Annotated in this window: 57 protein-coding genes (1 of these 57 cut by a window edge); 34 read left to right on the plus strand and 23 right to left on the minus strand. The window is 67.9% G+C overall.

All coding sequences use genetic code 11. From position 1 onward, the window contains the following. Positions 1–28: 28 nt before the first annotated feature. The 9 genes from G9373_RS09885 (at position 29) to G9373_RS09925 (ending at position 8,442) form a co-directional block, all read left to right on the plus strand. Positions 29–598, plus strand: a complete 570-nt coding sequence (locus G9373_RS09885) for an ATP-dependent Clp protease proteolytic subunit (protein ID WP_005566585.1) — start codon at positions 29–31, stop codon at positions 596–598. 146 nt (positions 599–744) lie between these two features. Next, the gene (gene hypF, locus G9373_RS09890; protein ID WP_120659749.1) at positions 745–3,051 is read left to right on the plus strand and encodes a carbamoyltransferase HypF; all 2,307 of its coding nucleotides are present in this window, start codon (positions 745–747) and stop codon (positions 3,049–3,051) included. 44 nt (positions 3,052–3,095) lie between these two features. After that, positions 3,096–3,845 carry a HypC/HybG/HupF family hydrogenase formation chaperone gene (locus tag G9373_RS09895; RefSeq protein WP_133986062.1) on the plus strand — a complete coding sequence of 250 codons (750 nt, stop codon included), beginning with the start codon at positions 3,096–3,098 and terminating at the stop codon, positions 3,843–3,845. Then, a complete protein-coding gene (locus tag G9373_RS09900; RefSeq protein WP_120659751.1) occupies positions 3,842–4,534 on the plus strand; it encodes an SIS domain-containing protein in 693 nt (230 codons plus the stop codon). Before G9373_RS09895 ends, G9373_RS09900 begins: the two co-directional genes overlap by 4 nt. Further along, a complete protein-coding gene (hypE, locus tag G9373_RS09905) occupies positions 4,531–5,631 on the plus strand; it encodes a hydrogenase expression/formation protein HypE (protein WP_005566578.1) in 1,101 nt (366 codons plus the stop codon). Before G9373_RS09900 ends, hypE begins: the two co-directional genes overlap by 4 nt. A gap of 26 nt (positions 5,632–5,657) precedes the next feature. Then, entirely contained in the window at positions 5,658–5,930 is a 273-nt protein-coding gene (gene hypC, locus G9373_RS09910) for a HypC/HybG/HupF family hydrogenase formation chaperone (RefSeq protein WP_005244643.1), read from the plus strand. Between the two features lie 25 nt (positions 5,931–5,955). Continuing rightward, entirely contained in the window at positions 5,956–7,083 is a 1,128-nt protein-coding gene (gene hypD, locus G9373_RS09915) for a hydrogenase formation protein HypD (protein WP_005258643.1), read from the plus strand. Positions 7,084–7,107: 24 nt separating this feature from the next. Next, positions 7,108–7,905: a DUF6390 family protein gene (locus G9373_RS09920; RefSeq protein ID WP_043789823.1), complete on the plus strand. Its 798-nt coding sequence runs from the start codon at positions 7,108–7,110 to the stop codon at positions 7,903–7,905. Positions 7,906–7,941: 36 nt separating this feature from the next. Further along, positions 7,942–8,442: a hypothetical protein gene (locus tag G9373_RS09925; protein WP_005566573.1), complete on the plus strand. Its 501-nt coding sequence runs from the start codon at positions 7,942–7,944 to the stop codon at positions 8,440–8,442. A gap of 17 nt (positions 8,443–8,459) precedes the next feature. On the opposite strand, the gene G9373_RS09930 is transcribed toward G9373_RS09925, so the two are convergent. The 5 genes from G9373_RS09930 to G9373_RS09950 all read right to left on the minus strand — a co-directional run bounded on the left by G9373_RS09930 (position 8,460) and on the right by G9373_RS09950 (position 15,091). Next, on the minus strand, positions 8,460–9,227 hold the full coding sequence (locus G9373_RS09930; protein ID WP_005244647.1) for a DeoR/GlpR family DNA-binding transcription regulator: 768 nt from the start codon (positions 9,225–9,227) through the stop codon (positions 8,460–8,462). Between the two features lie 11 nt (positions 9,228–9,238). Continuing rightward, complete coding sequence (gene pdxA / locus G9373_RS09935) at positions 9,239–11,467, minus strand: 4-hydroxythreonine-4-phosphate dehydrogenase PdxA (protein ID WP_133986061.1); 2,229 nt, start codon at positions 11,465–11,467, stop codon at positions 9,239–9,241. 76 nt (positions 11,468–11,543) lie between these two features. After that, positions 11,544–12,203 carry an SDR family oxidoreductase gene (locus tag G9373_RS09940; RefSeq protein ID WP_240482721.1) on the minus strand — a complete coding sequence of 220 codons (660 nt, stop codon included), beginning with the start codon at positions 12,201–12,203 and terminating at the stop codon, positions 11,544–11,546. A 26-nt stretch (positions 12,204–12,229) separates the two neighbouring features. Continuing rightward, on the minus strand, positions 12,230–13,456 hold the full coding sequence (locus G9373_RS09945) for an exo-alpha-sialidase (protein ID WP_005566567.1): 1,227 nt from the start codon (positions 13,454–13,456) through the stop codon (positions 12,230–12,232). A gap of 60 nt (positions 13,457–13,516) precedes the next feature. After that, the gene (locus tag G9373_RS09950; protein WP_043789819.1) at positions 13,517–15,091 is read right to left on the minus strand and encodes an ABC transporter substrate-binding protein; all 1,575 of its coding nucleotides are present in this window, start codon (positions 15,089–15,091) and stop codon (positions 13,517–13,519) included. A 399-nt stretch (positions 15,092–15,490) separates the two neighbouring features. On the opposite strand from G9373_RS09950, the gene G9373_RS09955 reads away from it, so the two are divergent. From G9373_RS09955 to G9373_RS09990, 8 genes are all read left to right on the plus strand, one after another. Continuing rightward, positions 15,491–16,426: an ABC transporter permease gene (locus G9373_RS09955; RefSeq protein WP_005565470.1), complete on the plus strand. Its 936-nt coding sequence runs from the start codon at positions 15,491–15,493 to the stop codon at positions 16,424–16,426. Next, complete coding sequence (locus G9373_RS09960; RefSeq protein ID WP_005244653.1) at positions 16,423–17,370, plus strand: ABC transporter permease; 948 nt, start codon at positions 16,423–16,425, stop codon at positions 17,368–17,370. The genes G9373_RS09955 and G9373_RS09960 overlap by 4 nt, the downstream gene beginning before the upstream one ends. A 1-nt stretch (position 17,371) precedes the next feature. Continuing rightward, positions 17,372–18,187, plus strand: a complete 816-nt coding sequence (locus tag G9373_RS09965) for an ABC transporter ATP-binding protein (RefSeq protein ID WP_120659754.1) — start codon at positions 17,372–17,374, stop codon at positions 18,185–18,187. Further along, on the plus strand, positions 18,184–19,041 hold the full coding sequence (locus tag G9373_RS09970) for an ATP-binding cassette domain-containing protein (protein WP_005565468.1): 858 nt from the start codon (positions 18,184–18,186) through the stop codon (positions 19,039–19,041). The genes G9373_RS09965 and G9373_RS09970 overlap by 4 nt, the downstream gene beginning before the upstream one ends. Further along, complete coding sequence (locus G9373_RS09975; RefSeq protein ID WP_054246006.1) at positions 19,041–19,997, plus strand: aldo/keto reductase; 957 nt, start codon at positions 19,041–19,043, stop codon at positions 19,995–19,997. The genes G9373_RS09970 and G9373_RS09975 overlap by 1 nt, the downstream gene beginning before the upstream one ends. Positions 19,998–20,011: 14 nt before the next feature. Beyond that, the gene (locus tag G9373_RS09980) at positions 20,012–20,776 is read left to right on the plus strand and encodes an aldolase/citrate lyase family protein (protein WP_054246005.1); all 765 of its coding nucleotides are present in this window, start codon (positions 20,012–20,014) and stop codon (positions 20,774–20,776) included. A gap of 121 nt (positions 20,777–20,897) precedes the next feature. Next, complete coding sequence (locus G9373_RS09985; protein ID WP_054246004.1) at positions 20,898–21,470, plus strand: hemerythrin domain-containing protein; 573 nt, start codon at positions 20,898–20,900, stop codon at positions 21,468–21,470. A 96-nt stretch (positions 21,471–21,566) separates the two neighbouring features. After that, positions 21,567–22,514, plus strand: coding sequence for a ScbA/BarX family gamma-butyrolactone biosynthesis protein (locus G9373_RS09990; protein WP_081315258.1), 948 nt, complete (start codon positions 21,567–21,569; stop codon positions 22,512–22,514). Here G9373_RS09990 and G9373_RS09995 read toward each other — a convergent pair. After that, positions 22,511–23,158 (minus strand): ScbR family autoregulator-binding transcription factor, encoded by a 648-nt coding sequence (locus G9373_RS09995; protein ID WP_005244660.1) that lies wholly within the window; start codon positions 23,156–23,158, stop codon positions 22,511–22,513. The two genes, G9373_RS09990 and G9373_RS09995, sit on opposite strands and share 4 nt — an antisense overlap. Positions 23,159–23,193: 35 nt before the next feature. Here G9373_RS09995 and G9373_RS10000 point away from each other — a divergent pair, with 35 nt between their 5' ends. Continuing rightward, positions 23,194–24,171: an NAD(P)-dependent oxidoreductase gene (locus tag G9373_RS10000; protein WP_054246002.1), complete on the plus strand. Its 978-nt coding sequence runs from the start codon at positions 23,194–23,196 to the stop codon at positions 24,169–24,171. A 14-nt stretch (positions 24,172–24,185) separates the two neighbouring features. Here the strand turns inward: G9373_RS10000 and G9373_RS10005 are convergent, their stop codons facing one another. Then, a complete protein-coding gene (locus G9373_RS10005) occupies positions 24,186–25,211 on the minus strand; it encodes a LacI family DNA-binding transcriptional regulator (RefSeq protein ID WP_005565459.1) in 1,026 nt (341 codons plus the stop codon). 130 nt (positions 25,212–25,341) lie between these two features. Here G9373_RS10005 and G9373_RS10010 point away from each other — a divergent pair, with 130 nt between their 5' ends. The 7 genes from G9373_RS10010 (at position 25,342) to G9373_RS10040 (ending at position 31,708) form a co-directional block, all read left to right on the plus strand. After that, a complete protein-coding gene (locus G9373_RS10010) occupies positions 25,342–26,361 on the plus strand; it encodes an asparaginase (RefSeq protein ID WP_054246001.1) in 1,020 nt (339 codons plus the stop codon). An 11-nt stretch (positions 26,362–26,372) separates the two neighbouring features. Beyond that, complete coding sequence (locus G9373_RS10015) at positions 26,373–27,254, plus strand: polysaccharide deacetylase (RefSeq protein ID WP_005244664.1); 882 nt, start codon at positions 26,373–26,375, stop codon at positions 27,252–27,254. A gap of 83 nt (positions 27,255–27,337) precedes the next feature. Next, complete coding sequence (locus G9373_RS10020) at positions 27,338–28,690, plus strand: MFS transporter (RefSeq protein ID WP_005569799.1); 1,353 nt, start codon at positions 27,338–27,340, stop codon at positions 28,688–28,690. Positions 28,691–28,721: 31 nt separating this feature from the next. Beyond that, positions 28,722–29,504, plus strand: a complete 783-nt coding sequence (locus G9373_RS10025; RefSeq protein WP_005569800.1) for an SDR family NAD(P)-dependent oxidoreductase — start codon at positions 28,722–28,724, stop codon at positions 29,502–29,504. A 10-nt stretch (positions 29,505–29,514) separates the two neighbouring features. Then, the gene (locus G9373_RS10030; protein ID WP_005569801.1) at positions 29,515–30,252 is read left to right on the plus strand and encodes an SDR family NAD(P)-dependent oxidoreductase; all 738 of its coding nucleotides are present in this window, start codon (positions 29,515–29,517) and stop codon (positions 30,250–30,252) included. Then, positions 30,252–30,890 (plus strand): hypothetical protein, encoded by a 639-nt coding sequence (locus G9373_RS10035; RefSeq protein ID WP_005569803.1) that lies wholly within the window; start codon positions 30,252–30,254, stop codon positions 30,888–30,890. The genes G9373_RS10030 and G9373_RS10035 overlap by 1 nt, the downstream gene beginning before the upstream one ends. A 26-nt stretch (positions 30,891–30,916) precedes the next feature. Next, a complete protein-coding gene (locus G9373_RS10040; protein WP_054246000.1) occupies positions 30,917–31,708 on the plus strand; it encodes a hypothetical protein in 792 nt (263 codons plus the stop codon). Positions 31,709–31,717: 9 nt separating this feature from the next. Here G9373_RS10040 and G9373_RS10045 read toward each other — a convergent pair whose 3' ends face one another. The 10 genes from G9373_RS10045 to hypA all read right to left on the minus strand — a co-directional run bounded on the left by G9373_RS10045 (position 31,718) and on the right by hypA (position 40,529). Further along, positions 31,718–31,972 (minus strand): HypC/HybG/HupF family hydrogenase formation chaperone, encoded by a 255-nt coding sequence (locus tag G9373_RS10045; protein WP_005569807.1) that lies wholly within the window; start codon positions 31,970–31,972, stop codon positions 31,718–31,720. A gap of 3 nt (positions 31,973–31,975) precedes the next feature. Beyond that, on the minus strand, positions 31,976–32,488 hold the full coding sequence (locus G9373_RS10050; protein ID WP_005569809.1) for a hydrogenase maturation protease: 513 nt from the start codon (positions 32,486–32,488) through the stop codon (positions 31,976–31,978). 123 nt (positions 32,489–32,611) lie between these two features. Further along, on the minus strand, positions 32,612–34,084 hold the full coding sequence (locus tag G9373_RS10055) for a hypothetical protein (RefSeq protein WP_133986060.1): 1,473 nt from the start codon (positions 34,082–34,084) through the stop codon (positions 32,612–32,614). Then, a complete protein-coding gene (locus G9373_RS10060; RefSeq protein WP_005258626.1) occupies positions 34,081–34,728 on the minus strand; it encodes a DUF6084 family protein in 648 nt (215 codons plus the stop codon). The genes G9373_RS10055 and G9373_RS10060 overlap by 4 nt, the downstream gene beginning before the upstream one ends. Beyond that, positions 34,725–35,369, minus strand: coding sequence for a DUF5947 family protein (locus G9373_RS10065; RefSeq protein ID WP_005258619.1), 645 nt, complete (start codon positions 35,367–35,369; stop codon positions 34,725–34,727). Before G9373_RS10065 ends, G9373_RS10060 begins: the two co-directional genes overlap by 4 nt. Next, complete coding sequence (locus tag G9373_RS10070; RefSeq protein ID WP_166680664.1) at positions 35,369–36,325, minus strand: NifU family protein; 957 nt, start codon at positions 36,323–36,325, stop codon at positions 35,369–35,371. The genes G9373_RS10065 and G9373_RS10070 overlap by 1 nt, the downstream gene beginning before the upstream one ends. Positions 36,326–36,335: 10 nt before the next feature. After that, entirely contained in the window at positions 36,336–38,129 is a 1,794-nt protein-coding gene (locus G9373_RS10075) for a nickel-dependent hydrogenase large subunit (RefSeq protein WP_005258616.1), read from the minus strand. A 57-nt stretch (positions 38,130–38,186) separates the two neighbouring features. Next, on the minus strand, positions 38,187–39,242 hold the full coding sequence (locus G9373_RS10080) for a hydrogenase expression protein HypE (RefSeq protein ID WP_005258614.1): 1,056 nt from the start codon (positions 39,240–39,242) through the stop codon (positions 38,187–38,189). Between the two features lie 160 nt (positions 39,243–39,402). Further along, the gene (hypB, locus tag G9373_RS10085; protein WP_167115002.1) at positions 39,403–40,194 is read right to left on the minus strand and encodes a hydrogenase nickel incorporation protein HypB; all 792 of its coding nucleotides are present in this window, start codon (positions 40,192–40,194) and stop codon (positions 39,403–39,405) included. Positions 40,195–40,199: 5 nt separating this feature from the next. Beyond that, the gene (hypA, locus tag G9373_RS10090; protein ID WP_005244680.1) at positions 40,200–40,529 is read right to left on the minus strand and encodes a hydrogenase maturation nickel metallochaperone HypA; all 330 of its coding nucleotides are present in this window, start codon (positions 40,527–40,529) and stop codon (positions 40,200–40,202) included. Positions 40,530–40,669: 140 nt separating this feature from the next. On the opposite strand from hypA, the gene G9373_RS10095 reads away from it, so the two are divergent. Beyond that, positions 40,670–41,932 (plus strand): GNAT family N-acetyltransferase, encoded by a 1,263-nt coding sequence (locus tag G9373_RS10095; protein WP_120659763.1) that lies wholly within the window; start codon positions 40,670–40,672, stop codon positions 41,930–41,932. A 39-nt stretch (positions 41,933–41,971) separates the two neighbouring features. On the opposite strand, the gene G9373_RS10100 is transcribed toward G9373_RS10095, so the two are convergent. The 4 genes from G9373_RS10100 to G9373_RS10115 all read right to left on the minus strand — a co-directional run bounded on the left by G9373_RS10100 (position 41,972) and on the right by G9373_RS10115 (position 45,865). Continuing rightward, complete coding sequence (locus G9373_RS10100) at positions 41,972–43,120, minus strand: acetyl-CoA C-acetyltransferase (protein WP_120659764.1); 1,149 nt, start codon at positions 43,118–43,120, stop codon at positions 41,972–41,974. 13 nt (positions 43,121–43,133) lie between these two features. After that, positions 43,134–43,748, minus strand: a complete 615-nt coding sequence (locus G9373_RS10105; RefSeq protein ID WP_005569817.1) for a TetR/AcrR family transcriptional regulator — start codon at positions 43,746–43,748, stop codon at positions 43,134–43,136. A gap of 99 nt (positions 43,749–43,847) precedes the next feature. Continuing rightward, positions 43,848–44,648 (minus strand): SDR family oxidoreductase, encoded by an 801-nt coding sequence (locus G9373_RS10110; protein WP_005569818.1) that lies wholly within the window; start codon positions 44,646–44,648, stop codon positions 43,848–43,850. After that, a complete protein-coding gene (locus G9373_RS10115) occupies positions 44,645–45,865 on the minus strand; it encodes an acyl-CoA dehydrogenase family protein (RefSeq protein ID WP_120659765.1) in 1,221 nt (406 codons plus the stop codon). Before G9373_RS10115 ends, G9373_RS10110 begins: the two co-directional genes overlap by 4 nt. A gap of 48 nt (positions 45,866–45,913) precedes the next feature. On the opposite strand from G9373_RS10115, the gene fadD3 reads away from it, so the two are divergent. Genes fadD3 through G9373_RS10140 form a run of 5 tightly spaced genes read left to right on the plus strand, consistent with a single transcriptional unit; the run spans position 45,914 to position 51,502 of the window. Beyond that, positions 45,914–47,461: a 3-[(3aS,4S,7aS)-7a-methyl-1,5-dioxo-octahydro-1H-inden-4-yl]propanoyl:CoA ligase gene (gene fadD3, locus G9373_RS10120; protein ID WP_120659766.1), complete on the plus strand. Its 1,548-nt coding sequence runs from the start codon at positions 45,914–45,916 to the stop codon at positions 47,459–47,461. After that, a complete protein-coding gene (locus G9373_RS10125) occupies positions 47,458–48,330 on the plus strand; it encodes an enoyl-CoA hydratase (RefSeq protein ID WP_120659767.1) in 873 nt (290 codons plus the stop codon). The genes fadD3 and G9373_RS10125 overlap by 4 nt, the downstream gene beginning before the upstream one ends. Then, positions 48,331–49,491, plus strand: a complete 1,161-nt coding sequence (locus G9373_RS10130) for an acyl-CoA dehydrogenase family protein (RefSeq protein ID WP_167115005.1) — start codon at positions 48,331–48,333, stop codon at positions 49,489–49,491. Continuing rightward, positions 49,488–50,456 (plus strand): acyl-CoA dehydrogenase, encoded by a 969-nt coding sequence (locus G9373_RS10135; protein ID WP_054245997.1) that lies wholly within the window; start codon positions 49,488–49,490, stop codon positions 50,454–50,456. The genes G9373_RS10130 and G9373_RS10135 overlap by 4 nt, the downstream gene beginning before the upstream one ends. Beyond that, positions 50,453–51,502: an acyl-CoA dehydrogenase family protein gene (locus tag G9373_RS10140; protein WP_005254489.1), complete on the plus strand. Its 1,050-nt coding sequence runs from the start codon at positions 50,453–50,455 to the stop codon at positions 51,500–51,502. Before G9373_RS10135 ends, G9373_RS10140 begins: the two co-directional genes overlap by 4 nt. A gap of 51 nt (positions 51,503–51,553) precedes the next feature. Here G9373_RS10140 and G9373_RS10145 read toward each other — a convergent pair whose 3' ends face one another. After that, positions 51,554–52,366: a Cof-type HAD-IIB family hydrolase gene (locus G9373_RS10145; RefSeq protein ID WP_065489050.1), complete on the minus strand. Its 813-nt coding sequence runs from the start codon at positions 52,364–52,366 to the stop codon at positions 51,554–51,556. A gap of 66 nt (positions 52,367–52,432) precedes the next feature. Here G9373_RS10145 and G9373_RS10150 point away from each other — a divergent pair, with 66 nt between their 5' ends. After that, positions 52,433–53,314: an aldo/keto reductase gene (locus G9373_RS10150; protein WP_043792921.1), complete on the plus strand. Its 882-nt coding sequence runs from the start codon at positions 52,433–52,435 to the stop codon at positions 53,312–53,314. Positions 53,315–53,382: 68 nt separating this feature from the next. Here the strand turns inward: G9373_RS10150 and G9373_RS10155 are convergent, their stop codons facing one another. Further along, complete coding sequence (locus tag G9373_RS10155; protein ID WP_167115008.1) at positions 53,383–54,558, minus strand: cytochrome P450; 1,176 nt, start codon at positions 54,556–54,558, stop codon at positions 53,383–53,385. Between the two features lie 141 nt (positions 54,559–54,699). On the opposite strand from G9373_RS10155, the gene G9373_RS10160 reads away from it, so the two are divergent. Together G9373_RS10160 and G9373_RS10165 are read left to right on the plus strand one after the other, a co-directional pair. Further along, the gene (locus G9373_RS10160) at positions 54,700–55,551 is read left to right on the plus strand and encodes an SDR family oxidoreductase (protein ID WP_169692869.1); all 852 of its coding nucleotides are present in this window, start codon (positions 54,700–54,702) and stop codon (positions 55,549–55,551) included. Then, a protein-coding gene (locus G9373_RS10165; RefSeq protein WP_005572077.1) for an acetoacetate decarboxylase family protein crosses the window boundary here: on the plus strand, positions 55,548–55,783 show its start. Its footprint extends 493 nt past the window's final position; only the first 236 of its 729 coding nucleotides appear in the window; it begins with the start codon at positions 55,548–55,550; the stop codon falls past the right edge of the window. The genes G9373_RS10160 and G9373_RS10165 overlap by 4 nt, the downstream gene beginning before the upstream one ends.

Raw genomic sequence — 55,783 nt, forward strand, 5'->3', positions numbered from 1 at the left:
GCCGGACCCCCTCCAGCCGCCCGCCCCGATGCCCGTCACGTCCGTGCCCGCTCCCGGTCCCGACTGGCTGGCCGAGCGCCTGTTCGACAAACGAATCGTGTCGCTGACCGGCCGACTCGACGCCGAGGCCACCAACCGCGCGGCGGCGTCGCTGGCATTGCTCGACGCCTCGGACGACGGGGAGGTCCAGCTATGGCTGCACGGCGTCGACGCCGACATCGACGCGGCCGCCACCCTCCTCGACACCCTCGACCTGATGGGCGTCCCGCTGCACGTCCACTGCCGCGGCGACGTTCGGGGAATGGCGATCGCCCTCCTCGCGCCCGCCGATCGCCGGACGTCGGCGTCGCACGCCACGTTCCACCTCCGCGAGCCGCAGACGTCCTGCGCCGGTCCGGCGTCGGACGTCGCCATCGCCGCGGAACATCACGAGCAGCAACTCCGGAGGCTGCAGCAGCGCATCGCCGACTCCTGCGGGCGTCCCGTCGACACGGTGATCGGTGACATGCGGAACCACCGGATCCTCACCGCCGACGAGGCGCGCGACTACGGGTTGATCGACGCCGTCACCGGCGCGCGCTCGGTCGACGGGGAGTAATCCGGCGGACGCACTCGTTGTCGGCTCCCGCCCACGAATTCGGGCGCAATTTCGAGTGCGCGAACCGAGGAAGGGTGCGGCTGTGCGGCTGGACGTCAACGGGCGGGCTCTTGCGCCCCGCACCTCGACGGGGGAATCATCCGAGGATGACGGTCGAACGATCGCGCATCACGGTCCACGGGGTCGTGCAGGGGGTCGGCTTCCGCCCGTTCGTCGCGCGACTGGCCGACGACCTGGGACTGCACGGCCACTGCGGCAACGACGACGTCAGCGTGTTCATCGAGATCGAGGGCAAGTCCGCGTCGGTGTCCGAGTTCGTGCGCCGGCTCCGCGCGGACGCGCCGCCGATGGCCGTGATCGTCGACGCGACCGCCCAGCCCGTTCCGGTGCGCGGGGACCAGTCGTTCCGGATCATCGACAGCCGGCACGTCCCCGGCGCGCGGACACTGGTGTCGCCGGACGTGGCGACGTGCGCGGATTGTCTTCGCGAACTGGCCGATCCGCACGATCGGCGGTACCGCCACCCGTTCGTCAACTGCACCAACTGCGGGCCGCGGTTCACGGTGATCACCGACCTGCCCTACGACCGGCCCAACACCACGATGGCCGAGTTCCCGCTGTGCGCGGCGTGCCTCGCCGAATACCGCGACCCCGCGGACCGACGGTTCCACGCCCAGCCGGTGTGCTGCCCCGACTGCGGTCCGCACCTGTTCGCCGAGATCGACCGGCACCGGATCTACGGGGACGACGCCGTCCTCACCGCGGTGCAGGGGGCGTTGCGGGACGGCCGGATCGTGGCGGTCAAGGGCCTCGGCGGGTTCCACCTCGTGTGCGATGCCGCCGACCCGACCGCCGTCGAGACTCTGCGGGCGCGCAAGCACCGCCCCGATAAACCGTTCGCGGTGATGACCGCGGACCTGTCCGTCGCCGCCGAGCTGTGCGAGATCTCCGAGCCCGAGAGCGCGCTGCTGCGACACGCGGCCCGGCCGATCCTGTTGCTGCGCAAGAAGAACACTGCGTCGATTGCCGACGGCATCGCGCCCGGGATCGACGACCTCGGGGTGATGCTCCCCTACACCCCGCTGCACCATCTCCTGTTCACCCGGACCCCCGGCAGCGACGTCGACCCACCGCGGGTGCTGGTCATGACGTCGGGCAACCTGAGCGGCGAACCCCTCTGTTTCGACAACGACGACGCCCGTACTCGATTGGCGGACATCGCCGACGTGTTCCTGATGCACGACCGCCGCATCGCGGTGCCCTGCGAGGATTCCGTCCTGGCGGTGGCGGCAGGGGCGGTACTGCCGATCCGCCGCTCGCGCGGGTTCGCACCGCTGCCGGTCGTGCTGCCTGCGCACGGCCCGGAGATCCTCGCGGTGGGCGCGGAGATCAAGAACACCTTCTGCCTGACCCGGCAGGACTACGCGTTCTGCTCGGCGCACCTCGGCGACATGGGCAGCCTGGAGAGTCAGCGCGCCTTCGAGACGTCGGTGCGGCAGTTGACGCATCTGCACGGCATCTCCCCGGAGGCCGTGGTCGCCGACCGGCACCCCGGATATTCGACGCACCACTGGGCCCGGCGCTACAGCGAGAGGACCGGCGTCCCCCTGCTCACCGTGCAGCACCACCACGCGCACGTCGCGTCGCTGATGGCCGAACACGGACTGGTCGGGACGACGGTGCTCGGTGTCGCGTTCGACGGGACCGGGTACGGCTGCGACACCACCGTGTGGGGCGGCGAACTCCTCCTGGTCGGCCCGAACATCCTCGACTCGAGGCGGGTGGGTCACGTCCAGCCCTTCTCACTGCCGGGCGGTGATGCCGCCGTCCGGAATCCGGTGCGGGTGGCGCTGGCTCTGCTGCACGAGTGCGGGATCACCGACGTCGACGGGCTGCCGTGCGTGGAGGCGGTCCCCTCGGCGGAGCGCGCGGCCGTGGAGTCCCAACTTCTGTCGGGTCTCGGTTGCGTCAGGACGACGAGCGCGGGCCGCCTGTTCGACGGCGTAGCGTCGCTGCTCGGGGTGCGGCATCGGATCACCTACGAGGCGCAGGCGGCCGTCGAACTCGAGGCCCTCGCCCGGACCGCCCCGCACCCGGCTCCCCTGGCCATGGACGTGGAGAACGACCAGCTCGAGCTGCCTCTTCTGGTGTCCGGACTGGTTGCCGGTCTCCGCGACGGGACCCCGCCCGCGGCGCTCGCACTCGGCTTCCACCATGCCCTCGCCGCCGCGACCGCCGATCTCGTCGACCGGGCCGCCACCGCGACCGGCGCGTCGACGATCGGACTCACCGGAGGAGTCTTTCAAAACCGTTTATTCCTCGCACTGGTGAGAGCACACTGGGAGAGCAGCGGTTATCGAGTCCTCACCCACCACCGGGTGCCTCCCAACGACGGAGGACTCTCCCTCGGCCAGGCGGTGATCGGTGCCGCGGCAACCATGCGCGGACCGTGACGTCGGCAGCCCCCGACCGGCCGGTCCGGGACGGGAGCTAGTGAATGACCACCACCGCAGAGGCGGGCGGGCACCTTGTCGACACCGATCTGTCTGCGGATCTCGCTGCCGCAGCATTGTCACTCGCCCGCAGATTCCATGACGGCGCCACGCTCTGGGTGATCTCACCCCAGTGGGAACCGCACGCCCATCACGTCGCCGTCGAATTCGTCCATCCCGTGATCATGGGTAAACGGGCGCTGCCGTCGGTGGCCCTCGTCGAACCCGATCCGGTGGCGCAGGCCCGGGTGGCGAGCAGGCCCGGCGACATCCTGCTGGCCGTGGCGTCGGCGAACGAGCCCGCCGTGGTCGACGCGATGCGCCGCGCACCGGCGTGGGGTGCGATGACGCTGTGGATCGGGGCGGGCGCCCGACCTCCGGCCGGTGCGGCGAACCACATCCTCTGGGTCGACTCGGACGACCCGATGGTGCCGGCCACCGGGCGGTTCGTCCTCATGTATCACCTGCTGTGGGAACTCACCCACGTCTGCTTCGAGCACTCGGGACTGCTGAAGCCCGACGCCGAGGAGTGCGACGAGACGGTCTGCGTCACGTGCAGCGACGAGGGCCGTCTCGGTGAGGTGGTGATCGAGCCGGCCGAACCGCTCGGACCCGCCCTGGTCCGCACCGCTGCGGGCGAGGAGTGGGTGGACGTCAGCGTCCTCGGCGACGTTCAGCCGAACGACCTCGTCCTGGTGCATGCGGGTGCCGCGATCACCAGACTCGACGACGCCGGGCAGGAGACGAACCGATGACGACGCACGATTCGGAAAGCACCAGCTTCCTCTACCCGTTTATCGACTCGGAGGAAACCGACGCCCAGAGCCTCCTCGACGACCTCGCCGCCTCCGCGCGGGGGAAGGCCGCCGAGAGCGCGCGCCTGCAGAAGGAGTCCCTCGACGAGTACGGCGACGGCCTGACCGCGGCCGGCATCGACATGGCCGACAGATTCCGTCGCGGCGGCCGGCTCTACACGTTCGGCAACGGCGGCAGCTCCACCGACGCCGCCACGCTCGCGTCGCTGTTCAGCCGTCCCGCCCGCGGACGGCCGGTGGCGGCGTGGTCGCTCGCCGCCGATCAGGCCGTGGTGACGGCGCTCGGCAACGACGTGGGTTTCGATCTGATCTTCAAGCGACAGATCATCGCGCACGCCCGGGACCGGGACGTCGCGATCGCACTGTCGACGTCGGGCAACTCCGACGATCTGATGACCGCGCTCACCGAGGCGAAACAGCGGGGGCTGCTGACCATCGGATTCGCCGGGCACGAGGGCGGCCGGATGGCGGCGATGGCGTCCGCCGGCGAACTCGACTTCTGCTACACCGTCCACTCGCAGAGCATCCACCGGATCCAGGAGAGCCACGCGATGCTCGGGTACCGGCTGTGGTCGGTGGCCCAGGAACACATGGCGCGGCCCGCTCCCAACTCCGTGGAGGCTTCATGAGCACCACCGAACCGACAACCTCGGCGGAACGGGAAGACCGGGTCCTCGAGCGGATCGACAAGTTCCGGCAACGCCGGCCGCGGCTGCTGGACGAGGTGGTGACCCTCGCTCACGGTGCGGGCGGGAAGTCGTCGGCGGCCCTCGTCGACGCGGTGTTCGTCGAGGCGTTCCGCAACGAGGAACTCGAGCAACTCGGTGACGCGGCCGCGCTCACCATGCCGTCGGGTGAGCGGCTCGCGTTCTCCACCGACTCGTACGTGGTTCAGCCACTGCGTTTTCCCGGCGGTTCCATCGGGCATCTCGCGGTGCACGGGACGGTGAACGATCTCGCCGTGTCCGGTGCGCGCCCGCGGTGGTTGTCGGCGGCGTTCGTCATCGAGGAGGGTTTCCCGATCGCCGAACTGCGGGAGATCGTCGCCGACATGAGCGAGGCGGCCGTCCTGTCCGGAGTGCAGATCGTCACCGGCGACACCAAGGTCGTCGGCAAGGGCGCCGCCGACGGCGTCTACATCTCCACCGCCGGTGTCGGTGTCATCCCGGAGGGCAGGCGGCTGTCGGCGGATCTCGTGCGCGCCGGCGACAAGGTGCTGTTGTCGGGAACCATCGGCGCCCACGGCATGGCGGTCATGCTCGCCCGCGGTGACCTGGCGATCGAGGCCGACATCGCCTCCGACACGGCCCCGGTGAACTCGTTGGTGGAGACGCTGCTGGACGCGGCACCGTCGACGCGGTGGATGCGAGACGCCACCCGCGGCGGCGTCGGCACCGTGTGCAACGAACTCGCTCACGCCTGCCAGCTCGCCGTGATCGTGGACGAGCAGTCCCTGCCCATCGAGCCGCAGGTGCTGGGCGCCTGCGACATGCTCGGCATCGACCCGCTGTACGTCGCGAACGAGGGGAAGTTCGTCGCGATCGTCGCGTCGGACGAGGCGGATGCGGCCGTCGCGGCGATGCGATCCCACCCGAGGGGAGCCGATGCCACCGTGGTGGGCGAGATCCTGGCCGAACCGCCGGGCATCGTCGCACTGCGAACCTCGTTCGGCGGCAGCCGGATCGTCGACATGCTCGTCGGCGACCCGCTCCCCCGAATCTGCTGAAGAACAGCCCGAGAAGGAGAACCACGATGTGTCTGGGGATACCCGGTCAGGTGGTCGACATCGTCGACGCCGAACAGCATCTGGCCAAGGTGGACGTGAACGGCGTCCAGAGAACGATCAGTGTGCGACTGCTCGCCGAAGAAGGTCTCGTCGTCGGTGACTGGGTGCTCGTGCACGTCGGTTTCGCGATGGCGAAGATCGACGAGATCGAGGCGCAGCTGACGTTGGATCAGGTGCAGAAGATGGGCGCCGACTACGTGAACGAGATCGACGCGTTCAACTCGTCCGAAATCGCGTGACTACAGCAAGAACGAGGTAACAGGGATGAAGTTCGTCGACGAATTCCGGGACCCGGCGGCGGCACGCGCCCTGGTCAAATCCATCACCGAACTGGCCCGTGGCGACGAGTTCAAATTCATGGAGGTGTGCGGCGGCCACACCCACACGATCTACCGGCACGGCATCGAGCATCTCCTGCCGGAATCGGTCGAACTGGTGCACGGACCGGGATGTCCGGTGTGCGTCATCCCCATGGGCCGCGTCGACGACGCCATGTGGCTGGCCGAACAGCCCGGCGTCATCTTCACGACGTTCGGCGACATGATGCGGGTGCCCGGATCCAAGGGCAACCTCATCGAGGCCAAGGCCCGTGGCGCGGACGTCCGCTTCGTGTATTCGCCGCTGGACGCGCTGAAGGTGGCACTCGACAATCCCGACCACCAGGTGGTGTTCTTCGCCGTCGGGTTCGAGACGACGGCACCGTCCACCGCGGTGACGTTGGTGCGCGCGCGGGCGCTGGGCGTGAAGAACTTCAGTGTGTTCTGCAACCACGTCACCATCGTTCCGCCGATCAAGGCGATCCTCGAGTCCCCCGACCTGCGGTTGTCGGGTTTCCTCGGTCCGGGCCACGTGTCCACCGTGGTGGGGCTGCGGCCGTACCGGTTCGTGTCCGAGGTATACGGCAAACCGATGGTGGTCGCGGGCTTCGAGCCACTCGACATCCTCGCGTCGGTGCACATGCTGCTCCAGCAGATCCGCGAGGGCCGCTGCGAGATCGAGAACCAGTACAAGCGCGTGGTGCGCGCGGAGGGCAACGTGCAGGCGCTGAAGCTGATGGCCGAAACGTTCGAATTACGCCCGCACTTCGAGTGGCGCGGGCTCGGGTTCATCTCTCAGAGCGCGCTCAAGGTCCACCGGAACTACGCGGAATTCGACGCCGAGGAGAAGTTCTCGATGCCGGGTGTGCGGGTGGCCGATCCGAAGGCGTGCCAGTGCGGTGAGGTTCTCAAAGGCGTCATCAAACCGTGGGAATGCAAGGTCTTCGGGACGGCCTGCACACCGGAGACGCCGATCGGCACGTGCATGGTGTCCCCCGAGGGCGCGTGTGCCGCGTACTACAACTTCGGCCGGCTCCACCGCGAGACGGCGCAATTGCTGGGTCAGCGAGGCTGACCGGTGATGCCGCGCGAACACAGGATGCCGTCCGGGCATCGAGTGTTCGCGCAGTATGCGCACGCCCCGAATGCCTTGGGCTACTGCGGCCCTCCCGGTTCGGAGCGACTGCAGGCGGTCGCGTGCGGTGCGGCGCCGGATACCGACGTGGTGGCGTTGGCGAAGCAGTTCAGCGGCGCCTGGCCGTACCAGGAGGTGATCGCCCGGCTCGCCGGAATACCGGACCCCTTGGACGAGAGAGTCGTTCGAGCCTACTGGACCTCGGACGAACTCTCCGACCGCGTCGACCGCGCCGAGTTCGGCGCGGCATTGCTCGCCCGCCTCGCGTCGCAGGCCGGCCACTACTGGAAACACCTCACCGAGGACCTGCTCGGGGAGGCGGCGCCCACCCACAACTTTCACGTGTTCGGCGTGTATCCGTGGTCGCGGCTGCTGGACACCGGAATGCCGCAGCCGCTGCAGGTTCTCGACTCGTGCCGCATCCGCTGGGGTGAGGTGGTCGGCATCGATCACGACCGGGCCGTCGTCCGGTCGCGTCGCCTGTCGTGGGACGGCACCCAGCTGTCCCTCGGGCCCGAACAGGACGACCCGGCCGACTACCGCGTGCCCGAAGGTGCTTTCGTCGCCGACCTCACCGTGGGTGACCGGGTGGCGGTGCACTGGGATTTCGTGTGCGACCGTCTCGATCCGGATCGGGTGGACCGGTTGCGCGGGCAGACGGAATGGCAACTTGCACAGACCAATCAGCGACTGCTTCGGCGAGCGACCCCGACCCCGACCTCACGGAAACGGACCGACACGAACGTTTCCCCGCTACCATGACTACAACTCACGGCCTGTGGCCGGATCGGAGCCGATATGAAGAAGATCCTGAACTCGTTGTCCGAAGAAGAGTTCGTGCTGATCCGCGAAACCAAGAAGGCGCAGATGGCCGACTTGGACGAGGACAAGCTGATCACACTGCACACCCGCATCCGCCGTGCCCGCAACAAGCACGTCAAGCTGTACCGCCAGGAAGGCGCAGTGAAGGTCGCGGACAAGGGCGCGCGCGGAGCCGGTAAAGCGGCCAACACGCGCAATGCCGACAAGGTGGAAGTCTTCGAGGCAGCACTCAGCAGGGTGAGCGGCCAATTGGCGACGGCGGCCCGCGCGAGCGCCCGCGAACTGAAAGACGAACGCCTCGCCCGCGCCCGCAGCGACTCCCCGTCCTTCAGCGAACTCGGCGACAGCAACGGCAAGGTCGGCTCGTCCGGCAAGGAACGCGCCGACGCCACCCGGAAATCATCCGGGCGCAAGAAGTTCGAAGCATCCACCATCGCCGCAGGCGCACGACGGCAAGCGAAGAAGGACAAGCGGTAAGGCCCCGTCGCCCGTCGTCAGACGCGCACCACGCGCATCCCCGCAGCTTCGAAAGACGCGGTCTCCCCGGTGTCTGCCGAGTCGTCGGTGACGATCGTGGTTCCCGGAGGGATCGGCGCCCACGCATGGAAGGGGCGCTGCCCGAGCTTCGCCGCGTGCGCGAGCACGTACACCTCATCGGCACGGGCGATCATGATCTCCTTGAGGCGCGTCTGCTCCAGCTCTGCTTCACAGATCCCCAGATCCGCGGTGACGGCGTCCGCGCCGAGAAACGCGCGATCGAACGTGACGCGTTGGAGCGTGGCCTCGGCCAACGGTCCGACGAACCCCTGACTGAGGTGGCGGAGTGTTCCGCCGATGCACTCGACCCGCACGGAGTCCGCGTCGGCCAGCGATTCGAGGGCGGTCAGACCGGCCGCGATGACGGTGATGTCGTCGATCTCGCGCAGAAACTCCCCCATCGCACCCACGGTGGTGCCGGCGTCGAGCAGGATGGTCTCGCCTGGCCGGACCTGGCTCGCGGCCCATTCCGCGATCGCCCGCTTCGCGTCGAATCCCTCGAGAGCGCGCTGGCGGAGTGACGATTCCTGCTGGGGGTCGAGCGCGATCGCGCCACCGTAGGTCCGGGCGATCAGACCCTGGGACGTGAGCTGACTCAGGTCCCGCCGGATGGTGGAGGCGGTGACACCGAACTGCGCCGACAGGTCGTCGACGCTGGCCAACCCGCTCGACCGGGCCAGTCGCACGATCTCGGATCGGCGTGCTTCCGACTCGCGAACCGCCATGTTTCGTCCCCCTACTTCACAACCGCTGTGCTGGTTGCCAATTCGGCAGCCTGACGAAGAGCTTCGACCATACTACCGGCCTCGGCAATACCCTTGCCTGCGATGTCGAAGGCGGTGCCGTGGTCGACGGACGTCCGGATGACGGGCAGTCCCACCGTGATGTTGACCCCCGCCTCGATGCCGAGGACCTTCACCGGTCCGTGCCCCTGGTCGTGGTACATCGCCACGATGAGGTCGTAGTCGCCGCGCCCCGCGAGGAAGAACGCGGTATCCGCCGGCAAGGGTCCGTGGACGTCGATACCGTCCGCCTTCAGCACCTCGACCGCGGGAATGATCTTCTGCTCCTCTTCCCCGTAGCCGAACAGCCCGTGCTCGCCGGCGTGCGGGTTGATGCCGCACACCCCGATCTTCGGCTCCGGGATACCGGAGCGCACCAGCGCGTCGTGCCCACGCCGGATCGTCCGCTCGACGAGCCCGGGTTCGATCTTCGCGACGGCGTCGAGCAGGCCGATGTGGGTGGTCACGTGGATCACCTTCAGCTTGGGCGTCGACAGCATCATGGACACCTCCTCCGTGCCGGTGAGGTGCGCGAGAAGTTCCGTGTGCCCCGGGAAGATGTGGCCGGCGGCGTGCAGCGCCTCCTTGTTGAGCGGGGCCGTGCAGATCGCCTGCACCTCCCCGCGTACCGCGAGTTCGCTGGCGACGCGGATGTACTCGTAGGCCGCGTGACCGGCGACCGAGGACAGTTCGCCCCACGGCAGGTCGTCGGGAAGGAGGTCGAGATCGATGACGTTGACGCGCCCGGGTACCGACTGCGCGTCCGCGACCGACTCGACGGTCACGATGTCGACGTCGATGCCGAGCACATTCGCCGCGAGACGAAGCCGCTTCGCGTCGCCGATGACGACCGGTGTGCACCAGGACCGGGTGGCCTCGTCCAGCAAGGCGGGAACGATCACCTCGGGGCCGATTCCGGCGCCGTCGCCCATGGTGACGGCGACGACGGGAAGGTTCGCGGTATCAGTTGACGCTGTCATGTGAGGTCCTCGCTGTGTGGGGGTGTGGGTGGGCGGCTGAGCGCCGCGCAGGTAGGCCGTGATCGCGGCGAGACTGGTCGCGTCGCCGAAGCTGCCGGGCCTCGTGACGACTCGCCGTCCGTCGGACGCCAGGGAGGCGACGGCGCCGTGGTGCACTTCGTGGACCGGCCGAAGCGACGTGATCCCCAGCGCGTCGACGACGGCGCGGGCCGTCTCACCGCCGGTGAGCACGAGGTCGGCTCGGCGGTCGTTCTGCAGGGCCGCGACCAGCCGTCCGAGCGCCGCCGACAACGCCCGGGCATTCGACGGCTCCACGTCGCCGGAGACCGTCACGACCGCAGGACCGTCGTCGAGAACGTGCCGCAGGGGTGTCGGGTCCACATCGCCGCGGAGAAGTTGCGACGCGTCGACCGGCACGTGCCGCACACCGTCGGCGACCAGCGACGCAACCTGTTGCACGGCAACGGGTTCTGCGGTCCCGACGACGATCAGGACGGATTCCGCCCGCCTGGTCGCTGTGGTGGGGACGTGTCGGAGCGGCAGCGTGCGGGCCACCGCCGCCGCGAGGGCGGAAGTCCCGACCAGTCGCACTCCGGGGATTGCCCGGCAGGCGTGGACGATCGAGTGGAGATCCTCGTCGGTCTCGACGTCGCAGATCGCGATGGCGCCGGCGGACACCGCGCGGGCGAGCGCCCGTTCGACACCGGGACCGCGGTGCACGCAATGCGTGGGACTGTCCGGAAAGAGTTCGGCTATCGACTCCGGCGGCGGCGTGGATTCCGCCGACCACACCCCGGCCCGGTGGAGCGGCGTCGCTCCGACGTGCACGACGCCGTGGCGAACGGTCCGGCCGAGCGCCGGCAGCCCTGCTGCGACGACCACCGGACCGGTGTCGGCGAGGATTCCCACCTCGGGCCCGATGTTTCCGCGGAGGAGTGAGTCGATCTTCTTCACCACGAGCGCATCGGACGGAACTCGGGCGAGCGCGTGCCGAACCGCGCGTGCCGCATCCTCCGGGCTCATCGACCGCGTATCGAGATCCGCGATGACGACTCCGCCCGGTTCATGCGTTTCGGCGGCGCCGAGAAGGAGCGATACGGGCGCACTCCGATCGAGGAACGCGCTCGCCACTTCGGCGGCACCGGACAGGTCGTCGGCGAAGACCGCGACGGTCGGATCGGATCCGATCGATTTCGGTCTCATGATGCCGCCTTCGCCCGGGAATCTGCGCGTTTCGTGCATTTCATGGTAGCAGTTTTGCGCGTTACGCGCAGACTGTTCACAGGGATGCTCCCGCGCACTGCACGATCGCCTGACCCGTGATGCTTCCGCCGTACGGTCCCAGGAGGAATCCGATCAGTCCTGCCACCTCGCCGGGGGCGATGAATCGACCGAGCGGCGGGACCCGCGGAGGCGTCGACGTGCGAGCCGGATCGTTCAGCATCGGAGTGTCCGTCGGACCGGGGGCAACCACGTTGACAGTGATCGCCCGGTCCACCAACTCCGCAGCCCAGGACCGCGACATTCCCACGAGTGCCGACTTGGTGGCGACGTACTGACTCTTGCCCGCCGCTCCGGACATCGTGCGGCTGCCGACCAGGACCACCCGGCCGCCGTTGCGCATCGACGGAGCGAGCGCATTGACGAGAACCTCCGCGGCTGCGACGTGAATCCGCCACATCTTCAGGCCATCGTCGACCTGCAGTTTCCCGAGAGGTGCTGAGGATTGCAGGCCGGCGGCGTGCACGACGGCGTCCACCGAACCGGCGGCGGCCGCGTGCTCCGAGAGTGCGTCGAGGTCGCCGAGATCGACGGCCGTCCAGGAGAATCGGTCGTCGTCGATGCCGGGGTCGCGTCGGCTGAATCCGGTGACCGACCATCCGTCGCCGAGAAGCTGCCGGGCGGTGGCGGCGCCGATGCCGGAGCTGACCCCGGTCACGACCGCACGCTTCGAGTCGCCGTGCGTCACGACCGGCCCCCGTCGGCGACCCAGGCCTGATCGAGCTCGACGTACTCGATCGCCTGCCGGAACCGGGTGAACGCGACGTGCAGGCGGCCGTCGTTCCCGGCGGTGATGCTGGGGTACGAGTACTCGCGGTTCAGCCCGTCACGAGAATTGTTGGACAGGCAGTACCCGTCGCCGATCTCGATGTCGCGGCGAACCGGCCACGTCCGGCCCCCGTCCTCGGACATCGCCAGCGTCATCGGGGCGCGGGGCGCACCCCAGAACGCGCTGCGACTGTCCCCGTCGTCGAGCGGCTCGAGCTCCGGGTCCGCCTGCTCGGGCACCCCGTCGGCGAGACCGTCGTCGTCGATCTCGTCGTACAGGGACGTCCGCCGCGCGGTGGCGTTCGCCGCGCTGGACTCGTTGAACACCAGGGCGAGACGGTCGCCCGGAAGCACGACGAACTGGATGGACGAGTTGTTGTTGGGAAGCTCGGTGGCCTCCGGCTCGGTCCAGGTATCGCCGTCGTCCGTCGAGACGCTGCGGTAGATCGAGTCCGCCCAGCGGCTGCGATAGAGGGCCACGAGGGTGCCGCCGGCGAGGCGGCCGATGTTCATGTGCACGCAGCCGACGCTGCCCGGCACAGTCACCTCGCGCCAGGAGTCGCCGTGATCGTCGGAGATCATCACGCTGCTGTAGTCGCGATCGCCCACCCACTTGCGGCCCTCGATGCGGACGCAGTGGAACACGGGGAGCAGGAGCCGCCCGGTCGGGAGTGCGACCACCGGCTGTCGCACGAACACACCCCCGGCGTCGGTCTCCGGCAGCAGCGTGTGCGCCTCGCCCCACGTTCGGCCGCCGTCGGCGGAGATGCGCCGCATGACCCGTGCGGTGTCCTGGTTGCCGGCGTGCTGGGACGTCCACAGGAGCCACACGGTTTCCGTATTCGTCACGTGGAGAACAGGATTCTGTTCCGAACGAGTCGGGTCGTCGGACAGCTGCACCGGCTCCGACCACGCGTCTGCATCCGGGGCGAGCCGGGAGAACCAGACGCTGATGTCCGGCACGCCCTCCTGGGTGCCCGCGAACCACACGCATCCGAGGGATCCGTCCGGCAGGACGGTGAGATTCGCCGCGTGGTTCTGCACCTGCGGTGCGGGAAGCAGGGCGTCGCGTCGACCCGCCTCGACGTCACGGACGACGCCGTCTGTGGATCGGGTATCGGTTGCGGGACTCGGTGTGGTCATCTGCGTCTCCAGTGCGTGGATAGGGGCGGGCGAGTTCTCGGTGCGGCGGTCACGTCACGTCTAGGCACGCAGCGCCGCGACACTGAGGTCATAGGAGTTCGTGGGGCGCAGCGCGACACCGTCGATCCGTGAGCGGCGCGCGAGAACCGCTTTCGGAACGAACGCCCACAGGCACGGGCACGTGTCCCAGATCTGGCGCTGCGCGTCCGCGAGGAGTTCGGCGCGCCGGACGGCGTCGGCCTCCTCCGAGGCCTGGGTGATGGTCCGGGTGATCTCGGGAAAGATGTACCCGTGGTAGGTATCCCGGGTCTCTTCCTTCTCCGCGGTGCCGGCGTACATGCCCTGCATGATGGTGAGGGCCAGACCGGTCGGGCTCGGGAAGCCGTTGCCCAGCACGTCCCAGTCGCCGACCTTGCCCTGCCGCCACTGCGAGATGTCGCCACCGGGTTCGAACTGCTGGAGAGTGGTTCGCACGCCGACCGCGGACAGCATCTGCAGCACCGACTCCATGATGTCGGTGTCGGCCGCGAACTCGCCTGTCTCCCAGATGATCTTCAACTCCAGATCCCGGATCCCGAGAGCGTCGAGTTCGCCGCGGGCGCGGGCGGGGTCGTAGCTGTACTCACCGGTCTCGACGGCACCGTCGAGAGTGAGGGGAATGACGCCGCGCGACTGGGTGGCGGAGCCCTGCAGAACCTGGTCGACGAGGGCGCGCCCGTCGATCGCATACGTCAGCGCCCTGCGCACCCGCGCGTCGGCCAGCGGGTGCCCCTGGGGTTTCCGGAAATTGAAGAAGAGCTGATTGAGCCGGACACCGTCGATCCGATCGATCGCCACACCCGACAGTCCGGCGAGCTGGTCGGCCGCATCCGGGGTGATGCTGTCGATCACGTCGACCTCCCCACTCCGCAACGTCACGACGCGGTTCGACTCGTCCGGAACGAAGCGGACGCGCACCGATTCGATCTGTGCCGGTGTTCCCCAGTAGTTCTCGTTGCGAACCAGGGTGTAGTTTCCGGTGCCGCGATCGCTCTCCGTCACGAGGTACGGTCCGGATCCCACCCCGGACTGCAGTTCCTCCGGCACGTTCGCGGCCGCCGGGGTGATGAGGATGTTCGACATGAGGTAGTCGAGGACCGGGACGGGTCGCTGGGTGTTCAGGGTGAAGCTGGTGTCGTCGATCTGCTCGACCGTGGGCCATTCGGGAAAGAACCCCCCGACGAAGGAGCCGTCGACCTGGCTGTACATCTGGAGGGCTGTCGCGACGTCCCGAACCTGCACCGGGGTGCCGTCCGAGTACCGGATGCCGGGACGCAGGTGCACGAACCACTGGGTGGGTGCGACGAGTTCGAACCGGTCGGCCAGCACCAGCTGGGGGCGCAGGTCCCGGTCGATCTCGGTGAGGGCCTGCCGCACTCCCCGCTGCACCGTCAGCGCGGCATCGAATTGGTTCAGCTTGTTGTCGAGGCTCACGAGCGAGCGGTTGAGGGCCAGGCTCACGGTCTTCGGTCCGGGCGTTCCGGTCGGCGTCGCACATCCCGCCGCGGATCCGAGCGTGAGGCCGGCTCCGAGCAGGAGACCCGACCTGAGCAGCGTTCTCCTCGAAAAGCGCTGTTCGAAAAGAGAATTGGTCATCATCGACCTCTCGGGACTATGGGTATGGGGCGCAGCGATCAGGCACGGCGCGAGGTGGTTGCCCACCAGGCGATGTGATCGCCGGCACATCCGAACTCTACTCAGAGTTGCTTGAGATGCGCAAGATGGCGGCAAGACTTGCGCACAACGCGCATTAGTGCGATTGTGAGCTGAGTTACAAATGAAGCTGCTGTACCCGACACGCCGCGGTGTCGACACCTCCATCGCCGGCGTTATCGAAAGGTCGACGATGACCCCTCACGCAGACACCGAACGGCCGGTGACCTCATGACGCAGCACGCCGCCGACACGGCATTTGCAGCCCAGCCCACCGGCTCGGCATCACCGGCTCCCCGCCGGACCCCGACCTCCCGTGTCCCGAGGGTGCTGACGGCGGCCATGCCCCGCTACGTCGCAAAACGGCTCGCACAGAGCGCGCTGGCCGTCTTCCTGACACTGACCACCGTGTTCGTCCTCATCCGGATGGCGCCCGGCGATCCCGCCTACTCGATGGCCGGACCGCTGGCCAGCACCGAGGACCTCGCCCGCATCAGGGCGGACATGGGTCTCGACCAGTCCGTGTTCACCCAGTACCTGCTGTATCTCCGCGGCCTTCTCCACCTCGATCTCGGCACCTCGTATTCGTTCCAGGCACCCGCCTTCGACGTCGTCCTCGCTCGGCTGCCGTACACGATCACCCTGTCCGTCGCGGCGATCGTGCTCACCACACTGGTGGCCATCCCGCTCGGAGTGTGGATGGCGCGCCGCGCCGACACGAGGCGCGAACTCGGCGCCAACGTCGTCACGATCGCCGGTCAGTCCATGCCCGACTTCTGGACCGGACTGATGCTCATCACCGTGTTCGCGGTGCTGATCCCGATTTTTCCCGCGGCCGGATTCACCACCTGGTCCAGCCTGGTGCTGCCCACCGTGACCGTGGCCGTGCTGCAGATCGCCCTGATCTCCCGCATGGTCCGCCGCGAGATGGTCGGCGCGTTCGCCTCGCCGTACATGACCGTGGCCCGGTCGCGGGGCGTCCCGGAGCGCGAACTCATCTGGCGGTACGCCCTGCGGAATTCCGCGATCCCGGTGCTGACCGCTCTCGGTACCCGGTTCGCCTCGATGCTCAACGGCGTCGTCGTGGTCGAGGTCGTCTTCGCGTGGCCCGGCGTGGGATCGCTGGTCGTGCGTGCACTCGAGACGAGGGACTACCCCCTCATCCAGGCCACCGTCCTGGTGACCGCGGTTCTCGCCGTCCTCGTCCAGCTCCTCGTCGACCTCTGCTATCCGCTCCTCGACCCGCGCGTCCGACTCGGAAAGGGAACGACGAAATGACCACCGTCATCGATCCCCCGGCGCAGGAGCGGCCGAGCGCCGTGACCACCCGGGACATCGCCCGGGCCGGTGCCACCCGGCGCGCCCGCGACAGCCGCGTGAAGATCTGGGTGGGCACCGTCTGCGCCCTCGCCGTCATCATGCCCGTCGCACTGGCGCAACTGCTTCCTCTGCCCTCTCCGGACGCCACCGACCTCGCCCAGCGGCGCCTGCCACCGCTGACGGACGGTCACCTCTTCGGGACCGACCAACTCGGCCGGGACCTCCTGTCCCGCGTCCTCTACGGCGGACAGGTGTCGCTGACGATCGGAATTCTCGCGGTCGTCGTCTCCGGACTGATCGGCCTGTGCCTCGGCGCACTCGCCGGCTACCTCGGCGGCTGGACGGACACGGTCGTGAGCAGGCTGCTCGAGGCCCAGCTGTCGCTGCCGCTCCTCATGATGCTGCTGCTCGTCGTCGCCCTGTTCGGCCCGTCGATCCCGGTCATCACGTTCGTCATCGCGATCGCCCAGTGGCCGGAGATCGCCCGGCTGACCCGCTCACTCGTCCTCGTCGAACGCGAGAAGCCGTACGTGGCGGCCTCCCGGGTACTCGGACTCGGACGCACCGCCATCCTGTTGCGCCACGTGATCCCCAACATCATCAAGCAGGCATCCCTCGTCGTCCTGCTGCTGCTCGCGCAGGCCGTCCTCCTCGAGAGCGCACTGAGCTACCTCGGCGCAGGACCGCAACGCCCATTCGCCACCTGGGGCCGGATCATCTCCGACGGCCAGGACTACATCACCACCTCGTGGTGGCTCGTAACCCTCCCCGGCCTCGTCATCGTGCTGCTCGTGATCGGCGTGAACCTGCTCGGCGACGGGCTCCGCGACCGCCCGGCACGGTCGCCCGGGAAGCGCCGCGGGCTCCTGCACCGATTCTCGTTGCGGAAGGAAGAGGTCTGACATGGGGAATCTCCTCAGAGTCGACGAACTGCAGATCGAACTCATCACCGCCCGGGGCGTCATCCGCGCAGTCGACGGCGTGTCCTTCTGCATCGACGCCGGCGAAACCGTGACCATCATCGGTGAGTCGGGGTCGGGTAAATCGACCACCGCGATGGGCATCCTCGGCCTGCTGCCCGACGACCTCGCCGTCCTCTCGGGCGCGGTCCGGTTCAAGGACTGCGACATCCTCGGACAGAAGAAGGCTCTCGCGAAGGTCCGGGGACGGCACATCGCGCTGATCCCGCAGGATCCGATGACGGCACTGAGCCCCGTGCACACCGTCGGGTCCCAGCTGCGGGAGGCGGTGCGCCACAGCGGCATCACCGGAAAGGCGAAGGAAACCGCGCGGGCCGTGGAACTGCTCGAGCAGGTGCGGATCCAGAATCCGGCGGGACAACTCGGGAAGTACCCCCACCAGCTGTCCGGCGGCATGCTGCAGCGTGTACTGATCGCCTGCTCGCTCGCGTCGGGTCCCGAACTGATCGTCGCCGACGAACCCACCAGCGCCCTCGACGTGACCGTGCAGGCGAGCATCCTCGACCTGCTGCTCGAACTGCAGGAGCGCACGGGCGTCGGACTGCTCGTCATCACCCACGACCTCGGCGTCGCCCGGTTGATGTCGGACCGCATCTACGTCATGAAGGACGGCCGGTTCGTCGAGAACGGCGGGGCCGAAGACCTCGTCCTCCATCCTCGCAGCGCGTACACCAAGAAGCTGCTCGACGCCGTGCCACGGCTCGGCGACTACACCACGACCGTAGGAGCATCGACATGAGCGCACCGCTGCTGTCCGTCGAAGATCTCGTCGTCGAATACCCGGTCCCCGACGGTGTGTTCCGCGCGGTCGACACCGTCAGCTTCTCCGTGGACAAGGGGGCGACGCTCGCCGTCGTCGGCGAGTCCGGGTGCGGGAAATCGACCATCGCGAAGGCGATCGTCCGACTCCTCACACCCACGTCCGGCCGCATCCTCGTGGACGGTGCCGACATCGCGCAATTGTCGGAGAAGGCACTGCGGCCCTTCCGGTCCCGCGTGCAGATGGTCTTCCAGGACCCGTACGGATCGCTGGACCCGCACTTGACCGCCGTCGACATCGTCGGCGAACCGCTCCGCCTCCAAGGCGTCCGGAGCAAGTCCGAACGGGCGCGCAGGGCGGCGGCGCTGATCGATCAGGTCGGCCTGCCCACCACGGCGCTCCACCGTCGACCCGCCGAGTTCTCCGGCGGTCAGCGGCAACGCATCGGTATCGCCCGGGCTCTGGCGAGCGGACCGGAACTCCTCGTGTGCGACGAGGCCACCAGCGCGCTCGACGTGTCGGTGCAGGCTCAGGTGCTCGACCTCCTCCGCGAGATCCAGCACGACACCGGTCTGACCTACGTCTTCATTTCCCACAACCTCGGCGTCGTCCGCGAGATCAGCGACACCGTGATCGTCATGTCGCGCGGACGGGTGGTCGAAAGCGGTTTCACCACCGATGTTCTCGAACGTCCCGCCGAGCCGTACACCCAGGCGCTCCGCGCCGCCGCGCTCGATCCCACCACCATGGTCGGGATCAAACCCCGTCACATCGTCTCGCGCCCGCCCGGCGCAACCGAGGTTCCCCGAACCGTATCCCGAGGAGTAGCTTGATGCCCGAACTCGACCTGACCTCACTCGTTCTCGGCACGATGACCTTCGGCGACACCGTCGACTTCGACGGTGCCGCCGCTATGGTCGACGCCGCGCTCGACGCCGGCATCACCCATGTCGACACCGCCAACGGCTACGCCGGCGGAGAGTCCGAACGCATCCTCGCCCGACTGCTGGGCACGCGTCGCGACCGTGTCACCCTCGCCACCAAGGCGGGAATGCCCCACCCCGACGCGGGCGACAACTCTCCGCTGTCTCCCGCGGGCCTCCGCGCGAGCGTCGAGGCGAGCCTGAAGCGACTGGACACCGACTACGTCGACCTGTTCTATCTCCATCAGCCCGACCGAGCCACACCTCTAGCCGACACTCTCTCCACCGTCGCCGATCTCGTGTCGGAGGGCAAGATCCGCGCCCTCGGTGTCTCCAACTTCGCGGCCTGGCAGATCGCGGAACTGAACCACACGGCCGACGCCGTCGGCGCACCCCGCCCGATCGTGGCCCAGCAGCTGTACAACCTCCTGGCCCGGCGGATCGAGGAGGAGTACGTCGAATTCGCCTCGGTCACCGGACTGATCACGATGGTCTACAACCCACTCGGCGGCGGTCTCCTCACCGGACGGCACTCGTTCGACGCCCAGCCGGCCGATGGGCGCTTCGGCGATTCGCGGTTGGCGCAGATGTACAAGGAGCGGTACTGGAACACCGCGATCTTCGATGCGATCACGCAGTTGTCCGTGATCGCCGACAAGGCCGGCATCCCGCTCACCGAACTGGCTCTGCGCTGGCTCGTGTCCAAGCCTGCGGCGGGCCCGATCCTCCTCGGTGGATCCAAGGTGGCACACCTGCAGTCGAACATCGCCGCTGTCGCGAAGGGCACACTCGACGACGAACTGATCGACGCGTGCGACGAAGTGGGCAGCGCCCTGCGCGGACCCATGCCCAACTACAACCGCTAGGAGGCATCGCCCTGATGAGCGCCCAGGAATTCGCCGCCCGACTCCGCGGCCGGGAACGGATCGTCGGCTATTGGTCCGTGATCGACAGCCCGGTGTCGACGGAATGGCTCGCCCACGTCGGCTGGGATTACATCGCCCTCGACCTCCAGCACGGCCTGATCGGATACTCCGGCATGGTCGCGGGGCTCACCGCCATCGACGCCTCAGGCTCCACGGTCGGCATGATCCGGGTCGAGTCGAACGATCCGACACCGATCGGCCGGGCACTCGACGCCGGCGCGGCGGGCGTGATCGTTCCGCTGGTGAACACCGCCGAGGAAGCGGCCCGGGCCGTTGCGGCCGCGACATACCCGCCTGCCGGCGTTCGCTCGTACGGGCCGATGCGCTCCCAACTGCGGATCGGCCCGAACCCGGCGGACGCCAACCGCCACACGGTCGTCGTCGTGATGATCGAGACACCGCAAGGACTGGCGAACGTGGAAGAGATCTGCGCCGTCCCCGGACTCGACGGGGTCTACGTCGGGCCGTCCGATCTGCGCCTCGCCGTGGGTGGTGCGCACCCGAACGACCCGAGCGTGGACGACGAGTTCGAGGCGGCCCTGGTCCGCGTCCGTGAGGCTGCCGCGGCGTCAGGCATCGCGGCGGGCATCCACACCCCCGACGGTGCGGTGGCGGCTCGCCGACTCGCGGAGGGATACACGTTCGCGACCGTCGCGTCCGACCTCACCCATCTCAAAGCCGCCTCTGCCGCGCATCTCAAAGCCGCGACCGGGGAATGACAGGCGCTCCGCGCCCGTGCGCCTTTTTGGTTGTTCGCGCTACCAAAAAGGTGCACGGGCGGCGAAGCCGCCTGATTCTGAATTCCTTGCCCAAGGAAGAGATGCAACAAAGGATCGAATCATGCCTGACATCATCGAGTTGATTTTCGACGACCACGAGTGGTTCCGACGACAGTTCGCCGCACTGGACGAACTGAAGGCTCGCCGCCGGGTGGACATCACTGCCGTAGAGGCGGTGTGGACCCCGTTGGCGAAACGCCTGGATCTGCATGCCGCGGCCGAAGAGGAAATCTTCTATCCCCAACTTCTCCGCGTCAGGGAGGAGGACGCGGAGGAGGAAACCCTCGACGCGATCGGGGACCACAACGACATCCGCGACGGCGTCCGTGCGGCGGCGGGGTATCCGATCCTCTCCGAGGAGTGGTGGGCGGCTGTCGGCCGAACGCGCCGGGCCAACGATGAGCACATGGCCGAGGAGGAACGCGAGGGGCTGGCAGATTTCCGGACCGCCCCGGCAGAACTTCGCGAATCGCTCGGGCGACGCTTCGCCGAGTACTTCCTCGTTCACCGTTCCACGAGGGATGCGGACACCTCGGACAAGGATCCGCAGGAGTACGTCCGGGAGGTCGAAGAGGGGCTCGACGAGGACAGCAGCGCGGGATCGCTTCGGATCGGAAGCTTGAAGGGCCGGTAACGACGCACTCCCCCACATCACAGACCGCGCGGTCTGTGTTCTATAGTTCGGCGGTCCGCGGCATCGGGCCGACCGGTTCTGTGGGGAGATGGGGTTGTGGCGCGAGTTTCCCGTCCGATGCCCGATGCGCTTCCCCCGATGTCATTCGAGCGGAGCGTGCCGCGCAGGTACGTCCATCGCCAATCCGTGGCCGAGGTCTTCCTCACCGACTGTGTGTCGCTGCCGGGGCCGGATCGGTTCGTGGTCGCCGCGCAGTGGCCCCGCCTGCACGGGTTCTACCGCGCCCGGGGCGGGAGCTACGACACGATGCTGCTGGCGGAAACGCTCCGGCAGACCGCGATCTACCTGGGGCACACCCGCTTCTCCGTTCCGCTGCCGAACCGGTTCGTCATGCAGCACCTCCGGGTGCAGGCGGTGCCCGGCGCGCTCGAGGTGGGCGCGGCGGCCGCCGAAGTGATCGTCGAGGTCACCGTGTCCGAGCACGTGCACCGCGGCGGGGCGCTGTCCGCATTCCGCGTGGACCTGCGGTTCCGGCTCGGCGGACAGGACGTCGGCACTGCAACGGGTCACGCGGCAGTGTTTCCTCCGGCCGCGTACTCACGGGCCCGGTGGGGTGAGCGCGGACCGCGGTCGATCGGGGCGTCGTGGTGTCCCGCGCCCGTTCCGGCGGGGCTGGTCGGTCACGTCGACGACGCGCACGTGGTCCTGGGTTCACGGCGTTCCGAGAACGAGTGGGAGTTGCGGATCGACGACACGCACCCCGTGCTGTTCGACCATCCGTGTGATCACATTCCCGGGATGCTGCTGCTCGAGGCATTCCGGCAGGCCTCCTGCGCCCGGCTCGGCGTGCCGGAAGCGCACCTCGTTTCGCTGGGCGCCACGTTCCACCGTTTCGCCGAACTCGACGAGCGGGCCACGATCCGCCTGGACGTGGTGGACGACGGCGCGCTGTCGATCCGCGGATCGTTGGTGCAGGGCGGAGTGGCGGTCGTGCAAGGGACCGCGGCGCTGGCCCCTACCGCGGTGAGCGCATGCGCGCGCTAGTCGGCGTCGTCGGGTGTCCAGCGGGCCCGGCGGATTCGGGCGATGTCCTGATGCCGGGTCGCGGGCATGATCCCGGGGAGCAGGAACCCCCACATGTCGTCGACACGTTGTTCGAGGTCCGTGCGCTGCGTCAGCACCTGGGAGACGGTCTGGACGCCGGTGAAGGCGCCGATGACGAACCGCGCCAACCTCGGCGGGTCGATGTCCGGGAGGAGATCTCCCTGCTCGACGGCCCGCGTGGCGAGCATCTCGCAACTGTTGATCCAGTCGAGATAGGGGTCGGCGGGCCCCTGGTCGTCGGCACTGAGTTCGAGGGTGATCCGGATACCGGCCCGCACGATCGGATCGTTCACGATCTGCCGGGCCATCTCGTGACAGAGCATCACGATCTGCTCGATCGCCGAAACCTGCTCGCGGCCGATCGCCTCGACGGACGCGATGGAGATCCGGTGTTGCTCGCCGATGATGAATCGCGCCAGATCCTCTTTGGAGCGGAAATGGAAGTACAAGGCCCCCTTCGTGATTCCGGCATTCTCGACGATGTTGCCGAGTCTGGCTCCTTCGAACCCCGACTTCTCGAACATCTCCGCCGCCCCGCGGACGATCTGCTGTCGGGTCGCCGCAGCACGCGCCTGCTGAACCACGTTCACACCTTTCCCTGCCGCACGAGAGAAGAACGATGACGATGAAAGCACGGACTACGCGCCCATTGCCCGGAGAGACGGTACCAGCGTCGACCGCGACCGACCGCGGTCGAACACGTTCCACGCCGGTCCGTGTCGCGGTGGTGGGAGCCACGGGCTTCATCGGATCGGCCACCGTGACGGCACTGGCGTCGGCCGGGATCCCCTGCACCGCGGTCGCACGCGCACCTTCACGCTCGGACCTTCCGGGCGTGCTGTCCGCCCGGGCGGACCTGACCGACCCGGCGAGCCTCGAAACGGCACTCACCGGCGTCGATGTCGTGATCCATGCCGCCTCCTACACCGGCACCGACCCGGCGCACTGCGCCGCCGTCAACGTCGAGGGCACCGAAAATCTGCTTGCCGCCGCGGCCCGGAACGGCATCGGCCGGGTGATCTACGTCAGCACCATCGGCGTGTACGGGTCCGGTCCGCACAGCGGAATCGGTGAGTTCGACGCCACGCCCGCACCCGTCTCGACGCTGAGCGCGAGCAGGCTGGCCGCCGAACACCGTGTCCTCGAGCGGGGTGGTTGCGTCGTCCGTCCCACCTTCGTCCACGGCCCCGGCGACCGCTGGTTCGTTCCCGGCCTCATCCGGATCCTCGAGGCATTGGAGGCCTGGGTCGACGAGGGTCGATCCCGGATCTCGATCATCGCAGTGCACGACCTCGCCCGGCTCCTCGCCGCCCTCGCAACGCAGCCTCCTGCACGCCCCGGCGACGTGTTCCATGCCTGCCACCCCGACCCGGTGACCGTCCGCGAACTCGGGGAGGCACTCGCGAACGCGGGCCGTCTCCGGCTGCCGGCCACGAGTCTCACCTTCGACGAAGCGACGACCGCCGGCGCCCGGCACGGCCTCACCGACCGACACCTCGATCTGATCGGCCGCGACCACTGGTACGACCCCGCCCGCCTCTGGACCGCCACGGGTTCGACCGTCGGCCACGGCCCCCTGGACCACCTCCCGGTGTGACGGGGTCCGTTCGCTTACAGGCGGAAGTCCGTCGATGCCCGCTCGACGAGTTCCGGAGCCAGCCGCTCGGACGTCACCTCGGCGCCGCCCAGCAGTTCGACGAGTTTCTGGACGCTGCGCCGGCCCATTGCGTGCATCGGTGACCGGATCGTCGTCAGGGCGACGGTGATCTCGGCGGACAGCGGAATGTCGTTGTAGCCGATCACCGCGACGTCCCGGCCCACTTCGCGTCCCGCGTCGCGCAGGGCGCCGTACGCACCGATCGCCGCGAAGTCGTTGGTTGCGAAGATCGCCGTCAGGCCGGGCTCGCGGGCGAGCAGTTCCACTGCGCCGAGACGTCCGCCTGCCGCGTCGAATCCGGTGTAGACGATGTTCGCCTCGGGCACGGGACATCCTGCCGACGCGAAGGTTTCGGCGAATCCGCCGGATCGGTCGACGGTGGTGCTGGCGAACGGTAGACCGGCGATGACGCCCACCCGCTCGTGGCCGCGGTCGAGGAGGTGTCGGGCGGCGAGGGCGCCACCTGTTCGATCGTCGCAGGTCACCGACGGGTACTCGCCCGAGCGTCGGGAGACGAGCACGAACGGTGTTCCCCGTTCGGCGACGCTGTCGAGGAAGCGGTGGTCCATGTGCGCGTCACCGAAGATGAGTCCGTCCACTCGCCGGGCGAGGAGCATGTCGGTGCGTGCGGACTGATTGTCCGGATCGTCGAGGGAGTTCGTGACGAACGTGGACAGGCCGGCCTCCTCGGCCGCTTCCTCGATCCCCTCGTACACGGTGGCGAGCACGTAGTCGGACAGCCTGGGGACGAGGACGCCGATGAGGTTGCTGCGGTTGGTGCGCAAACTCGCGGCGTGCGGGTTCGGCCGGTAGCCGAGACTGTCCGCTAGCGCGCGGATGCGTTCGGTGGTGGCGGCCGACGCGGCGCGTACTCCGGGTTCGGTGGTTCCGTTCAGCACACGCGACACCGTCGAGACATGGACGCCCAGCTCGTCGGCGATCAGGCGCAGCGTGGCGCGCGGCTTCTTCGGATTCCCCACGATGTCGATCCTTCCACGTCGTGTAAACGCTGTGAAACGTATCCCGGGCCCTCTTGACACGTGGCCGCCGTCACGATTCTAATGAACCCAAACGTTTGAGCCAAACGTTTGCGCAACCCGAAGGGAAGTCATGAGCAAGGTTGTCGTGCTGGGCACGGGCGGGACCATCGCGTCCCGGAACGACCCGGCCGGAAAGGCCGTGGCCTCCGATCACGTGTCGGCGTTACTGGACGCCGCGGGCACGTCCGCTCCGGCGGACGTCGAGATCGAGGGCCGCGACATACTCACCACGGGTAGCTACCTGCTGACACCGGCCGATCAACTCGTCATCGTGCGCGAAATCGTGGCCGCACTCCGCGACCCGTCCGTGTCCGGCGTGGTGGTCACGCACGGAACGGACACGATGGAGGAGACCGCGTACCTGCACGATCTCCTCCACGGCGATCCGCGTCCGGTCGTGTTCACCGGTGCGCAGATCACGGCGGGCGAGCCGGACTCCGACGGGCCGCGCAACCTGCGGGACGCGATCACCGTTGCCGCCGACCACCGCGCCCACGACCTCGGCACGACGATCGCGTTCGCCGGCCGGCTGTTCACGGCCGCGGGGACGCGCAAGAGACACACCACCGCACTGGACGCGTTCGACAACGGCGCGACCGGACCCCTCGGCCGGATCGTCGACGGAGTCCTGACGCTCTTCGCCAGACCGGTTCGTCCCCAGCCTCTTCCGATACCGGACGCGCTCCCCCGGGTCGACATCGTGGCCGTGCACCCAGGCGCCGACCGGGCCCTGCTCGACGCCGCCGTCGACGCGGGTTCCCGGGGAATCGTGCTGGAGGCGACGGGGATCGGCAACGCGAACAAGACGTTCGTGGACGGAGCCCGCGACTGCGTCGCGGCCGGAATCCCGGTGGTCGTGGCCACGCGCGTCGCTGACGGAGACATCGTTCCCCGCTACGGAAACGGTGGCGGCGCCGACCTCGCCGAGGTCGGCGCGCTCACTGCCGGTCTCCTGCGGCCGGCGCAGGCCCGGGTTCTGCTCGCCGCGGCAGTCGCCGTGTCCTCCCCCTCGGACGTCGCCGACCTCGTCCGCACCCATACCCACCCCACCGTGGTGCCGCACGCCACGGCGAACCAGACCGACAAGTAGGAGAGGTACGCATGTCCAAGAAGATCTACGTCAACTTCGGAGTCGACGTCGACGCCGTCGCAGGATGGCTCGGCTCGTACGGCGGAGAAGACTCCCCCGGCGACATCTCCCGCGGCATGTTCGCCGGTGAGGTGGGCGTGCCTCGCCTGGTGAAGATGTTCGACAAGTACGACATCACCACCTCCTGGTTCGTGCCCGGCCACTCCATCGAAACGTTCCCCCGCGAAATCGAGCAGGTCGTCGCGGCCGGGCACGAGATCGGCATCCACGGATACAGCCACGAGAACCCGATCGCGATGACGCGCCAGCAGGAAACCGACATCCTCGATCGCAGTATCGAACTGATCGAATCGTTCACCGGCAGCAAGCCCACCGGATACACGGCGCCGTGGTGGGAATTCTCCAAGGTCACCAACGAACTGCTCATCGAGCGTGGCGTCAAGTACGACCACTCCCTCATGCACAACGACTTCACGCCGTACTACGTGCGCGTCGGCGATTCCTGGTCGAAGATCGACTACAGCCAGCCGGCCGAGACGTGGATGAAGCCGCTCGTGCGCGGCCAGGAGACCGATCTGGTGGAGATCCCAGCCAACTGGCTGCTCGACGATCTCCCGCCGCAGATGTTCATCAAGTCCAGCCCCAACAGCCACGGCTTCGTCAGCCCGCGGCACCTCGAGGAGATGTGGCGGGACCAGTTCGACTGGGTCTACCGCGAGATGGACTACGCGATCTTCCCCGTAACGATTCACCCCGACGTGTCGGGCCGGCCGCAGTCGCTGCTGATGCTCGAACGCCTCATCGAGTACATCAACCAACACGACGGCGTCGAGTGGGTGACGTTCGACCACATGGTGAACGACTTCAAGGAACGCTTCCCGCGTCAGAGCTGATCCACCGAAAGGCGGTGGGGTGCAGGCCCGCACTCCCACCGCCGCCCCCAGCATCCGACATCATCAGTCCCGGAAGGACACCCATGAGCCAGACAGCCGAGGGAATCCCAGTATCGCAAACCGGCGGTCCCACCAAGCAACTCCCCCGCTTCAGCATCCGCGAAACCCGTAAGTCCACGATCATCGCCTTCCTCGCCTGGACGGTCGCGGTGTACGACTTCATCCTGTTCGGAACCCTGCTCCCCCGGGTCAAGGAGGACTTCGGCTGGAGTTCCTCGCATGCGCTGCTCATCTCCACGTTCGTGAGCATCGGGACGGCGATCGTCGTGCTCGGCGTCGGCCCGCTCGTCGACCGGCTCGGGCGACGCAAGGGCATGATGATCACCGTCGGCGGCACGGCACTGTCCTCCGCCGCGACAGCCGCCTCGGGCGGTGCGTTCAGCCTCGTCGCCGCGAAGTCCATCGGCGGCATGGGACTGTCCGAACAGGCCGTGAACGCCACGTATCTCAACGAGATCTACGCGGTCTCCGAGAGTGACGCCGTGCGCAAGCACCGCGGGTTCATCTATTCGTTCGTCCAGACCGGATGGCCCCTCGGCGCACTCCTTGCCGCCGGATTCGTCGCCCTGATGGGTTCGATCGTGGGACCCGACGACTGGCGCATCGTCTTTCTCGTCGCCACCCTCCCCGCCCTGATCATCGCGTTCGTCTGCGCACGGCTGAAGGAGTCGCCGCAGTTCGATCTCCAGGATCGGATTCGCCGGCTGCGCAAGGCCGGGAAGCCCGACGAGGCCCGGGTCCTGGCCGAGGAGTACGGTATCGAGCACTCCGAATCGAGCTCGCTCGCCCGGATCTTCCACGGCGCCAACCGTCGCAACACGATCGTCCTGTCGCTCGCGTGGATGGTCAACTGGTTCGGCATCCAGACGTTCAGTGTGCTGGGCACGACGGTCCTCGAGGACGGCAAGGGCTTCTCGGGCAACTTCACGCTGCTGCTCGTCGTGTTCGCCAACGTCGTCGGCATCTTCGGGTACCTCTTCCACGGCTGGGCGGGAGACCGATTCGGACGCCGCAACGCGATCGTGGGCGGCTGGATGGTCGGCGGAATCCTGTTCGCACTCATGCTGCTCGGGCCGTCGTCCGCGGCATTCGTCCTGCCCACCTACATGTTCGGCCTGTTCTTCCTCCTCGGTCCGTACTCGGCGATGAACTTCTTCATGGCCGAGTGCTACACCACCGATTGCCGCGCCACCGGTGCCACGTTCATCGGCGCCATGAGCCAACCGGGCGCGATCATCGGCGGCTTCCTCCTCACCGCCATGGTGTCGGCCAACGTGGGATTCGGTACCGCGGCGTTCTGGGTCGGCGCTCTCGGCACCTTCGCGTCCGGCCTCGTGATGCTGTTCGCCAAGAAGGTCGCGATCACCGCCGGATAGCGGTGTACCACGCACTACGACAGGAACTTTCATGCACAATCCGTACGACAATCTGAAGGACCGGGTCGCCGTCGTCACCGGCGCGGCCAGCGGCATCGGCCGCGAGACCGCGGTCGCGTTGGCCGAGGTGGGTGTCCGGGTGGTCATCGGCACCTTCCCCGGCGACCCCCACGACCCGAAAGAGACGCTGCGTCGCGTCGAGAGCGTCGGCGGCGACGGCGTGATCCACGACGTCGACGTGCGGTCCACCAGCGAGGTCGAGGCGTTCACCGACCGGGCACTGACGGAATGGGGGCGGCTCGACTTCGCCGTCGCGAACGCCGGTGTCCTACGCAAGAACGCGATCGCCGAACTCGACGACGCCGCCTGGTCCGACATGCTGCAGGTCGATCTCACCGGTGTGATGCGGACCCTGCGCGCCGCCGCCACCCGCATCGACGGGCCGGGCTCGCTGATCTCCATCTCCTCGATCGCGGGCGGCGTCTACGGGTGGGGCGAGCACGCGCACTACTCGGCCGCCAAGGCCGGCGTGCTCGGACTCAGCCGCGCCCTCGCCGTCGAACTCGCGCCGCGCGGGATCCGCTCCAACGCCATCGTTCCGGGACTGATCGAGACTCCGCAGTCGTCCGATCCGGTCAATTCACTCGGCCCCGACGGTCTGGTGGCGGCCGGGGCGAAGATTCCGTGGGGACGTGTCGGGACGGCCGCCGAGATCGCAACCGTCATCCGGTTCCTCGTCAGCGACGACTCACGCTATCTCACCGGGCAGTCCATCGTCGTCGACGGCGGCCTCACCACCAAGATGCAGGACTAGGAGAACGATCATGGGAGTTCTGGACGGTAGACGGGCGCTGGTCGCGGGCGGAGCCAGCGGTATCGGCCGCGCGATCGCCGAGGCGTATCTCGCCGAGGGCGCAGACGTGGTGATCGCCGACGTCGACGAAGCGGCGGCGCAGCTGACGGCGAAAGAACTCGGGGCCGCGGCCGCCGTCCGAGTCGACGTCGCGAACGAGGAGTCGGTGCGCGCGGCCTACGCAGGCGCCGTCGAAGCACTCGGACGCGTGGACGTGCTCGTCAACTCCGCGGGGATCCTCGAGGAATCCGAGCTCGCCGACATGTCACTCGACATGTGGCGCCGCACGATCGACATCGACCTGACCGGGATGTTCCTGATGTGCCGGGCTGCTGTTCCGGCGATGGTGGCCGCGGGTGAGGGACGCATCGTCAACATCGCGTCGCAACTCGGGATCAAGGGCGGGGTGGGACTCGCGCACTACGCGGCCGCGAAAGCCGGGGCGATCGCGCTCACCAAATCGCTGGCACTCGAAGTGTCGCGGCACAACGTCCTGGTCAACGCCATCGCGCCGGGTCCGATCGAGACCCCGCTCGTCGACGGCATCACCGAGGACTGGAAGGTCGCCAAGCGGGCGGAACTGCCCCTGGGCCGATTCGGACTACCCCGGGAGGTGGCACCCACCGCCGTGCTCCTCGCGTCCGACCCCGGCGGGAACCTGTACGTGGGCCAGACCCTCGGCCCGAATAGCGGGGACGTGATGCCCTGATGTGTGGCGGATGCCCGGGAGCGAAGGCGGGCGACTGGCTGAGCCCGGTCATCCGCACACACACTCAGCGGGAGGCGGTGGCCAGGCTCGTCGGGTCGGCCGCGGCGCGGGTCCGCTCCACCCCTAGCGGCTGGACCGTGGCCTCGCCCACCGGGCGGACGATCGTCGCGGCGACGATGACCGAACTGTGGTCGGGCCTGCTGGCGTGCGGGCAACCCGAGCCCGCGTGGGAAGGCGTGCGTCTGCCCGAGTCGTTCGACGAGCCGGAGCCGCTCCCCGACCGGCGGACACCCCTGTCGGTAACCGCCGACACGCGTGCCCTGGCCCGGCAGCAGGTCGAGCAACATCTCGCCGCGCCCCACTGCTTCCACGTGCGAGTCGCCGAGGTGCACGACGGCACGGGAACATCCACCGCGGTCCTCGAATTCGACTCCGCCACCCGCGGCGCGATCGTGCTGTCCGGCATGCTGGCCCACGGCCACGGAGACGGACGCGGCCTGGATGCCCGCATCGCGCTGGCCGACTCGGTGGTCACCCTCCAGACCTGGGACGGGCACGGGCTCGGATTCTCCGTCGAGCGGAACGTCCAGTCTTCGTCCGCCGTCCGCGAGCGGGGTGTATACCCGGAGAGAGGATGATGTCCCCCACCTGACGGAGTGTCGAGATGGCCCTTCTCGCCGAGATCGTCGTGGACACCGAAGGCGACAGCCGGGTAGTGGTCCTGTATCCCGTGATGTGGCTGTTCATCGCGGTCCTGGTCACGTTCGTCGTCACCCGGACCATCACCCGCCGTATCCGGGCGCGATCGGGAGCGGCGCCCACGGACGACGGCGCGGAGTCGGGGGGCGGTCTGATCAACGACATCACCGTCGGCGGTGTGCACCTGCATCACCAGGTTTTCGGGATCCTGTTCATGACGCTGGCCGGGCTGGCATTGATCGCCACCACCCCGGAGGGCACCGCGCTCAACGTCTTCGCCGCCCTCTTCGGCGTCGGCCTCGCGCTCACGTTCGACGAGTTCGCGCTGTGGGTGCACCTCGACGACGTGTACTGGAGCACGTCCGGCCGGAAGTCGGTGGACGCGATCTTCTGCGCGCTCATGATCACCGGTCTGATGATCGGGGGCGCCGAACTCGTGACCGGCCGGATCGGCACCCCGGAGTGGTGGTCGTCGATCGGCTATCTGGCCATCTCCCTCGCCATCTCGGTGATCTGCCTGCTCAAGGGCAAGTTCGTCACGGGGATCGTGGGGATCGTGTTCCAGCCGGTGGCGATCATCGGCGCCATCCGCCTGGCCAAGCCCGACTCGTGGTGGGCGATGCGCCGCTACCCGAACAAACCGCGCCGGATGGCGCGCGCCCAGTCGCGATTCGGCGAGCGCTACCACGCCCGCTGGAACCGGGCGCGCGACTTCGTCGCCGGACCACCGGATGTCCGTGAGGCGGGTATACGGTGATCTGCGCCGTCAGTCTTCGTCGGCCGTCCGCGACCGCCCCATCATCTCCAGCCCGGCCATCGCCTTCTCGGCGCCCGCCTCGTCCACCTTCTCCATGGCGAACCCCATGTGGATGACGATCCAGTCGCCCGGTTCCAGGCTGACGTCCTCGGGCAGCATGCCGACGTTCACCTTGCGCTGTTCGCCGACGACGTCGACGAGCGCGAGCTGGTTGCCGTAGCCCTCCAGCATGCGCACCACCTGACCGGGAATACCGAGACACATGATTCAGCCCTCCGTCGTGTCCGGTTGCAGCGTTGCCGCGGACTCGGACTCCAGCAGTTGATCCACGATCTCGAACACCGTGTCGACGGCCGGGTCGACGGCGGCCTGGACCCGCGGTGAGAGCCCGATTCCCTCGGCGGTGTTCTCCACCTGGCAGCCGAGGACCACGGTTCGCGGCAGGGTTCCGCCGAGCGCGCGCAGACTCGCGAACACCGCCCCCGGATCCATGCTGTGCGCGTCCAGCGGCGCCGCCGCGGCGGTATCCGAACCCACCTCGAATGCCCTCAACGCCCCGGGCTCACCGCGGCCGGGCACCGCGTCCACCAGCAGGAGAGCGCCCCACCCGTCCAGCAGCTCGTAGGCCAGATGCGTTCCGCGAATGCCGAAATCGACAGCGCGGACTCCCGGCGGCAGCGACCTCCTCGCGACCGCGCGCAGCACCTCGGGACCGAAACCGTCGTCGCCGAAGAAGATGTTGCCCACACCGGCAACCAGAACCCGCCTGCCCACCGTCACGTGCGACTCACATTTTCCGGATACGCAGATATCGTCTGATGTCGGGAATCGCGATGACGGCGACCGCAACGCCCGCGACCACGACCAACGCCAGAGCCGCGGTGGTCATCTCTCCGAGAATCTTCATGGCTGTCCATCCTTTCCGGTGTCTGCCGAGACCGGCTCCACCTCGTCCGGGGCGAAGTACAGATACCGCCCGTACCACTCGTGCAACTCCGACGCAGGGTCGTCCACCAGCACGACGCCGACGTGGGTGCCACCGTCGACGTCGGCGTGCACGGTCACCACGCGAGCCAACTGTCCCGCGAAGAACAGGTCCTGGGCGTCGGCGCGCCGCGACGGGTGGATCCGCACGACGGTGCCCTTCGCCACCCGGACGCCGTTCACGACCACGCCGTCGACGTCGGGACGTACGGCGGTGTCGGCGTCCGGATCCCACCACGGCATGTCGTCGGTCAGTTCCGGGACGAGACCCATGTCGGGGAGGTTCGGGTCCGGGAGGTTCGGATCCGGGAGGTTCGGATCCGGGAGGTGCGGGTCCGGGACGTGCGGATCTCGGAGGATGCCGTGCATCTGGGCGAGCGTCGCCGGCGACATCTGGTCGCACCGATCGATGATCTGGGCGGCGAGCGGGTCGGTGGCGCGGGCCTGCCGCTTCTCCTCCTCGGTGAGGGTCATGACCCGGAGTGTGAGGATCTCGTCGATCTCGGTGGCGTCGAACAGTGCCCCGTCGCTCTGCTCGGCCACCTCGGGGTGGTCGTACAGGATGATCGGCGACACCAGGACGAGGTCCGTCTCCCCCGGCAAGCCGGCCAGCACGGGGTAGCACCGTTCGTGCGCGCAGGTGCCCGCGAGTTGCTCCGCCTCCGCGGGGGGTTCGAGGAGTGAGACGAACTCGGTGTTCTCGGCCGCCAGGATCAGGTGGGCGCCGATCAGCGACTGCCGGATCGCCGAATCCTTGCCCCAGACTCCCGCGTCCCGCGGTTCGGTGTCCCAGCCGGCGACGTCCGGCGCGGTGGTCACGTTCTCGACCGACACCCGCACCCGGGTCAACCCGTCGACGCTGTCGCTGCCCACCGTCACGACCGCGTGTGCGGGCCACCGGGTGCGCACCACGCGGCCGGCGAGGGATCCGTCCTCGCCCCGCAGTTCCTCCACCTCCGTGCCGCCGTCGATGTGGACGCCGAGGCGGCGTTCGCCCGGCCACTCCGCGGGGTGCAGGATGCCGAGATCGAATTCGCGCTCCACCGCCTCGTCCCAGCTGAGCCAGCTCACACCCGCGACGGTCAGTTCGTCGACGGGAACGAATTCCGCCGAGTCAGCGACCGCGCGTTCGATGCTGCGCACCTGGAGTTGCAGGAATCGGAGCGTGACGTTCACCCCCGCTCCGGTGCCGGCCCGCATCAGGGTCTGACAGGACATCCGCGGTTCCTCGCCGACCCCCGACTCCGCCGCACCCGACGGTCCGAGGACGCCGAACTGCCACCGCGACTGGTTCTTCGACGAACTCGCACGATACGGATACAGCAGATAACCCTCGTACAGGACCGCGTCGGCCACGGCACGTACTCGCTGCAGGGACGCCGGGGAGATCATGCGATCACCTCCCCGGCTCCCTGCAGCAGGTCCGAAATGGCGACGTCCAGTCCGATCAGACCGTGCGCCGCCTTGTAGCGCGCCAGCGCGGCGAGGGTGTCGTGGTCGAGGCGCACCCACCCCGTGTTCGGGTAGTGCGCCTGAACCAGTTCGCGCCACACCGCCACCGGCAGGTCGTAGGTCGACTCGCGATCCCACGGGATCCGTTCCACCCCGAAACCGGCGACCCCGCGGGTGAAGACCGTTCCGCTGAACAGGAACACCAGCGGCACCGTCGACCCGGCCTCGTCCAGGGCGTGCAGATACTTCGAGGCCGTGACCTCGAAGTCGTACGTGCACGGCAGCGGCAACTCCACCACACTCGACCCGGTGAACCCCTGGGCCACGGTGCTGGTCTGCATCCACTGGAAGGGTTTGAGCGTGGCCGTCCACCGCTCGCGGGGCCCGAACAGATCGAGGAGGCCCTCCGCCTCGCCGTCCGTGTAGCGGCGGCGTTGCGGGTCGATGCGGACCTGGCACCGGACGGCCATCGCGTGCACGGCGGCACCGCTCGACTCCGTCACCTCCACTCGCGCAGTAAGATTCGGCGCAACCGCGAACGGTTCCGGAAACACGTCCTCCACGTGGAACGACAACTCGGTCACGTCGGCTCCTTCGCGACGCGACTGCGCGCACGCACCGTCTCGAAGAACGTGTCGATGACCCGGCGAGCATCCTGGCCACCGTCGAACCCCCGCCACACCTGCCGCAACTCGCCCACCAGCTGATAGCAGGCGTCGATGGGGACGAGGTAGCACTCGGGGTCGCCGCCGCCGTGCTCGGGGACCCGCAGCAGCAACGCTTCCGTGTCGGCGGACAGCCGGCCGAGCGCCGGGTTGGCCGCGAGAACGCCGTCCCAGGCGTCGAGTGGCAGCTCCGATTCGGTGGCACCTGCCGGACCGGGATAGAACGCGACGGTCTTGGCCAGCAGCGAGTTCCGGAACACGAAGGCGAGCCCGACGGGGATCTCCAGTTCGTCCCAGCGACCCGGTGCGAGTTCGAAGTCGGGAAACGACAGGTAGCGTTCCGGGACGGCCCGGAAACGCAGTTCAGCGCTCTCGTCGGTGAACAGCAGGTAGCACCCGCGGCACACGCACATCAGTTGCCGGTCCTGGACGTTCACGACGTGCTGATGGGCGTCGGCGATCGGCACGGCGCACATGTCGCACCGTTCGCCGACCACCGGTTTGGGTCGCTCGGACGCGATGCGCTGCAGGATGCGCAGCCCGTTCCCCGACGGGCTCATCACGCCACCTCCGCGGCGGGCACCGCGACGGAGACGACGCCGTCACGCACGAGGACCGGAAGCGGCGACAGCGTTTCGGCGTCCGCGTCACTGTCCAGACGGAGTCCTGCCCGGCGCGGGTCGAAGTGCGCCCGGCACGACGGACAGCGCAGCACCGCGTCCCCCACCTGCCCGCCCGCCTTTCGTTGCAGGGTGGCCCCGGCCAGCGAGTTGGTGCAGGCGGCGCAGCGGTCGCGGTAGGCGAACAACTGCTCCCCGATCCGGCACACCAGAATCGGGAGCCCTGCGACGGCGAACCCGGCCACCTCCCCGGGCGCGAGGTCCTCGAGTTCGGGCACCGAGATCCACGTCCCGGTGCCACTCGACCCGTCCGTTCCGTTCGGATGAACATGGGAGAACAGCGATTCCGCGGCAATCAGCCCGGAGCCGGCCGCGGGGGTGGCACCCACCACCTCGATGTCCACGGTCTCCGGTGCCGCCGCCAGCACGGCGTCCTTGACGGCGAGTTCCAACGTCACCGCCGAGGACGGGCAGCTCTGACAACTGCCGGTCAGCCGAAGCCGCACCACACCGTTCACCACACCGAGCAGTTCGACGTCACCGCCGTGGGATCCCAGATAGGGGCGCACACTGTCGAGTGCGGTGGCGACCCTCGTCTCGACGTCGTGCGGATGGAGCCCGTTCACCAGCAGCAGGCTCGCGACGAGTTCGTCGGCGGCCAGCCGTTCGACGAGGTCGTCGTCGCGGTCACCGATGATCTCGAGGACGCGCTGCAACCCGGCGCCGTAGAGTTCGACCACCTCGCGGACCAGTTGCTCGGCGCGATCACGTGCCACCGAGCCACCTGTCGAACTCGCGTCCAACAGGCTGTCGATCCTCTCGCCGGCTGTCCGCCACCGATCGGGGTCGTCTCCTACTTCGTCACTCCCCCACGTCTCCGATCCGCCACTCTCCATGCGTACCCCGTCACTCGCCGGTCACGGACTGGGTGGGAGAATGCAGCTTCTCCAGCGTCTTTCCCTCACCGAGATACATGTGCACACCGCAGGGCAGGCAGGGATCGAAACTGCGGACGGTCCGCATGATGTCGATGCCCTTGAAATGCTCCCGGTCGTTCTCCTCGAAGATCGGCTGACCCTGCACCGCATCCTCGTACGGCCCCGGCGTACCGAAGCTGTCGCGGGGGTTGGCGTTCCACGGCGTCGGCGGATACGGGTGGTAGTTCGCGATCTTGCCGTCGCGAATCACCATGTGGTGCGACAGGACTCCGCGCACCGCCTCCGTGAAGCCGCAGCCGATTCCCTCGTCGGGGACCTCGAACTTCTCCCACGTCTTCGTGTGCCCGGCCCGGATCTCGGCGAGCGCCTTCTCCGCGAAGTGCAGCGCACACGCCGCCGCGTACGCCTGGAAGTAGGTCCGCGCCCGGTCACGCTCGATCGTGTTGCTGCCGTACTGCGGGATCTTCCACTCGAACTCGACCGGGCCCTTCAGCGCGGTCTTCGGCAGGTTGATCTTCACGCTGTGACCGGTCGACTGCACGTACCCGATGTCGACGAGGCCGGCGAGGGCGGTACTCCAGAGCCGGGCCAGCGGCCCGCCGCCGGTGTCCAGCGCGAGGTGATCGGTGCCGTCGAACCACCGCGGCGACATCACCCAGCTGTACTTGTCCTCCATGTCGCGTTTCTGCGGGTGCGGGTTGGTGTGCTGGTTCCACGGATGCCTGCGGTCGACCGGATTCCCGAGCGGATCGTTCTTCACGAACATCTCCTGGTCGGTCCAGTCGTCGTAATACGAACTGCCCAGCAGGATTCGGATGCCCAGATTGATGTCGACGAGGGACGTCGTGATCAGTTTGCCGTCCACCACGATGCCGGGCGTCACGAACATGGCCCGTCCCCACTTCTCCATGTCCTTGTAGGAGAAGTTGCACACCGCGGGATCCTGGAAGGACCCCCAGCAGCCGAGGAGAGTCCGGCGCAGGCCGACCTTCTCGTAGCCGGGCATGGCCTCGTAGAAGAAGTCGAACAGGTCGTCGTGCATGGGGACGACCTTCTTCATGAACTCCACGTAGCGCATCAGACGCGTCGTGTAGTCGGTCATCAACTGGATCGTCGCGACCGTGCCCACACCACCCGGATACAGGGTGGACGGATGGACGTGCCGACCTTCCATCAGGCAGAACATCTCTCGCGTCCACCGGCTGACCTGCAACGCCTCCCGATAGAACTCACCGGTGAACGGGTTGAGCGAACGCATGATGTCGGCGATGGTCTTGTAGCCGTGCTCACCGGCATGCGGCGCCTCGGTCTTCTCGGCCTGCGCGAGCACCCCGGGATTGGTCTCGGAGACCATCTTCTCGCAGAAGTCCACACCGACGAGGTTCTCCTGAAAGATGTTGTGGTCGAACATGTATTCCGCGGCCTCGCCGAGGTTGACGATCCACTCGCCGATGTGCGGCGGCTGCACGCCGTAGGCCATGTTCTGGGTATAACACGAACACGTCGCGTGGTTGTCACCACAGATACCGCAGATGCGGCTCGTGATGAAGTGGGCGTCGCGCGGGTCCTTACCCTTCATGAAGATCGAATAGCCGCGGAAGATCGACGAGGTGCTGTGGCACTCCACGACTTCCTTCTGCTTGAAGTCGATCTTCGTGTAGATGCCCAGGCTGCCCACGATGCGCGTGATCGGATCCCACGCCATCTCGACCAGGCCGTCGGATTCCGACTTGTGCGAAGGTTCCGGAATGATCGTTGTCATCGACGTACCTCTCAGTGTTCGAGGCCGGCGGACTACCGCCCGAGACCCCGAGCGGGACTACCAGGTGCGTGTGGCGCCCGTGGTCAGTTTCGTACCGCGACTGCGCCAGTGCGGCTCTTTGTCCAAGGTGGTCTTGGTGATCTTGCGGAGACTCCGAATGGCGGATCCGTACAGTCCGGACGCCGCGGCGGAGATCTTGCCGCCCGGGGGTTCGTCCATGAACGGCATGAACTTGTCCGGGAAGCCAGGCATCGTGCACCCGATGCAGATACCGCCCACATTCGGGCACCCACCGACACCGTTGATCCAGCCCCGCTTCGGGACGTTGCACTTGACGACGGGGCCCCAGCACCCCAGCTTCACGATGCACTTGGGCGAGCCGTACTCGGTGGCGAAATCACCCTGCTCGTAGTAGCCGGCGCGGTCGCAGCCCTCGTGCACCGTGGCACCGAACAGCCATTGCGGGCGCAAAGCGTCGTCGAGCGGGATCATGGGCGCCTGCTCGGTGGCCATGTAGAGGAGATACGTCAGCGTCTCCGACAGATTGTCCGGTTGGATCGGGCAGCCGGGAACGCAGACGATCGGGATGCCCGCCTTCGACTTCCAATCCCAGCCGAGATAGTCGGGAACGCCCATCGCACCGGTCGGATTACCCGCCATCGCGTGAATACCGCCGTACGTGGCGCACGTCCCGGCCGCGACGATCGCCGTCGCCTTCGGAGCGAGACGATCGAGCCATTCGCTCGTCGTCACCGGCTGACCGGTCTCGGGATTGTTGCCGAAACCGCACCAGTAACCCTCGTCGTGAAGTTGCTCGTTCGGTATGGAACCCTCCACCACCAGGACGAAAGGTTCGAGCTCGCCGCGATCCGCCTTCCAGAACCACTCCAGGAAGTCGTCGGCGCCGCCCTCGGGGCCGTTCTCGAAGTCGATCAGCGGCCAGTGAACGGCCACTTTGGGCAGGCCCGGCAGGGCTCCCAGAGCAATCTCCTCGACACTGGGCTGCGTCGCAGCCGTCAAGGCCACCGAATCGCCGTCGCAACTGAGTCCCGCATTGATCCACAGCACGTGAATCAGGGTGTCCTCGGCGTTGATTGCTTCCTGTGTCGGCATATCAGGTCGCTTTCCGGAGTGAACACAACTCCTGTCGCCACCGGAGTCGACCGTCGGCCCACCTGTGTGGCGCTGATATTTATTTAGCTCCGCCGCCGAGCGGATGTCAACGGTCCTCGGCGCGTCGCACCGCGCGGCTCCACCCGGTCGTGTAGGAGCGTCATTGCTTCGCAATCCAGTCGTACCACTGCGCAATGCCCTGGCCCGTCGTCGCCGACAACGTGATCATCTGCAGGTCGGGGTTCACGGACCGGGCGTATTTCGTGCAGAGATCGACGTCGAAGTCCACGTACGGCAACAGGTCCGCCTTGTTCACGATCACCAGGTTCGCCGCCGCGAACATGTGCGGGTACTTGAGCGGCTTGTCCGTCCCCTCGGTCACCGAGATCACCACCACCCTGCTCTTCTCACCGAGATCGAACAGTGCCGGACAGACGAGGTTCCCCACGTTCTCGATGAACAGCAGCGAGTTCGGCTCGGGGTCGAGAGCGGTCAGCGCGTCCCACATCATCTCGGCGTCGAGATGGCACCCGGCGCCCGTGTTCACCTGCACCACAGCACATCCCGTCGCCTTGATTCGGTTGGCATCGAGCATCGTCTCCTGATCACCCTCCACCACCGAGACGCGCCGCTGCCCACCGATGTCGGCGATGGTGCGTTCGAGCAGCGTCGTCTTCCCCGACCCCGGCGAACTCATCACGTTCAGCGCGAGCACCCCACGTCCGGCCAGCCAGCCCCGGTTGCGCTCCGCCGTGAGGTCGTTCTTCGCCAGCACCTTCTGTTCGAGGGTCACCGTCTCGGTCGCGTGCTCGTGGGGGTGTTCGTGAGTGTGCGGGTGCTCGTGGTCGTGCGAATGATCGTGGTCGTGCGGGTGCTCGTGGTCGTGCGGGTGCTCATGGGGCACCGTGATCCTGGTTCCGGTCTCGTCTCCGCATCCACAGGTGGCACACATTTGCGTCAGCTCACTTCCATCGAGAGGATTCGTAGTTCCCGACCCGACGTGACCTCCACGTCCGCACTTCCGCACGGGCACAGCAACACCAGGTCCGTGAGCGCGAAATCCTCGCCGCACTCACGGCAGTGCGCCCCGCCCGGGGTGTGGTCGATGTCGAGACGGGCACCGTGCGCGACGGTCCCTTCGGTGACCAGTTCGAAACAGAACTGCATCGAATCGGCGACCACGGCCGTCAACGCCCCCACCTGTACGCGCACACTGTGGACCGTCCGTCCCGCGGCGGTCTCGCAGACGGCGTCGACGACGCTCTGGGTGATTGCCAACTCGTGCATCACGGCCCCGTTCAGGACTCGTCACCTGTGGATTCGAGCGTAGCGCTTCCCGCCCGTGAGTACTTATTAACCGCGGGCGGTTAATAAGTACTCACGGCAGACGTAGTCTGAGGATCCGCCATCCACTACAGGGAGGGCGCATGGACGCCTGGACCATCCGAGACTTCGAACCGGAGGATCTCGAGGCTGTCGTGCGCATGGACAGCAGTTCCACCACCACGGACCAACTGCCCCTGTTCGCGCTCTCGGACGTGGTCGGGAGTCTGTTGAACCGTCACCCCGCGGTCGTCGCGACGAGGGACGGGCACATCATCGGGACGGCGGTCGCTCGCGTCGACGAGGACCGCGCCTGGGTCATGCGGATCTCCCTCGATCCCGAATGGCGTGGGCAGGGGCTCGGCAGCGCCCTGTTGTCGCAGCTCGAGCACCGGCTCCTCGCCAGAGGAGTGCGACGGGTGACCGCCCTCCTCCCCGAAGGGGAGACCGGTGCGACGGCGCTGACCAATTCCGGATTCACGGCCCGCACGGGAGTCACGTACTACGAGAAGCTCGGAACGGTGTCGCCCCGCACGGCCGGGCTTCTGGCGACGCTCGGCGGTGCGGTACCGCCCGCCGGACTGTGGAAACAGGTCGCCGGCATGACCCGGGAGAAATCGCTGATCGAACGCAAGATCGTGCTCCCACTGTCACGGCCGGCGCTGGCCGCCGACCACGGGGTGGCAGCACCCCGCGCGGTGGTGCTGTTCGGGCCGCCGGGAACCGGGAAGACGACGTTCGCGCGTGCCATCGCCAGCCGGCTCGGCTGGCCGTTCGTCGAACTGTTCCCGTCGCGGCTCGCGGCCGCCGAGAGCGGTCTCGCCGCCGGCCTCGGGGAGGCGTTCACGTCGATGGGCGAACTCGAGCACGTCGTCGTCTTCATCGACGAGGTGGAGGAGGTGGCGGCGCGGCGCCGGCCCGGGTCGCAGTCCGTCGGGGTGGTGAACGAACTGCTGAAGTCGATCGTCAACTTCCGCGAACGCGGCGGGCGGCTACTGGTATGCGCCACCAATTCCGTTCGAGCACTGGATGATGCGTTCCTTCGACACGGACGTTTCGACTACGTGCTGCCGATCGGCGCGCCGGACGCGGAGGCCAGACACGCCCTGTGGGAGCGGTACCTCGGCAACGAGCAGGTCGACGTGTCCGCCCTCGTCGCCGCGACCGAGGGCTACACGCCCGCCGATGTCGCGCACGCGGCACGGACCGTGGCGCAGGCGACCTTCGAGTGCAGCGTCGACTCGGGTGGACGCTGCCATGCCGGCACCCAGGACTATCTGGACGTGATCGGCACGGTGCGTCCCACCCTCACCGCCGAGATGATGCGGGCGTTCACGGAGGACATCGCCGGTCATGCCCGCACCTGACCTGTGAGTACTTGTTAACCGCCCGCGGTTAACAAGTACTCACAGGCGTTCGATGATGGTGGCGTTGGCTGTGCCGCCGCCCTCGCAGATGGTCTGCAGACCGTAGCGGCCGCCGGTGCGCTCGAGTTCGTTGAGGAGTGTGGCCATCAGCTTCGTGCCGGTCGCGCCGAGCGGGTGGCCGAGGGCGATCGCGCCGCCGTTGACATTGACCTTCGCCGGATCGGCCCCGATCTCCTTGATCCACGCGAGGACGACCGGTGCGAAGGCCTCGTTGATCTCGACCAGGTCGATGTCGTCGATGCTCAGACCCGTCTTCTCCAGCGCGTAGCGCGTGGCCGGGATCGGCGCGCTGAGCATGAAGATCGGGTCGGCGCCGCGGGCGCTGAGGTGGTGGATGCGGGCCCGGGGGGTCAGGCCGTACCTCTCGACTGCTTCCGGTGAGGCCAGCAGCACCGCGCTCGCGCCGTCGGAGATCTGGCTCGCGACCGCGGCGGTGAGTCGTCCCCCGTCGGTGAGGGTCTTCAGGGCGGCCATCTTCTCGAGGCTGGTCTCGCGGGGCCCCTCGTCCGTCGTCACGTCACCGAACGGGACGATCTCGCGGTCGAAGCGACCCTCGGCGATGGCCGTCCGCGCCCGCTCGTGGCTCTGCAGCGCCCAGCGCTCGAGTTCGTCGCGGCTGATGTCCCACTTGTCCGCGATCAGTTCGGCGCCGTTGAACTGCGACACTTCCTGGTCGCCGTAGCGTTCCGTCCAGCCCGTCGATCCGCCGAAGGGGGTGTCGAATCCGTACTGCTGACCGACCACCATCGCCGAGGCGATCGGGATCTGGCTCATGTTCTGCACCCCGCCGGCGACGATCAGGTCGGCGGTGCCGCTCAGGATCGCCTGCGCACCGAAGTGCACGGCCTGCTGACTGGACCCGCACTGCCGGTCGACGGTGACCCCTGGGACTTCTTCCGGGTAGCCGGCGGCCAGCCACGCGGTGCGGGCGATGTTGCCGGCCTGCCCGCCGATCGCGTCGACGCAACCGAAGACGACGTCGTCGACACCGGCCGGGTCGATGCCCGTGCGCTCGACGAGGGCCTTGATGACGTGCGCACCCAGGTCGGCCGGGTGCACGCCGGACAGGCCGCCGTTCTTCTTGCCGATCGGTGTGCGAACGGCGTCGACGATGTAGGCCTCGGTCATGTGAAACTCCTAGTCAGTTACGGGGACTCGCAAGTCCGTCGAGGACGATCGAGAGGTATTGCTTGGCGACGGTGTCGACCGTGACCGAGCCGCCGGGCCGGTACCAGCGGACGGCGACCCAGGCGGTGTCGCGGAGGAATCGGAAGGCGAGCTCGACGTCGATGTCGGACCGGAAGCTGCCGTCCTTCACACCCGCCTCGAGCACACCCATCCACAGCTCGCGGAATTCGGTGTTCAGTTCGGACAGGTACGCGAAGCGCTCGTTGGCGACGAGGTGCTTCACCTCGTCCTGGTAGATCGCGACCGCGGAATGCGACGCGTCGATCGCCTCGTAGGACGTGGTGACCAGCGCTTCGAGGGTGGCGCGACTGTCGAGTCCGGACGCGACGATCTCGCGGTACTTGCCGAACAGGTCGTCGAGGAAGCCCCGTAGGATCTCGTCGACCATCGACTCCTTCGAGTCGAAGTGGTGGTACAGGCTGCCCGACAGGATGCCCGCGGCGTCGGCGATGTCGCGCACGGTGGTGGCCCGCAGGCCGCGTTCGGCGAACAGGGTGGCCGCGATGTCGAGGAGTTCGGTCCGGCGTCCGGACTTGCCGGAAGTGTCGTCGGCGGGGGGTGGCGTCATCGTCACATCCTATCAACCAAGCGCTTGTTAGGGCCTTCGGCCCTGTGCGCGGTTAAGGAGTCCAGACACTCGTCAACCACGCACAGGCGGCGGAGCCGGCTACGCCCTCTGCGACGAGACCGACACGACCTCACCGGTGAGGTAGGTGGTGTAGTCGCTGGCGAGCATGGCGATGGTGGCGGCGATTTCCCACACCTCGGCGGCGCGGCCGAATGCCTCGTCGGACGCCAGCTTGTCGAGGAGTTCCTCGCTGGTCACCTTCGCGAGGAATGCGTGCCGTGCGATGGACGGCGCGACGGCGTTGATCCGGACGCCGTACTCGGCGGCCTCGATCGCACTGCACCGGGTCAGGGCCATGACGCCGGCCTTCGCGGCCGCGTAGTGCGCCTGCGAGTGCTGCGCCCGCCACCCGAGGACGGACGCGTTGTTGACCAGTACGCCGTTGTGCGGGGCCTCCTTGAAGTAGCGCAGCGCGGCGCGGGTGGCCCGGAACGTTCCGTTCAGCGTGATGTCGAGGACGCGGTCCCACTCCTCGTCCGTCATGTCGACGAGCGGGGTCTCGCCGCCGAGTCCGGCGTTGTTGACGAGGACGTCGATCCTGCCCAGCGCGTCGGCGGCCCCGGAGATCAGAGCGTCCACCTGCTCCGTGCTGGACACGTCACACGTCAGCGCTTCGACCGCCTGACCGGGGAACTCGGCGGCCAGTTTCTCCTTGGTCTCGAGGAGTCGACGCTCGTGCCAGTCGGACACCAGCACGTCGGCGCCCTCGAGCAGGGCGCGTCGCGCGGACGCGAATCCGATGCCGGTGCCCGCCGCGGCGGTGACGACGACCTTCTTGCCTTTCAACAGGTCGTGGCCCGGAGTCTCGACGGGCGCGGTGGCGAGCGGAGTAGTAGTCATGAACGGGCCTCTCGGGGAAGTCCGAGCACGCGCTCGGAGATGATGTTGCGCTGGATCTCGTTGGATCCGCCGTAGATGGTGTCGGCGCGGGTGAACAGGAACAGTCGCTGCCACTCGCCCAGTTCCAGGTGTTCGGGGTCCGTGACGTCGGACGACGGATCGGCCGGGGCGAGCAGCGACGCCGCGCCCTGCACGTCCATGGCCAGCTGACCGAGATCGCGGTGCCAGTTGGCCCACAACAGCTTCGCGACGGACGCCTCCGCGCCGGAGGTCCCGGCGTCGACCGCTTCCAGGGTGCGCAGGGCGTGTGCCCGCATCACCCGCAGCCCGACCCACGCGCGGGCGATCTTCTCGCGGATGTTCGGGTCGGTCGCCGCACCGTTGGCCTTCGCGAGGTCGACGACGCCCTGCAGTTCGCGGGCGAACCCGATCTGCTGCCCGAGCGTGGACACGCCGCGCTCGAAGGTGAGCAGACCCATCGCGACCCGCCAGCCGTCCCCCGGCTCCCCGACCACCAGATCCGCGTCGGTGACCGCGTCGTCGAAGAACACCTCGTTGAACTCGGACGTGCCGGTCAACTGCTGGATGGGCCGGACCGTGACGCCGGGCTGGTCGAGCGGGACGAGCAGGAAGCTCAGGCCCTGGTGCCGCTTGGATCCCGGTTCGGTGCGGCAGAGGACGAACGCCCACTGGGCGACGTGCGCGAGGGACGTCCAGACCTTCTGCCCGTTGATCACCCACTTGTCGCCGTCGCGGCGCGCGGTGGTGGCGACGTTGGCGAGGTCGGAACCGGCGCCCGGCTCGGAGTAGCCCTGCGCCCACAGTTCGGTCACGGTGTTGATCCCGGGAAGGAACCGGCGCTTCTGCTCCTCGGTGCCGAAGGCGATGAGCGTCGGCCCGAGCAGTTCCTCGCCGACGTGGCTGACCCGCGCCGGCGCCCCCGACTTCGCATACTCCTGATGGAACACCACCTGTTGTGCCAGCGTGGCTCCGCGCCCGCCGTGCTCCGTCGGCCAGCCGAGGCAGGTCCATCCCGCCGCGGCGAGATGACGGTCCCAGGCGAGCCGTTCCTCGAAGAACTCGTGCTCGCTGCCGGGGCCGCCCTTGCCTTTCAGCCGGGCGAAGTCGCCGGTGAGGTTGTCGTTCAGCCACGTCCTGACGGTCTGCGCAAAGTCGTCGTCGGTGATCAGCCCGTCCGGGCTCTCGCTCTGGTCCACGTCTGTAAGATAACCTACCAAGCACTTGCTAGGTAGGTAGGGAGCCCAGTGACCGAACAACCGACAACCACCCCGTCCGCCCTGAAACGGGCCGCACGCGAATTCGGCGAGCTCACAGCCGTGGCGGACGGCGACGTCCGTCTGACCTTCACACAACTGCACGACCGTGTCCGCGATTTCGCCGCAGCACTCAGCTCACAGGACGTGCGCCCCGGCGATCACGTCGCGGTGTGGTCGCCCAACACGTATCACTGGGTGGTCGCGGCGCTCGGCATCCACTACGCCGGCGCGACTCTCGTCCCGATCAACACCCGGTACACGGCCACCGAGGCCCTCGACATTCTCGAGCGCACCAAGACCACCGCACTGGTGGTCGCGGGCAAATTCCTCGGCACCGACCGGTACGCGGCGCTGCGCGACGAGTCGAGCACCCTCGACCTGCCGACCGTCGTCCGGGTTCCGGTCGACGGCGGCGACGTCGAGGTTCCCGGCGTCTTCGACTTCGACGACTTCCTCGCCCTCGCCGACGAGGACACGCGCGCCGAGGCCGACGCCCGCGCGGCCGCCGTCTCCCCCGACGACGTCTCCGACGTCATGTTCACGTCGGGCACGACGGGCCGCAGCAAGGGCGTGATGAGTGCGCACCGGCAGTCGGTGGGCATCGCGCAGGCGTGGGGCGAGTGCGCCGAGGTGACCTCCGACGACAACTACCTGATCATCAACCCGTTCTTCCACACCTTCGGGTACAAGGCGGGGTTCCTGGTGTGCCTGCTGAACGGGGCGACGGTGGTGCCGATGGCGGTGTTCGACGTTCCGAAGGTGATGGCGACCGTGCACGACGAGCAGATCACCGTGCTCCCCGGCGCCCCCACGATCTTCCAATCGATCCTCGACCACCCGGACCGCCCGAAGTACGACCTGTCCAGCCTGCGGGTCGCGATCACGGGCGCGGCCGCGGTTCCGGTCGCCCTGGTGGAACGGATGCAGTCGGAGCTGAGCTTCGACGCCGTCCTCACCGCCTACGGTCAGACGGAGGCGGTGGTGGTCACGATGTGCCGGACCGACGACGACCCGGTGACCGTGTCGACCACGTCGGGTCGCGCCATCCCCGGGATGGAGGTCCGGATCGGCGACAAGGGCGAGATCCTGGTGCGCGGCGAGAACGTGATGCTCGGTTACCTCGACGACCCCGAATCGACCGCCAAAACCATCGATGCGGACGGCTGGCTGCACACCGGCGACGTCGGGACCCTGGACGACCGCGGTTACGTCGACATCACGGACCGCCTCAAGGACATGTACATCTCCGGCGGTTTCAACGTGTATCCCGCTGAGGTGGAGAACGCTCTTGCCCGACTCGACGGCGTCGCGGAGTCTGCCGTCATCGGCGTTCCCGACCAGCGGATGGGCGAGGTCGGGCGGGCCTACGTGGTCGCCAAGTCTGGCTCGACGCTCGCCGAGGACGACGTGGTCGCGTTCTGCAAGGAGCGACTCGCCAACTTCAAGGTGCCCCGGTCGGTGCGCTTCGTGGAGTCCCTCCCCCGGAATCCCTCCGGGAAGGTCATGAAAAACGTTCTGCGTGAGGAGAAGAAATGACGGTTCCGGACGAGGGTGACGTCGTCACCTACGAGGTGCGTGACGGTGTCGCATTCGTGACGCTCAACCGCCCCGACTACCGCAACGCCCAGAACTCGGTGATGACGTACGCCCTCGACGCCGCGTTCGAGCGGGCCGTCGAGGATGACGACGTGAAGGTGATCGTCCTCGCCGGCAACGGCAAGCACTTCAGCGCCGGGCACGACATCGGCACCCAGGGCCGGGACCATCACGTGCACTACGACAACAAGGCCGTGATGTGGTGGGACCATGTCGACAAGCCGGGCGGCGACCAGCGGTTCGCGCGCGAGATGGAGGTCTATCTCGGGATGTGCCGTCGCTGGCGCGAGATCCCGAAGCCGACCATCGCGATGATCCAGGGCGCCTGCATCGCCGGCGGTCTGATGCTGGCGTGGGTGTGCGACCTCATCGTGGCGTCGGACGACGCTTTCTTCTCCGATCCGGTCGTACGTATGGGCATTCCGGGGGTCGAGTACTTCGCGCACCCGTGGATGCTCGGACCGCGGTTCGCGAAGGAAATCCTCTTCACCGGCGACCGGTTCACCGCGCAGCGCGCCTACGAGGTGGGCATGGTCAACCGCGTCGTGCCGCGCGAGGACCTGGAGCAGGAGACCCTCGCCATCGCCGGACGCATCGCCGCCATGCCCCGGTTCGGTCTCGCGCTCACCAAGAAGGCCGTCAACCAGTGCGAGGACCAGATGGGCATGCGGAACGGCATGGACTCCGTGTTCGGTCTCCACCACTTCGCGCACGCGCACAACGCCGAGATCGACACCGATCCGCTCGGCGGCATGGACGCCAAGTCGATGGCGGCCAGTGCGCGCAACTCGAACGAAGGGGCGAAGTAGGTGGATCTCGAGTTCGACGCCGCCACCGTCGCATTCCGCGAGGAGGTGCGGACCTTCCTGCGCGACAACGTTCCCGCCGAGCCGCTGCCGTCGATGGATACCGCGGAGGGTTTCGAAGCGCACCGCGAGTGGGAACGCACTCTCGCCGACGCCCGGCTGTCGGTGGTGTCGTGGCCGGAGGAACTGGGCGGACGCGACGCGTCGCTGCTGGAATGGGTGGTGTTCGAGGAGGAGTACTACCGCTCGGGTGCGCCCGGACGCGTCAGCCAGAACGGCATCTTCCTGCTCGCCCCGACACTGTTCGAGCATGCGAACGCCGAGCAGTTGGCCCGCATCATGCCGCGGATGGCCCGCGCCGACGACATCTGGGCGCAGGCCTGGTCGGAGCCGGAGTCGGGTAGCGACCTCGCGTCGCTCCGCTCCACCGCCCGGCGCGTCGACGGCGGCTGGGTGCTGAACGGGCAGAAGACGTGGAGTTCGCGGGCGAGCTTCGCGGACTGGGGTTTCGGGCTGTTCCGATCCGACCCGGACGCCCAGCGGCACAAGGGCATCACCTACTTCATGTTCGACCTGCGCTCGAAGGGTGTCACCGTGCGCCCGATCGATCAGCTGGACGGCGAGCCCGGTTTCGCGGAGATCTTCCTCGAGGACGTCTTCGTCCCGGACGACCCCGCGAACCCCGGCGAGTCCGGAGTGATCGGCGGCGTGAACGAAGGCTGGCGCGTCGCGATGAGCACCGCGTCCAACGAACGCGGACTGTCACTGCGCAGCCCGGGCCGTTTCCTCGCGACCGTCGACCGGCTCGCCGAACTGTTCCGGGACAGCGGCCGCACCGACGACACGGCCCTGCGAAACAAGGTCGCCGACGCCTGGATCGGCGCCCGCGCCTACCAGCTGAACACGTTCGGCACCGTCACCCGGCTCGCCGACGGCGGGCAACTGGGCGCCGAATCGTCCATCAACAAGGTGTTCTGGTCGGAGTGGGACATCGCCACCCACGAGACCGCACTCGAACTGCAGGGCGCCTCGGCGGAGCTCGCGGACAACTGGATGGACGGCTACCTGTTCTCCCTGTCCGGTCCGATCTATGCCGGCACCAACGAGATTCAGAAGAACGTGATCGCCGAGCGGCTGCTCGGCCTACCGAAGGCGGATCGATGAGATTCACACTCGACTCCTCCCATCAGGACTTCGCGTCCAGCATCGACGCCCTGCTGTCGAAGGCGGACATGCCGGCGGTGATCCGGTCGTGGAACACCGGTGACACGGGTCCGGGTCTGAAGGTGTGGCAGCGACTCGCCGAGACCGGCGTCAACGGACTGCTCATCGCGGACGAGCACGACGGCCTGGGAGCCGACGCCGTCGACCTCGTCGTGGCCCTGGAACAACTCGGACGCCATGCCGTTCCCGGCCCCGTGGCCGAAACCGTCGCGGTCGTGCCGGTGCTGCTCGCGCAGGTGGCCCCGGACCGGTTGGCGGCGTTGGCTTCCGGTTCGCTCGCCACAGTCGCGGCCGCGCCGCACGTGCCGTTCGCCGTGGATGCGGACTCAGCCGATCTGGTCCTGCTCGTCGATGGTGCGACGGTGAGCCTCGGACAGGCCGGGGTGGTGCAGAACTCGGTGGATCAGTCGCGAAGGCTGTTCCCCCTCACCGCCGGGGTCGCCCTCGGCGACGTCGACTTCGGGCCCGCGTTCGACCTCGGGGCGTTGGCCACCGCGGCCCAGTTGCAGGGACTCGGGCAGACTCTGCTCGACGTCACCACCGACTACGCCAAGCAGCGCAAGCAGTTCAGCAAGGTGATCGGACAGTTCCAGGCCATCAAACATCATCTGGCCGAGGTCGCGGTCGGGCTGGAGATGTCGCGGCCGTTGCTGCACGGTGCGGCGCTGTCCGTGCGGGACGGGTCCGTCGACAGTTCCCGGGACGTCTCGGCGGCGAAGGTAGCGTGCGGGGATGCCGCGTACCGGGCGGCGCGGGTGGCGCTGCAGGTGCACGGCGCCATCGGCTACACCCAGGAACACGACCTGTCGCTGTGGCTCACCAAGGTCCGGGCACTGGTCACGGCCTGGGGCACGCCGGCGTTCCATCGTGGCCGCGTCGTCGACTCGCTTGTGGAGGCGTCATGAGTTTCGATAACGAGGAGCGGGCGGCGCTCCGGTCGTCGGTCCGGGATCTGCTGGGTAAGCACTCCGACTCCGCCGCCGTCCGCCGGGCGATCACCACCGACCACGGTTACGACGACGCCCTGTGGTCCACGTTGTGCGAGCAGATCGGCGTCGCCGCCCTCGCCGTTCCGGAGAAGTACGACGGCGTCGGGGCGTCGCTGCTGGAAGTCCATGTGGTGCAGGAAGAACTGGGCCGCACGCTGACGCCGTCGCCGATGCTGGGCAGCGCCGTGCTGGCCGCGCAGGCGCTGGTGCTGTCGGGGGACGACGACGCGTGCGCCCGACTGCTGCCCGGCATCGCGGCGGGTTCGGTGGCCGCGCTGTGCTGGGCGGGTGCGGACGGCTGGTCCGGTTTCGGGGTCACTTCGTCGGGCGAGGCGCTGTCGGGGACGGCGTCGTACGTGCTCGGCGGTGACGTCGCGGGCGTGCTGCTGGTTCTCACGTCCGAAGGCCTGTTCGAGGTCGACCCGGCGGCGGACGGCGTGACGCGTCGTCGCGTCGCGGCGATGGATCCGACGCGTCCGCTGTCGGAGGTGATCTTCGACGGGGTCGCGGCGCGTAGGCTCGTCTCCCCCACCGACCTCGTCGACCAGTTGCGCACGGTCGCACTCGTCGCGTTGTCGGCGGAACAGGTGGGCGCGGCGTCCGCGGCGCTGGAGCAGACGGTCGAGTACGCGAAGTCGCGCAAGCAGTTCGGCCGGGCGATCGGGTCGTTCCAGGCGCTCAAGCACCGCATGGCCGACATGTACGCCCTCGTCGAGACGGCCCGGTCCATGTCGTACGCCGCGGCGCTGTCGGGGACGCACGAGGACGCCGTCATCGCGAAGGTGTACTGCTCGGAGGCGCTGCAGCACGTCGCGGCGGAGGCCATCCAGCTGCACGGTGGCATCGCGATCACGTGGGAACACGACGCGCAGCTGTACTTCAAACGTGCGCACGGGAGTGCACAGCTGTTCGGGCAGCCGCGGGAGTACCTGCCGCAACTGGCTACCGCCGCCGGACTGTAGGCGGCTCCGCCGCCCGTGCGTGGTTAACGAGTCTCTGCACTCGTTAACCGCTCACGGGCGCAGCCCCTCCAGGTAGCTGGCGACCCCGTCTTCGTCGTTGCTGGGCAGGACGTGGTCGGCGAGGGCGAGGACTTCCGGCAGCGCGTTGGACGGGCAGAGAGCCGTTCCTGCCCACGTCAGCATCGGGACGTCGTTGATGGCGTCCCCGGCCACGGCGACCTCCTCCGTCGAGATCCCGTCGACCGCGCAGAGCTCGGCGAGCGCACTCGCCTTGGACACGCCCGACGCCGCCATCTCGACGTACGGCGCGCCGGAGTGCGTCAGCTCGACGCCGTCGACCCCGGCCGCCACCGCCGCCCGGTACAGCTCCGCGCTGGGCACCTCCGGGTGCCGGGCAACGATCTTCACCATCGGCTCGTCGATGTCGGGCAGCAGTTCCGACAAAGTCATCTCGTGCGGGTGCCGGTGGTGGTCGGCGAACTCGCACAACGCCGCGTACGCCGGTTCGGCGACGAAGCGCGTCGGGCCGATGTTCGCGAACACGACACCGGGCATCAACGTCCGCACCCGGTCCATCGCCGCCGCGGCCGACGCCATCGCGATGGTCGTCGTCGCCGTGATCACCGGGGTTCCGTCGGCCAGATCGAGGACCACCGCCCCGTTCGCGCAGATCGCCTTGCCGCGGAATCCGCACGACTGCGCCAGCTCGTGCACCGAATGCCGGGCGCGGGCCGTTGCCCACACCACCTCGACCCCCGACAGTCGCGCATCTTCCATGGCTTGCGCGGTGCGCGGGGAGATCGTGCGGTCCGACCGCAGCAGGGTGCCGTCGAGGTCCGTCGCCAACAGCCGAATCTGCGTCACCTCCGCATGATGCCAGGCGGCGCATGTACCCCTCACGACCCCACCGCAGTCGATAGCCTGGACAGCATGAGTCCTCGAGTACCCAGCATCGTGCTGAATTCCGGAACCATCCTCCCGCAGCTCGGCTTGGGAGTCTGGCAGGCGGACAACGACGAGACCGAACACGCCGTCGGGTTCGCCCTGGACGAGGCGGGCTACCGGCACATCGACACCGCCGCCGCATACGGCAACGAGGAGGGTGTGGGCCGCGGCATCGCGAATTCGGGTGTCGCCCGCGAAGACATCTTTCTCACCACCAAGTTGTGGAACGCGGATCAGGGCTACGAACCGGCGTTGAAGGCGTTCGACGCCAGCCTCGGACGACTCGGCGTCGATTATGTCGACCTGTACCTGATCCATTGGCCGCTGCAGGACGACGACCGCATCCTCCGCACGTGGGATGCGCTGGAGAAGATCGCCGAGTCCGGTCGCGCGAAGGCGATCGGTGTGTGCAATTTCGAACCGCGTCACCTGCAGTTGCTGATCGACCGGGGCGGTGTCGTTCCGGCGGTCGACCAGGTGGAGTTGCACCCGCATCTGGCGCAGCAGGACATCCGGACGTTCGCCGTCGAACACGGCATCGCCGTCGAGTCGTGGAGCCCGCTCGGTGGCACCAGCAACTCGGGGTGGGGTGACGACTCGAAGCCGAACACGCTGCTCACCGACCCGATCATCACCCGCATCGGCGACCGGCACAGCAAGAGCGCCGCGCAGGTGCTGATCCGCTGGCATCTGCAGAGCGGGCTGATCGTCATCCCCAAGTCGGTCCACGAGTCGCGGATCCGCGAAAACATCGACGTGTTCGATTTCGAGCTCAGCGAGCAGGACCTCAGCGAGATCGAGACGATGGACGATGGCACCCGTGTCGGCGCCCACCCGGACGAGTTGAACATCGACGCACCGGAGTAGGCGGCTCCGCCACCCGTGCGCCTTTTTGGCTGTTCCAGCAACCAAAAAGGCGCACGGGCGCGGAGCGCCTAGAGCTTCACCGGCATCTCCTCGAGCCCCGACACGAAGTTGGCAGGACGACGCCGCAGCGGGCCGTCGTCGACGAGCACCATGCCCGGCAGCCGCGACAGCAGTTGCTCGAACATGATCTTCGCTTCGAGCCGGGCGAGTTGGTTGCCGAGGCAGAAGTGGGTGCCGAAACCGAACGCGACGTGCGGGTTCGGCGACCGTTCGATGTCGAACACCTCGGGATGCTCGAACACCGACTCGTCGAAGTTGGCGGATTCGAACAGCAGCATCATTTTCTCGCCCTGGCGCAGGTCGGTTCCGAAGAATTCGACGTCGCGGGTGACCGTGCGGCACATGTTCTTGATCGGCGACGACCAGCGCAGCATCTCCTCGACGGCCGCCGGGATACCGTCGGGGTCGTTCACGAGACGCTGTTGCTGGTCGGGGTGACGCATCAGCTGTTCCATGCCGCCGCTGAGGACGTGCCGGGTGGTCTCGTCGCCGCCGATCAGGATCAGCAGGGTTTCGCCGACGATGTCCGGGTCGCTGAGCCGGTGCCCGTCGATCTCGCTGTGCACGAGGATGCTGGTGAGGTCGTCCGTCGGATTCTGCCGCCGCTCCTCGATGGTGCGGAGCGTGAATTCGTTGAATGCCAGGTACGCGTTGGCCTGTGCCTGGAGTTCCTCCGGGGTGGCGTTGCTGCCGAGGGCGTTCATCAGGTCGTCGGACCATTGCAGGAACGTGTCGCGTTCCTCGGGCCGCACGCCGAGCATGTCGCCGACGACGGCCATGGGGAGCGGCGCGGCCAGGTCGCGCACGAAGTCCACTTCGTCCTTGTCGCGCGCGGCGTCGATGAGGTGATCGCAGATCTCCCGGATCCGGTCGATCTTCGCTTCCACCTGCTTGCGGGTGAAGCCGGCGTTGACGAGTCGGCGATGCTGCAGGTGCTGCGGGTCGTCCATGTCGATCATCTGCGGCAGCGGGCCTACCCCGGGCCGGATTCCGCCCGCGTTGGAGAACAACTCCGGATTGCGTTCGGCCGCCAGGACGGCCTCGTACGATGCGGCGCCGAGAATCCCGTCCGCGCGATACACCGGTTCGTGGGCGCGCATCCATGCGTAGGCCTGCCGCGGGTCGCCGAGCTCGCCCGAGTAGAACCGTCCGTCGATCAGATCGAACTCCGGTCTGTCCGTCATCGGGGTACTCCTCAGCATTGAATCCCGCCAATCGTGCCCTGATAATAGAACGTGTTCTTACTATGACGCAGTGGTATAGCGGCAAGTTTCACAGATCCTCGGCTCGAGAATTGACACGAGTTCTATTACCTGGAGGTGGACGTGGTTACCAACGACGGCAGCAGCGGGCTCGCGAAGACGTCCGTACTCGTCACCGGCGGCGGCAGTGGTATCGGACTGGGCGTCGCCACCGCCCTGGCGGCCGAGGGCGTCCACGTCACGATCTGCGGTCGCAGCGAAGAGAAACTGACGCGTGCAGCGGAGCAGATCACCGCCGACAATCCCGCGGGGACGGTCGACACGATCACCGCCGACGTCACGAACGAGGACGACGTCATCCGCGCGGTCGCCAGGGCGAGCGAGCGCACCGGGCAACTCGACGGCGTCGTCACGTGCGCAGGCGGGAACGAAACGGTGGGACCCGTGACCCAGCTGGACGTCGACGCGTGGCGGCGGACCGTGGACCTGAACCTCACCGGCACCATGCTGACGATCAAGCATTCCGCCCGGGCGCTCGTCGCCGGGGGCGGCGGTTCCATCGTCACCATCTCCTCGATCGCGAGCAGCAACACCCACCGCTGGTTCGGCGCATACGGTCCGTCCAAGGCGGGAGTCGACAACCTGACGCAACTCGCCGCCGACGAACTCGGGGCCAGCAACGTCCGCGTCAACTGCATCCGCCCCGGCCTGACCCGCACCGACCTCGTCGCGCTCATCACCGACGGCGGACCCGTCCTCGACGACTACATGGCCAACACCCCGATCGCACGGGTCGGCGAGGTCACCGACATCGCCGCGCTCGCCAAGTTCCTCCTCGGCCCCGACTCCACCTGGATCACGGGGCAGATCATCAACGTCGACGGCGGCCAGATGTTGCGTCGCGGGCCCGACTTCACGTCGATGTTCGAGCCCATGTTCGGCGCCGACGGTCTGCGCGGGGTGGTCGCGCCGTGACGTCGCATCAGGTTCTCGGCAAGCAGGTCGACATGCCCGTGCAGATCCGGGCCGCGTCGGCGTTCATGGCGATGTATTCGGTGCCGACCGCCGCCGCCCAGTCGCTGATCGACTACTCCGGACTGGAGATCCTGCAGTTCCGGCCCGGACGCGGCATCTGCGTGCTCGTGTTCGTCGACTACGTGGACGGCGACCTCGGCCCGTACAACGAATTCGGGGTGGCGTTCCTCGT

Source organism: Rhodococcus sp. A14 (assembly GCF_011603105.1).
GTDB classification, from domain to species: Bacteria; Actinomycetota; Actinomycetes; order Mycobacteriales; family Mycobacteriaceae; genus Rhodococcus_F; species Rhodococcus_F opacus.

What these genes read in the sequence shown, in the direction of transcription:
- G9373_RS09885 (WP_005566585.1), top strand. Translation starts at nt 29, where the DNA reads ATGCCCGTCACGTCCGTGCCCGCTCCCGGTCCCGACTGGCTGGCCGAG.
- hypF (WP_120659749.1), top strand. Translation starts at nt 745, where the DNA reads ATGACGGTCGAACGATCGCGCATCACGGTCCACGGGGTCGTGCAGGGG.
- G9373_RS09895 (WP_133986062.1), top strand. Translation starts at nt 3,096, where the DNA reads ATGACCACCACCGCAGAGGCGGGCGGGCACCTTGTCGACACCGATCTG.
- G9373_RS09900 (WP_120659751.1), top strand. Translation starts at nt 3,842, where the DNA reads ATGACGACGCACGATTCGGAAAGCACCAGCTTCCTCTACCCGTTTATC.
- hypE (WP_005566578.1), top strand. Translation starts at nt 4,531, where the DNA reads ATGAGCACCACCGAACCGACAACCTCGGCGGAACGGGAAGACCGGGTC.
- hypC (WP_005244643.1), top strand. Translation starts at nt 5,658, where the DNA reads ATGTGTCTGGGGATACCCGGTCAGGTGGTCGACATCGTCGACGCCGAA.
- hypD (WP_005258643.1), top strand. Translation starts at nt 5,956, where the DNA reads ATGAAGTTCGTCGACGAATTCCGGGACCCGGCGGCGGCACGCGCCCTG.
- G9373_RS09920 (WP_043789823.1), top strand. Translation starts at nt 7,108, where the DNA reads ATGCCGTCCGGGCATCGAGTGTTCGCGCAGTATGCGCACGCCCCGAAT.
- G9373_RS09925 (WP_005566573.1), top strand. Translation starts at nt 7,942, where the DNA reads ATGAAGAAGATCCTGAACTCGTTGTCCGAAGAAGAGTTCGTGCTGATC.
- G9373_RS09930 (WP_005244647.1), bottom strand. Translation starts at nt 9,227, where the DNA reads ATGGCGGTTCGCGAGTCGGAAGCACGCCGATCCGAGATCGTGCGACTG.
- pdxA (WP_133986061.1), bottom strand. Translation starts at nt 11,467, where the DNA reads ATGAGACCGAAATCGATCGGATCCGATCCGACCGTCGCGGTCTTCGCC.
- G9373_RS09945 (WP_005566567.1), bottom strand. Translation starts at nt 13,456, where the DNA reads ATGACCACACCGAGTCCCGCAACCGATACCCGATCCACAGACGGCGTC.
- G9373_RS09950 (WP_043789819.1), bottom strand. Translation starts at nt 15,091, where the DNA reads ATGACCAATTCTCTTTTCGAACAGCGCTTTTCGAGGAGAACGCTGCTC.
- G9373_RS09955 (WP_005565470.1), top strand. Translation starts at nt 15,491, where the DNA reads ATGCCCCGCTACGTCGCAAAACGGCTCGCACAGAGCGCGCTGGCCGTC.
- G9373_RS09960 (WP_005244653.1), top strand. Translation starts at nt 16,423, where the DNA reads ATGACCACCGTCATCGATCCCCCGGCGCAGGAGCGGCCGAGCGCCGTG.
- G9373_RS09965 (WP_120659754.1), top strand. Translation starts at nt 17,372, where the DNA reads ATGGGGAATCTCCTCAGAGTCGACGAACTGCAGATCGAACTCATCACC.
- G9373_RS09970 (WP_005565468.1), top strand. Translation starts at nt 18,184, where the DNA reads ATGAGCGCACCGCTGCTGTCCGTCGAAGATCTCGTCGTCGAATACCCG.
- G9373_RS09975 (WP_054246006.1), top strand. Translation starts at nt 19,041, where the DNA reads ATGCCCGAACTCGACCTGACCTCACTCGTTCTCGGCACGATGACCTTC.
- G9373_RS09980 (WP_054246005.1), top strand. Translation starts at nt 20,012, where the DNA reads ATGAGCGCCCAGGAATTCGCCGCCCGACTCCGCGGCCGGGAACGGATC.
- G9373_RS09985 (WP_054246004.1), top strand. Translation starts at nt 20,898, where the DNA reads ATGCCTGACATCATCGAGTTGATTTTCGACGACCACGAGTGGTTCCGA.
- G9373_RS10000 (WP_054246002.1), top strand. Translation starts at nt 23,194, where the DNA reads ATGACGATGAAAGCACGGACTACGCGCCCATTGCCCGGAGAGACGGTA.
- G9373_RS10010 (WP_054246001.1), top strand. Translation starts at nt 25,342, where the DNA reads ATGAGCAAGGTTGTCGTGCTGGGCACGGGCGGGACCATCGCGTCCCGG.
- G9373_RS10015 (WP_005244664.1), top strand. Translation starts at nt 26,373, where the DNA reads ATGTCCAAGAAGATCTACGTCAACTTCGGAGTCGACGTCGACGCCGTC.
- G9373_RS10020 (WP_005569799.1), top strand. Translation starts at nt 27,338, where the DNA reads ATGAGCCAGACAGCCGAGGGAATCCCAGTATCGCAAACCGGCGGTCCC.
- G9373_RS10025 (WP_005569800.1), top strand. Translation starts at nt 28,722, where the DNA reads ATGCACAATCCGTACGACAATCTGAAGGACCGGGTCGCCGTCGTCACC.
- G9373_RS10030 (WP_005569801.1), top strand. Translation starts at nt 29,515, where the DNA reads ATGGGAGTTCTGGACGGTAGACGGGCGCTGGTCGCGGGCGGAGCCAGC.
- G9373_RS10035 (WP_005569803.1), top strand. Translation starts at nt 30,252, where the DNA reads ATGTGTGGCGGATGCCCGGGAGCGAAGGCGGGCGACTGGCTGAGCCCG.
- G9373_RS10040 (WP_054246000.1), top strand. Translation starts at nt 30,917, where the DNA reads ATGGCCCTTCTCGCCGAGATCGTCGTGGACACCGAAGGCGACAGCCGG.
- G9373_RS10045 (WP_005569807.1), bottom strand. Translation starts at nt 31,972, where the DNA reads ATGTGTCTCGGTATTCCCGGTCAGGTGGTGCGCATGCTGGAGGGCTAC.
- G9373_RS10055 (WP_133986060.1), bottom strand. Translation starts at nt 34,084, where the DNA reads ATGATCTCCCCGGCGTCCCTGCAGCGAGTACGTGCCGTGGCCGACGCG.
- G9373_RS10065 (WP_005258619.1), bottom strand. Translation starts at nt 35,369, where the DNA reads ATGAGCCCGTCGGGGAACGGGCTGCGCATCCTGCAGCGCATCGCGTCC.
- G9373_RS10070 (WP_166680664.1), bottom strand. Translation starts at nt 36,325, where the DNA reads ATGGAGAGTGGCGGATCGGAGACGTGGGGGAGTGACGAAGTAGGAGAC.
- G9373_RS10075 (WP_005258616.1), bottom strand. Translation starts at nt 38,129, where the DNA reads ATGACAACGATCATTCCGGAACCTTCGCACAAGTCGGAATCCGACGGC.
- G9373_RS10080 (WP_005258614.1), bottom strand. Translation starts at nt 39,242, where the DNA reads ATGCCGACACAGGAAGCAATCAACGCCGAGGACACCCTGATTCACGTG.
- hypB (WP_167115002.1), bottom strand. Translation starts at nt 40,194, where the DNA reads ATGTGTGCCACCTGTGGATGCGGAGACGAGACCGGAACCAGGATCACG.
- hypA (WP_005244680.1), bottom strand. Translation starts at nt 40,529, where the DNA reads ATGCACGAGTTGGCAATCACCCAGAGCGTCGTCGACGCCGTCTGCGAG.
- G9373_RS10095 (WP_120659763.1), top strand. Translation starts at nt 40,670, where the DNA reads ATGGACGCCTGGACCATCCGAGACTTCGAACCGGAGGATCTCGAGGCT.
- G9373_RS10100 (WP_120659764.1), bottom strand. Translation starts at nt 43,120, where the DNA reads ATGACCGAGGCCTACATCGTCGACGCCGTTCGCACACCGATCGGCAAG.
- G9373_RS10105 (WP_005569817.1), bottom strand. Translation starts at nt 43,748, where the DNA reads ATGACGCCACCCCCCGCCGACGACACTTCCGGCAAGTCCGGACGCCGG.
- G9373_RS10110 (WP_005569818.1), bottom strand. Translation starts at nt 44,648, where the DNA reads ATGACTACTACTCCGCTCGCCACCGCGCCCGTCGAGACTCCGGGCCAC.
- G9373_RS10125 (WP_120659767.1), top strand. Translation starts at nt 47,458, where the DNA reads ATGACGGTTCCGGACGAGGGTGACGTCGTCACCTACGAGGTGCGTGAC.
- G9373_RS10135 (WP_054245997.1), top strand. Translation starts at nt 49,488, where the DNA reads ATGAGATTCACACTCGACTCCTCCCATCAGGACTTCGCGTCCAGCATC.
- G9373_RS10140 (WP_005254489.1), top strand. Translation starts at nt 50,453, where the DNA reads ATGAGTTTCGATAACGAGGAGCGGGCGGCGCTCCGGTCGTCGGTCCGG.
- G9373_RS10150 (WP_043792921.1), top strand. Translation starts at nt 52,433, where the DNA reads ATGAGTCCTCGAGTACCCAGCATCGTGCTGAATTCCGGAACCATCCTC.
- G9373_RS10155 (WP_167115008.1), bottom strand. Translation starts at nt 54,558, where the DNA reads ATGACGGACAGACCGGAGTTCGATCTGATCGACGGACGGTTCTACTCG.